Annotated in this window: 43 protein-coding genes and 1 riboswitch; of the genes, 26 read left to right on the top strand and 17 right to left on the bottom strand. The window is 66.9% G+C overall.

Annotated features, from left to right (window positions below; genetic code table 11):
- Nucleotides 1-122 precede the first annotated feature (122 nt).
- The 5 genes from mdtD to G5A07_RS15275 all read right to left on the bottom strand — a co-directional run bounded on the left by mdtD (nucleotide 123) and on the right by G5A07_RS15275 (nucleotide 4,745).
- Complete coding sequence (gene mdtD, locus G5A07_RS15295; protein ID WP_010482759.1) at nucleotides 123-1,532, bottom strand: multidrug transporter subunit MdtD; 1,410 nt, start codon at nucleotides 1,530-1,532, stop codon at nucleotides 123-125.
- Between the two features lie 92 nt (nucleotides 1,533-1,624).
- Nucleotides 1,625-2,707, bottom strand: a complete 1,083-nt coding sequence (hemE, locus tag G5A07_RS15290; RefSeq protein ID WP_019336385.1) for a uroporphyrinogen decarboxylase — start codon at nucleotides 2,705-2,707, stop codon at nucleotides 1,625-1,627.
- 26 nt (nucleotides 2,708-2,733) lie between these two features.
- Nucleotides 2,734-2,973 carry a WGR domain-containing protein gene (locus G5A07_RS15285; RefSeq protein WP_019336384.1) on the bottom strand — a complete coding sequence of 80 codons (240 nt, stop codon included), beginning with the start codon at nucleotides 2,971-2,973 and terminating at the stop codon, nucleotides 2,734-2,736.
- 120 nt (nucleotides 2,974-3,093) lie between these two features.
- A complete protein-coding gene (aroB, locus tag G5A07_RS15280; RefSeq protein WP_191863547.1) occupies nucleotides 3,094-4,206 on the bottom strand; it encodes a 3-dehydroquinate synthase in 1,113 nt (370 codons plus the stop codon).
- Nucleotides 4,203-4,745, bottom strand: coding sequence for a shikimate kinase (locus G5A07_RS15275; RefSeq protein WP_010482764.1), 543 nt, complete (start codon nucleotides 4,743-4,745; stop codon nucleotides 4,203-4,205). Before G5A07_RS15275 ends, aroB begins: the two co-directional genes overlap by 4 nt.
- 98 nt (nucleotides 4,746-4,843) lie before the next feature.
- On the opposite strand from G5A07_RS15275, the gene G5A07_RS15270 reads away from it, so the two are divergent.
- Nucleotides 4,844-5,047, top strand: a complete 204-nt coding sequence (locus tag G5A07_RS15270; protein WP_005410663.1) for a dodecin family protein — start codon at nucleotides 4,844-4,846, stop codon at nucleotides 5,045-5,047.
- A gap of 6 nt (nucleotides 5,048-5,053) precedes the next feature.
- Here G5A07_RS15270 and G5A07_RS15265 read toward each other — a convergent pair whose 3' ends face one another.
- Nucleotides 5,054-5,881 carry a kinase gene (locus G5A07_RS15265; RefSeq protein WP_191863546.1) on the bottom strand — a complete coding sequence of 276 codons (828 nt, stop codon included), beginning with the start codon at nucleotides 5,879-5,881 and terminating at the stop codon, nucleotides 5,054-5,056.
- A gap of 40 nt (nucleotides 5,882-5,921) precedes the next feature.
- Between G5A07_RS15265 and pdxH the strand changes: the two genes are divergently transcribed.
- The gene (gene pdxH / locus G5A07_RS15260) at nucleotides 5,922-6,521 is read left to right on the top strand and encodes a pyridoxamine 5'-phosphate oxidase (RefSeq protein WP_049435253.1); all 600 of its coding nucleotides are present in this window, start codon (nucleotides 5,922-5,924) and stop codon (nucleotides 6,519-6,521) included.
- Between the two features lie 84 nt (nucleotides 6,522-6,605).
- On the opposite strand, the gene prpR is transcribed toward pdxH, so the two are convergent.
- Nucleotides 6,606-8,189 (bottom strand): propionate catabolism operon regulatory protein PrpR, encoded by a 1,584-nt coding sequence (gene prpR / locus G5A07_RS15255; protein WP_049410405.1) that lies wholly within the window; start codon nucleotides 8,187-8,189, stop codon nucleotides 6,606-6,608.
- A 154-nt stretch (nucleotides 8,190-8,343) separates the two neighbouring features.
- Between prpR and prpB the strand changes: the two genes are divergently transcribed.
- The 9 genes from prpB (at nucleotide 8,344) to pbpC (ending at nucleotide 24,116) form a co-directional block, all read left to right on the top strand.
- On the top strand, nucleotides 8,344-9,237 hold the full coding sequence (gene prpB, locus G5A07_RS15250) for a methylisocitrate lyase (RefSeq protein ID WP_191863545.1): 894 nt from the start codon (nucleotides 8,344-8,346) through the stop codon (nucleotides 9,235-9,237).
- 36 nt (nucleotides 9,238-9,273) lie between these two features.
- Entirely contained in the window at nucleotides 9,274-10,431 is a 1,158-nt protein-coding gene (prpC, locus tag G5A07_RS15245) for a 2-methylcitrate synthase (protein WP_010482770.1), read from the top strand.
- A 97-nt stretch (nucleotides 10,432-10,528) separates the two neighbouring features.
- On the top strand, nucleotides 10,529-13,147 hold the full coding sequence (gene acnD / locus G5A07_RS15240) for a Fe/S-dependent 2-methylisocitrate dehydratase AcnD (RefSeq protein WP_010482771.1): 2,619 nt from the start codon (nucleotides 10,529-10,531) through the stop codon (nucleotides 13,145-13,147).
- Between the two features lie 99 nt (nucleotides 13,148-13,246).
- Complete coding sequence (locus G5A07_RS15235) at nucleotides 13,247-13,504, top strand: type II toxin-antitoxin system ParD family antitoxin (protein ID WP_019338677.1); 258 nt, start codon at nucleotides 13,247-13,249, stop codon at nucleotides 13,502-13,504.
- Complete coding sequence (locus G5A07_RS15230) at nucleotides 13,491-13,817, top strand: type II toxin-antitoxin system RelE/ParE family toxin (protein WP_019338676.1); 327 nt, start codon at nucleotides 13,491-13,493, stop codon at nucleotides 13,815-13,817. The genes G5A07_RS15235 and G5A07_RS15230 overlap by 14 nt, the downstream gene beginning before the upstream one ends.
- Before the next feature lie 23 nt (nucleotides 13,818-13,840).
- Nucleotides 13,841-15,019: a 2-methylaconitate cis-trans isomerase PrpF gene (gene prpF, locus G5A07_RS15225; protein WP_019338675.1), complete on the top strand. Its 1,179-nt coding sequence runs from the start codon at nucleotides 13,841-13,843 to the stop codon at nucleotides 15,017-15,019.
- A 71-nt stretch (nucleotides 15,020-15,090) separates the two neighbouring features.
- Nucleotides 15,091-16,551 (top strand): bifunctional 2-methylcitrate dehydratase/aconitate hydratase, encoded by a 1,461-nt coding sequence (locus tag G5A07_RS15220; RefSeq protein WP_191863544.1) that lies wholly within the window; start codon nucleotides 15,091-15,093, stop codon nucleotides 16,549-16,551.
- A gap of 226 nt (nucleotides 16,552-16,777) precedes the next feature.
- Nucleotides 16,778-21,685, top strand: coding sequence for an alpha-2-macroglobulin (locus G5A07_RS15215; protein ID WP_191863543.1), 4,908 nt, complete (start codon nucleotides 16,778-16,780; stop codon nucleotides 21,683-21,685).
- 49 nt (nucleotides 21,686-21,734) lie between these two features.
- A complete protein-coding gene (pbpC, locus tag G5A07_RS15210; protein ID WP_125438196.1) occupies nucleotides 21,735-24,116 on the top strand; it encodes a penicillin-binding protein 1C in 2,382 nt (793 codons plus the stop codon).
- A 154-nt stretch (nucleotides 24,117-24,270) separates the two neighbouring features.
- Here the strand turns inward: pbpC and G5A07_RS15205 are convergent, their stop codons facing one another.
- Together G5A07_RS15205 and G5A07_RS15200 are read right to left on the bottom strand one after the other, a co-directional pair.
- Nucleotides 24,271-24,846: a ferritin-like domain-containing protein gene (locus tag G5A07_RS15205; protein WP_191863542.1), complete on the bottom strand. Its 576-nt coding sequence runs from the start codon at nucleotides 24,844-24,846 to the stop codon at nucleotides 24,271-24,273.
- A 29-nt stretch (nucleotides 24,847-24,875) separates the two neighbouring features.
- Nucleotides 24,876-25,358, bottom strand: a complete 483-nt coding sequence (locus G5A07_RS15200) for a peroxiredoxin (RefSeq protein ID WP_049454927.1) — start codon at nucleotides 25,356-25,358, stop codon at nucleotides 24,876-24,878.
- 261 nt (nucleotides 25,359-25,619) lie between these two features.
- Between G5A07_RS15200 and G5A07_RS15195 the strand changes: the two genes are divergently transcribed.
- Entirely contained in the window at nucleotides 25,620-26,513 is an 894-nt protein-coding gene (locus tag G5A07_RS15195; RefSeq protein WP_010482782.1) for a DnaJ C-terminal domain-containing protein, read from the top strand.
- Nucleotides 26,514-26,601: 88 nt separating this feature from the next.
- Here the strand turns inward: G5A07_RS15195 and pilH are convergent, their stop codons facing one another.
- Together pilH and G5A07_RS15185 are read right to left on the bottom strand one after the other, a co-directional pair.
- On the bottom strand, nucleotides 26,602-26,973 hold the full coding sequence (gene pilH / locus G5A07_RS15190) for a twitching motility response regulator PilH (protein WP_005410644.1): 372 nt from the start codon (nucleotides 26,971-26,973) through the stop codon (nucleotides 26,602-26,604).
- Nucleotides 26,974-27,061: 88 nt separating this feature from the next.
- Nucleotides 27,062-28,057, bottom strand: coding sequence for a YhdH/YhfP family quinone oxidoreductase (locus tag G5A07_RS15185; protein ID WP_191863541.1), 996 nt, complete (start codon nucleotides 28,055-28,057; stop codon nucleotides 27,062-27,064).
- Between the two features lie 153 nt (nucleotides 28,058-28,210).
- Between G5A07_RS15185 and hflK the strand changes: the two genes are divergently transcribed.
- The 6 genes from hflK to G5A07_RS15155 all read left to right on the top strand — a co-directional run bounded on the left by hflK (nucleotide 28,211) and on the right by G5A07_RS15155 (nucleotide 33,705).
- Nucleotides 28,211-29,344: an FtsH protease activity modulator HflK gene (gene hflK, locus G5A07_RS15180; RefSeq protein ID WP_191863540.1), complete on the top strand. Its 1,134-nt coding sequence runs from the start codon at nucleotides 28,211-28,213 to the stop codon at nucleotides 29,342-29,344.
- Nucleotides 29,341-30,204, top strand: coding sequence for a protease modulator HflC (locus G5A07_RS15175; RefSeq protein ID WP_010482785.1), 864 nt, complete (start codon nucleotides 29,341-29,343; stop codon nucleotides 30,202-30,204). Before hflK ends, G5A07_RS15175 begins: the two co-directional genes overlap by 4 nt.
- A 68-nt stretch (nucleotides 30,205-30,272) precedes the next feature.
- Nucleotides 30,273-30,458, top strand: a complete 186-nt coding sequence (locus G5A07_RS15170) for a DUF2065 family protein (RefSeq protein ID WP_005414170.1) — start codon at nucleotides 30,273-30,275, stop codon at nucleotides 30,456-30,458.
- A 317-nt stretch (nucleotides 30,459-30,775) separates the two neighbouring features.
- Nucleotides 30,776-32,068, top strand: a complete 1,293-nt coding sequence (locus G5A07_RS15165) for an adenylosuccinate synthase (RefSeq protein ID WP_010482787.1) — start codon at nucleotides 30,776-30,778, stop codon at nucleotides 32,066-32,068.
- 127 nt (nucleotides 32,069-32,195) lie between these two features.
- Entirely contained in the window at nucleotides 32,196-32,834 is a 639-nt protein-coding gene (locus G5A07_RS15160; RefSeq protein WP_191863539.1) for a hypothetical protein, read from the top strand.
- 445 nt (nucleotides 32,835-33,279) lie between these two features.
- Nucleotides 33,280-33,705 carry a DUF4259 domain-containing protein gene (locus G5A07_RS15155; protein ID WP_191863538.1) on the top strand — a complete coding sequence of 142 codons (426 nt, stop codon included), beginning with the start codon at nucleotides 33,280-33,282 and terminating at the stop codon, nucleotides 33,703-33,705.
- 4 nt (nucleotides 33,706-33,709) lie between these two features.
- On the opposite strand, the gene G5A07_RS15150 is transcribed toward G5A07_RS15155, so the two are convergent.
- Together G5A07_RS15150 and G5A07_RS15145 are read right to left on the bottom strand one after the other, a co-directional pair.
- Entirely contained in the window at nucleotides 33,710-34,357 is a 648-nt protein-coding gene (locus tag G5A07_RS15150; protein WP_191863537.1) for a M23 family metallopeptidase, read from the bottom strand.
- Between the two features lie 4 nt (nucleotides 34,358-34,361).
- Nucleotides 34,362-35,321: a murein L,D-transpeptidase gene (locus G5A07_RS15145; RefSeq protein ID WP_191863536.1), complete on the bottom strand. Its 960-nt coding sequence runs from the start codon at nucleotides 35,319-35,321 to the stop codon at nucleotides 34,362-34,364.
- A 235-nt stretch (nucleotides 35,322-35,556) separates the two neighbouring features.
- Between G5A07_RS15145 and G5A07_RS15140 the strand changes: the two genes are divergently transcribed.
- Entirely contained in the window at nucleotides 35,557-37,683 is a 2,127-nt protein-coding gene (locus G5A07_RS15140) for a methyl-accepting chemotaxis protein (RefSeq protein WP_191863535.1), read from the top strand.
- Between the two features lie 47 nt (nucleotides 37,684-37,730).
- On the opposite strand, the gene G5A07_RS22505 is transcribed toward G5A07_RS15140, so the two are convergent.
- Entirely contained in the window at nucleotides 37,731-38,354 is a 624-nt protein-coding gene (locus G5A07_RS22505) for a hypothetical protein (protein ID WP_159360456.1), read from the bottom strand.
- A gap of 347 nt (nucleotides 38,355-38,701) precedes the next feature.
- Here G5A07_RS22505 and G5A07_RS15130 point away from each other — a divergent pair, with 347 nt between their 5' ends.
- Nucleotides 38,702-38,983 (top strand): hypothetical protein, encoded by a 282-nt coding sequence (locus tag G5A07_RS15130; protein ID WP_134734757.1) that lies wholly within the window; start codon nucleotides 38,702-38,704, stop codon nucleotides 38,981-38,983.
- 107 nt (nucleotides 38,984-39,090) lie between these two features.
- On the opposite strand, the gene G5A07_RS15125 is transcribed toward G5A07_RS15130, so the two are convergent.
- Both G5A07_RS15125 and G5A07_RS15120 read right to left on the bottom strand, forming a co-directional pair.
- On the bottom strand, nucleotides 39,091-39,591 hold the full coding sequence (locus G5A07_RS15125) for a hypothetical protein (RefSeq protein ID WP_159360455.1): 501 nt from the start codon (nucleotides 39,589-39,591) through the stop codon (nucleotides 39,091-39,093).
- Between the two features lie 22 nt (nucleotides 39,592-39,613).
- The gene (locus G5A07_RS15120; RefSeq protein WP_191863534.1) at nucleotides 39,614-41,704 is read right to left on the bottom strand and encodes a catalase; all 2,091 of its coding nucleotides are present in this window, start codon (nucleotides 41,702-41,704) and stop codon (nucleotides 39,614-39,616) included.
- A gap of 114 nt (nucleotides 41,705-41,818) precedes the next feature.
- On the opposite strand from G5A07_RS15120, the gene G5A07_RS15115 reads away from it, so the two are divergent.
- From G5A07_RS15115 to G5A07_RS15105, 3 genes are all read left to right on the top strand, one after another.
- Nucleotides 41,819-42,541: an AraC family transcriptional regulator gene (locus G5A07_RS15115; RefSeq protein ID WP_043399063.1), complete on the top strand. Its 723-nt coding sequence runs from the start codon at nucleotides 41,819-41,821 to the stop codon at nucleotides 42,539-42,541.
- An 82-nt stretch (nucleotides 42,542-42,623) separates the two neighbouring features.
- On the top strand, nucleotides 42,624-43,991 hold the full coding sequence (locus tag G5A07_RS15110) for an amino acid permease (RefSeq protein WP_043399061.1): 1,368 nt from the start codon (nucleotides 42,624-42,626) through the stop codon (nucleotides 43,989-43,991).
- A 139-nt stretch (nucleotides 43,992-44,130) separates the two neighbouring features.
- Entirely contained in the window at nucleotides 44,131-44,541 is a 411-nt protein-coding gene (locus tag G5A07_RS15105; protein WP_005418291.1) for a VOC family protein, read from the top strand.
- Nucleotides 44,542-44,633: 92 nt separating this feature from the next.
- Here G5A07_RS15105 and gcvP read toward each other — a convergent pair whose 3' ends face one another.
- Entirely contained in the window at nucleotides 44,634-47,501 is a 2,868-nt protein-coding gene (gcvP, locus tag G5A07_RS15100) for an aminomethyl-transferring glycine dehydrogenase (protein WP_019338660.1), read from the bottom strand.
- 62 nt (nucleotides 47,502-47,563) lie between these two features.
- A riboswitch (glycine riboswitch) is annotated at nucleotides 47,564-47,666 on the bottom strand.
- Between the two features lie 314 nt (nucleotides 47,667-47,980).
- On the opposite strand from gcvP, the gene G5A07_RS15095 reads away from it, so the two are divergent.
- The 3 genes from G5A07_RS15095 to G5A07_RS15085 all read left to right on the top strand — a co-directional run bounded on the left by G5A07_RS15095 (nucleotide 47,981) and on the right by G5A07_RS15085 (nucleotide 50,721).
- Nucleotides 47,981-49,207, top strand: coding sequence for a multidrug effflux MFS transporter (locus G5A07_RS15095; RefSeq protein ID WP_010482798.1), 1,227 nt, complete (start codon nucleotides 47,981-47,983; stop codon nucleotides 49,205-49,207).
- A 141-nt stretch (nucleotides 49,208-49,348) separates the two neighbouring features.
- The gene (locus tag G5A07_RS15090; RefSeq protein ID WP_019338659.1) at nucleotides 49,349-50,245 is read left to right on the top strand and encodes a siderophore-interacting protein; all 897 of its coding nucleotides are present in this window, start codon (nucleotides 49,349-49,351) and stop codon (nucleotides 50,243-50,245) included.
- Between the two features lie 83 nt (nucleotides 50,246-50,328).
- On the top strand, nucleotides 50,329-50,721 hold the full coding sequence (locus tag G5A07_RS15085) for a hypothetical protein (RefSeq protein WP_019338658.1): 393 nt from the start codon (nucleotides 50,329-50,331) through the stop codon (nucleotides 50,719-50,721).
- Nucleotides 50,722-50,764: the final 43 nt, after the last annotated feature.

The raw sequence follows: 50,764 nt of genomic DNA, 5'->3' as shown, positions 1-50,764 counted from the left end.
TACGGCGTGTCCTGCAAGCCCACACCGCCCCGCCATCCCACGGAATGCCTGCTTTTGCCGTTGCTGTTGCCTTGGCTTGAAGCCTCTGCAGGTGCAGGGCCGCAGGCCCTGCCGAACCACCCTCACTCCGCGACGTGCTCGACCTGCCGTGGCTCCGGCTTGGTATCGGGCAGCTGCCAGAAGATCATCGTCGAAGTCAGCGTGATCGCGCCCACGCACAGGAACGTCGCATGCAGCGCCGCGGTCGCGCTGTTGCTGTCCAGGTGGTTGCCGAACGCGGCCAGCAGGCTGCCCGCAGCGGCGGCACCGAAACCAGCGGCGAGCATCATCACCATCGACAGCAGGCTGTTGCCGGAACTGGCGAATTCGCGGTCCAGGTCGCGCAGGGTCACGGTGTTCATCACGGTGAACTGCAGCGAATTGACCGCACCGAAGAACGCCAGCTGCAGCAGGCGCCACGCCAGGTGTTGGCCCGGTGTCATCAGGATGAAGCTGGCCATCGCCAGGCCGACCAGCACGGTGTTGACCATCAGCACGCGGCGGTAGCCGTAGCGCTCAACCAGCTTTACCGCCAGCTTCTTCGACACCATGCCGGCCGCTGCCACCGGCACCATCATCAGGCCGGCGTTCATCGGGCCCAGGCCCAGGCCGACCTGTAGCAGCAGCGGGATCAGCATCGGCATGGCGCTGCTGCCGATGCGCGAGAACAGGTTGCCGAGGATACCGATGCGATAGCTGGGCACGCGGAACAGGGCCAGCGAGAACAAGGGAGCGGTGGAGTTGGCGGCGTGCAGCCAGTAGCCCACCAGCGCAGCCAGGCCGGCCACGGTCATCAGCATCACCAGCGCATGTGGCGTGCCGAGTCCAGAGATGCCGTCCAGCGCCAGTGACAGCACCACCATCGCGAAGGCCAGCATGATGTAGCCACGCAGGTCGAAGCGGGTGCGATGGCTGGCGTAGTGGTCGGGCATGATCTTCATCGCGGCGATGAAACCGATCACGCCGATCGGCAGGTTGATCAGGAACACCCAGTGCCACGAGGCGATCTCGACCAGCCAGCCACCCAGCGTGGGACCGATCAACGGGCCGACCAGCGCGGGGATGGCGATGAAGCTCATCGCACGCAGGAAATCCTCGCGCGGCACCGAACGCATCACCGCCAGGCGACCGACCGGCAGCAGCATCGCACCGCCGATGCCCTGCAGCACGCGCGCACCGACCAGCTGGTGCAGGTGCTGGGCCAGCGCGCAGGCCAGCGAGCCGAGGGTGAACAGGATGATCGCCACCAGGAAGGTGCGGCGGGTGCCGTAGCGGTCAGCGATCCAGCCGGAGGCGGGAATGAAGGTAGCCACCGCCAGCGCATAGCTGAACACCACCGACTGCATCTGCAGCGGGCTTTCGCCCAGGCTGGCGGCCATCGCCGGCAACGCCGTGTTGACGATGGTCGAGTCCAGCATCTGCATGAAGATCGCCAACGAAACCAACCACAGCAGGGGGCGCTGGCGGTTGTAGGTCGATGGCGATGTGGACATGGGGCGCGGCCGGTGCAGCGTGGGGGAGACCATGATCGCGCACTGCGGGTCACGGCGCGATCAACATCGCGCCGCAACCGCATGCGCAAGGTTCAGCGCTGGCTGTGCGCGTGCACCGCGTCGACCAGCACCTGCACGTGCGCCGGGTCCATGTCCGGCGACATGCCATGGCCAAGATTGAACACATGGCCCTCGCGCGAACCACCGTTGCCCGCGGCATAGGTGTCGAGCACGCGTGCGGCAGCGGCGGCGATCGCATCCGGCGAGGCGTACAGCGTGGTCGGGTCGAGGTTGCCCTGCAGGGCAACGCGGCCACCGGTGCGGCGCATGGCCTCGTCCAGGTCCAGCGTCCAGTCCAGGCCCAGCGCATCGGCGCCGGTCTGCGACAGCGCTTCCAGATGCAGGCCGGTGCCCTTGCCGAACAGGATCAGCGGCGTGCGCTCGCTGCCTTCGCCACGCTCCAGGCCCTCGGCAATGCGCTGCAGGTAACGCAGCGAGAACTCGCGGTACATCGACGGCGACAGCACGCCACCCCAGGTGTCGAACACCTGCAGCGCCTGCGCACCAGCCGCACGCTGCGCGCCGAGGTAGGCGATCACCGCTTCAGTGGTGACCTCCAGCAGGCGGTGCAGGGCCTGGGGGTGGTTCAGCGCCATCGCCTTGATGCGCGCAAAGTCCTTGCTGCCGCCGCCTTCCACCATGTAGCAGGCCAGCGTCCACGGGCTGCCGGAGAAGCCGATCAACGGCACCTGGCCATCCAGTTCGCGGCGGATCAGGCGCACCGCGTCCATCACATAGCCCAGGTCCTGTTCCATGTCCGGCACGGCCAGCCTGGCGATGGCCGCTTCATCACGCACCGGGTGGCGGAACTTCGGGCCTTCGCCTTCGACGAAGTACAGCTCCAGGCCCATCGCGTCGGGAATGGTGAGGATGTCCGAGAACAGGATGGCCGCGTCCAAGGGGAAGCGGCGCAGCGGCTGCAGGGTGACCTCGCAGGCGATCTCCGGATTCTTGGCCATGGCCAGGAAGCTGCCGGCCTTGGCCCGGGTCGCGCGGTACTCCGGCAGGTAGCGGCCGGCCTGGCGCATCAGCCAGACGGGGGTGCAGTCCACCGGTTCGCGGCGCAGGGCGCGCAGCAGGCGATCATTGCGGAGAGGGCTGGTCACGATGGGCATTCCTTGGACGAAAGTTGGCAGCGGCGTCAGTCGCCGTGCGAAAGGATCTGGAAGCCGCGATGCAGTTCGGCATCGCGGGCCTTCTCGAAAGCATGGCGGGCTTCGTCGGCCTGCAGGAACAGCTCGCGCCGCAGCTGCGAGCGGGCACCGACACGGCCGCTTTCGCGCAGCAGTTCCCAGCCGCCGAACAGATCCGGCTGCAGGCTCAGGCGCAGGAAGCGCGGTGCCTGCGCACCGGCGTCGGGATGTTGCAGGTAGACGTGCATGGCGCCGATTGTATCGCCCCGGGGCGGCACGGACCTGTAGAGCCGAGCCCACGCTCGGCTGCGCTTCATGCCGCAGCACAATCCGTCAGCGCCGGGCCATGCCCGGCGAACGCGGAAAGGTCAGCCCGCGCCCAGCACCTTCAGCACAGCCTTCTCATCCACGTCCGGCACCACCTCGGCACGGCCCATGCCGCGCCACAGCACCAGGCGCAGGCGGCCGGCCACGTTCTTCTTGTCCAGCCGCATGCGGCCCAGCAGGGCCTGCGGGTCGAGCCCGGCAGGGATCGCCACCGGCAGCTGCAGCTTTTCCAGCAGCGCCTGCAGGCGCACGCGGTCGGCATCCTCGGCCAGGCCCAGGTCGGTGGACAGCTTCGCCGCCAGCACCATGCCCACGGCCACGGCCTCGCCATGGTTCAGTGCATCGCGGCCCGGGGCCGAATAGCCCTGTTCGGTCTCGATGGCATGGCCAAAGGTATGGCCGAGGTTGAGCAGGGCGCGCTCGCCCTTCTCGAACGGATCGCGCTCGACGATGGCAGCCTTGTGCCGGCAGCTGCGCGCGATGGCTTCGGAAAGCACGTGGTCTTCGCCGGCGATCAGCGCATCGGCATGCTGCTGCAGCCATTCGAAGAACACGGCATCGCCCAGCGCGCCGTACTTCACCACTTCGGCCAGGCCGGCACGCAGTTCGCGCGGCGGCAGCGTAGCCAGCACGCGGGTATCGGCAATGACCGCGCGCGGCGGATGGAAGGCGCCGACCAGGTTCTTGCCGGCCGGAATGTCGACCGCGGTCTTGCCGCCCACCGACGAATCGACCATCGCCAACAGGGTGGTCGGCAGCTGCACGCAGTCCACGCCGCGCATCCAGCAGGCGGCTGCAAAACCGGCGAGATCACCGACCACGCCACCGCCGAGGGCGAACACGCAGGCGTCGCGGGTGGCGCCAAGCGCGGCCAGTGCTTCGATCGCACGGCCGAACTCGGCCAGGGTCTTGGAGGCTTCGCCTGCGGCCAGCACGTGCTCGCCGACGATCAGGTCGGGGCGTGCGGTCAACAGCGTCTGCTTCACGGCGTCCAGATAGCGTGGGGCCACTTCGCTGTCACTGAGCAGCAGCACGTGGCGGCCGCGAACATGCGAGGCCAGCGCAGCGCCGTCGGCCTGGGCACCGGCGCCGATGGTGATGGTGTAAGGGCGGTCGCCGCCAACGGCGACCTGCAGCAGGGCGGGGGAAGTCATGCGGTCAGGTCCTGGCGCTGCCATTGCGTGGCCAGCTTGACCACCAGGTGGGCGGTCGCGTCGGCAGCGGTATACGGGTCGGTATCGAGGGTGAGGTCGGCCAGTTCGCGGTACAGCGGGTCGCGGTGTGCGGCCAGATCGTGCAGCACCTGCTCGCGGTCCGGGCGCTGCAGCAGCGGCCGGCCCTTGTCGCGGGCCAGGCGTTCCAGCTGCGCGGCCACGCTGACCCGCAGGTAGACCACGAAGCCGCGCTGGGCGATCAGTGCACGATTGCCAGGATCCAGCACCGCGCCGCCACCGGTGGAGACCAGCTGGCCGCGGCCTTCCAGCACGCGCGCAAGCGCCTCGCGTTCATGGCTGCGGAAGCCGGCTTCGCCGGAGTGCTCGAAGATGGTCGGGATACTGGCGCCGGCGGCATCAACGATGGCCTGGTCGACGTCGACGAAGTCCAGCGTGAAGCGCTCGGCCAGGCGGCGGCCGATGCAGGTTTTGCCGGCGCCCATCGGGCCGATCAGGATCAGGTTCGGAGCAGGATTCATGCTCTCTGATGCTAACACCTCCGTGCCCTGGCCTTTACGTTCTTCACGTCAGGGTAGGCGTTCCTGCGGGGTCTCCCGCGCCAGCCGGAGTACAGGCCATGACGGTCGCCAAGGTCATCGAAATCACCGCCTCCTCGCCGAAAAGCGTGGAGGACGCCGTGCGCAGCGGGCTGAAGAAGGTCTCCGAGACGGTCAAGGGCATCCAGGGCGCCTGGGTGAACGAGACCAAGGTGGTCACCAATGGCAGTGGCGAGATCACCGAATGGCGGGTCAACCTGCGGGTGACCTTCCTGGTGGAATAGGCGCGCTCAGCGCACGTCCTGCACCTGTCGCTGGCCGTCCAGCACCACCACGTGGTCGGCCAGAGCGGGCAGGGCACGCAGCGCCTGGCGGCTGACCCGCTCGTAATACTGCACGAAGCGCTCCAGCTGTGGCCGGCTCATGCCGTGCCGGCCCGGCTGCGCGGCCTGCAGGTTCTGCTCCTGCTGCCAGCGCCAGCGTGGTACCACCGAGAAATCCGGTGGCTGCAGGAACCACAGGCGGTCGCAGCGCTGCCACAGCGCCGGATAGTCGCGGGCCAGCGCCTGGTTGCACCAGCGCCGCCAGCGGCCATCGGCGTCGGCCTCGCGTTCCAGCGCGTTCAACGGGCTGTCCAGCGCGTCGTCATCCTGCGCAGGCGTGCCCAGGAACCAGCCTTCGAACACCAGCAGGTCCAGCGGTTGTTGCAGCTGCGGCCATTGCGCTTCGGGCAGGCGTTCATCGGCCAGCTTGTCGAAGCGCGGCATCGCGAAGGGCTGGCGTGCGGCCACTGCATCCAGTACCGCGTGGGCCAGCGGCAGGTCATGGGTGCCAGGCGGGCCTCGGGTGATCAGCAGTGGGTGCACCTGGCGGGCCAGCCGTTGGCGCTGTGCGCGGGTCAGGTAGACATCATCGATCGACAGCGTGGCTGCGCTCAGGCCGCGTGCCTGGGCGCGGGCCACCACCTGCGCGGCCAGCGTCGATTTGCCGCTCCCCTGCAGGCCGCTGATCGCCAATACTGGAACTGCTGCGCCGCTGCCCAGTGCATCGTCCAGTACCTGTTCGGCCAATGTTTCGGGGAATCCTTTCACCTGGGGCATATACGCAGCAGCGGCCATGCAGCCACAATAGCCCAATCCGTGTGAGAAGAACGCAATCATGAGCGACCTGTACGCCGAAGCCCTGTCCACGTTTGCCGGCCTGTTTGAAGAGGCCAAACAGAGCCGCGAGGTCGAGCCGAACGCGATGACCGTGGCCACTGCCGATACGCACGGCCGCCCCTCGGCACGTACCGTGCTGCTGAAGGCGTTCGATGAGCGTGGCTTTGTCTTCTACACCCATCTGGACAGCCACAAGGGCCAGGAACTCCATGCCAACCCGCAGGCCGCGCTGCTGTTCCTGTGGCGCAGCCTGCGCGAGGCCGGCATCCAGGTGCGCATCGAGGGGCGCGTGGAGCAGGTGGCCGACGCCGAAGCCGATGCCTATTTCGCCAGCCGTCCGCGGATGAGCCAGATCGGCGCCTGGGCCTCGCAGCAGTCGAAGACGCTGGCAACGCGTGAAGAGTTCGACGCGCGCGTTGCCGGGATCGAAGCCCGCTTCGAAGGCAAGGACGTGCCGCGCCCGGAGGGTTGGAGCGGCCTGCGCGTGGTGCCCGACCGCATCGAGTTCTGGTACGGCGCGCAGTTCCGCCTGCACGAACGCTGGTGCTATGAAGCCGGTGCCGAAGGGCGCTGGAGCAAGCGCCTGTTGTATCCGTAAGTCGGGGCGGTGCCGGGGCTGCGGTAGAGCCGAGCCCATGCTCGGCTGTTGTCCCTGCAGAAGCAGCCGAGCATGGGCTCGGCTCTACAGACCCTCCGCGCGCAGCCAGCGCCATAGCGTGGTGCGTGATACGCCCAGCGCCTGTGCCATGCCCTCGCGGTCATTGCGATGTTCCTGCAGCAATGCTTCCAGCTGCGCACGCGGCGGGCGTTTGCCGTTACTTTCCAGCGGCAGTGCCGTCGCGCCTTCGCTTGCCAGCTCGGGCGCAAGCTGCAGCAGTCGCGAAGCATCAATAGGCCCTTCAGCCGGCTGCCAGTGGATGCGCAGGCGATCCACCAGATTGCGTAGTTCACGCACGTTGCCGGGCCACTCGGCCGTGGTCAGTACCGCCAGTGCATCCTCATCCAGTGGTGCGTCAATGCCACGCAGCTGGCGGAAGAAGTGCTGCGCCAGCAACGGGATGTCACCGCGCCGGGCACGCAGCGAGGGCAGGGCAATGCGCAGCGCTGCCAAGCGGTAATACAGATCGCGACGGAAGCTGCCTGCTGCTGCGCGCTGCTCCAGCGATTGCAGCGTGGCGGCTACCACGCGCAGGTCGACCGGCGTCGGTTCGGTGGCACCCACGCGCAGCACTTCACGTTCTTCCAACACCCGTAGCAGGCGGGTCTGCAACGGCAGCGGCAGCTCGCCGATCTCATCCAGGAACAAGGTGCCCCCGTCTGCGGCTTCAACCAGGCCGACGCGTCCGCCGCGACGTGCGCCGGTGAAGGCACCATCGCTGTAGCCGAACAGTTCTGCCTCCAGCAGCGATTCGCTGATCGCACCGCAGTTCAGCGCGACGAAACGCCCACGACGACCACTTACGGCGTGCAGCTGGCGCGCGACCAGTTCCTTGCCGGTGCCGGTTTCGCCACTGACCAGCACGGTGCTGTCGTGCGGTGCATAGAGCGCAATCTGTGCGCGTACCTGTGCCATCGCATCGCTGTCGCCGAGCAGTTCATGCGCGTCGCCACGTACTGCCGGGCGCCGGCGTGGGGTGGATCGGTTGCCACTGGAGCGGGCCAGCGTCTGGGTCAGTTCCAGCGCATGTTCGAACGCCTGCCGCACCGAGTCGGCCGAGTACAGCAGCACGCCGGGCAGGCCGGCCTGTTCGGCGTGATCGATGGCCATGCCGGTGCCGACGATCACTTCGATGCCATTGGCGCGCAGGTCGGCAATGCAGTCGCGCGCATCCTCGCGGGTGACGAAACGGCGATGCTCGATATCCAGGCCGAAACTCTGCTGGAAGTTGCTGAACACCGGTACGTCGCTGGCGTGGGTGACCAGGCCGATGCGGCTGGCGATCCGTCGTGCCCGGGCCAGCGCTTCCATCAGGTCGAAGCCGTTGGCCTGGATCGGCACCAGCGGCAGCTCCAGCCGGCCGCGCAGCCAGGCCGCGTTGGAGCCACCGGCGATCACCACGTCGCAATGCTCACGGCGCAGGCGCTGCCCGATCACATCCACCGCTTCCTCGAAGCCGAGGTTGATCTGTTCGATGCGCGCGCGGCGGTCGAACTCGGGAATGACGTCGCCGAGCAGGCCGGTCAGCCGCGAGACACTGACCGTCCAGATCACCGGGCGGCCGGGGTCGGCATCGGTGTGGCGCAGGGGCGAGCGGGGCAGATACATGGTGGCTCGGACCGGGAAGGGTGTTTCATGATACATCTGTTTCAGTGTTTCATATGTTTCACTGATGCGGGTCAGTCATGCCCGTGAAATCAAGCGCTTGCAGGTTGGCATGGTGTTTGCGCCTACACACACGTTCTCCAACCTGGATTGCCGCATGACCGCTTCCACTCCTTTCTCTGCCGGTGCCCGCTTCCGTGAGGCGCTGGCTGCCGAATCGCCGCTGCAGGTGATCGGCGCGATCAACGCCAACCACGCCCTGCTGGCCAAGCGCGCCGGCTTCCGCGCCATCTACCTGTCTGGTGGCGGTGTTGCCGCCGGCTCGCTGGGCCTGCCGGACTTGGGCATCAACACCCTGGAAGACGTGCTGGTGGACGTGCGCCGCATCACCGATGTCTGCGACCTGCCGCTGATGGTCGACATCGATACCGGCTTCGGCCCGAGTGCGTTCAACATCGCGCGCACCGTGAAGTCGCTGATCAAGGCCGGCGCGGCCGCCTGCCACATCGAGGACCAGGTTGGCGCCAAGCGCTGCGGTCACCGTCCGGGCAAGGAGATCGTGTCGCAGGGTGAAATGGTCGACCGCGTGAAGGCGGCCGCCGATGCCAGGACCGATCCGGACTTCTTCCTGATCGCGCGCACCGACGCCATCCAGGTGGACGGCGTGGACAAGGCCATCGAGCGCGCCATCGCCTGCGTCGAGGCCGGTGCCGATGGCATCTTTGCCGAGGCCGCCTACGACCTGGAGACCTACCGCCGCTTCGTCGACGCGGTGAAGGTGCCGGTGCTGGCCAACATCACCGAGTTCGGCGCCACCCCGCTGTTCAGTCGCGATGAACTGGCGTCGGCCGGTGTTGCCATCCAGCTGTTCCCGCTGTCGGCTTTCCGCGCCGCCAACAAGGCCGCCGAGAACGTCTACCAGGCGGTGCGCCGCGATGGTCATCAGCGCAATGTGGTGGAGACCATGCAGACCCGCGAAGAACTCTACGACCGCATCGGCTACCACGCGTTCGAGCAGCAGCTCGATGCACTGTTCGCCGCCAAGAAATAAGCAGTACCCTGCACCATCAAGTTTTCGGAGGGAAACATGAACGATACGACCGCAACCCCGACCTTCAAGCCGAAGAAGTCCGTCGCCCTGTCCGGCACCGCTGCCGGCAACACCGCGCTGTGCAGCGTGGGCCGCAGTGGCAACGACCTGCACTACCGTGGCTACGACATCCTGGACCTGGCCAACACCAGCGAGTTCGAGGAAATCGCCTACCTGCTGGTGCACGGCAAGCTGCCGACCCGCGCCGAGCTGGTTTCGTACAAGGCCAAGCTGAAGTCGCTGCGTGGCATCCCGGCTGCGGTGAAGGCCGCGCTGGAAGAGTTGCCGCCGTCGGCACACCCGATGGACGTGATGCGCACCGGCGTGTCCGTGCTCGGCTGCGTGGCGCCGGAGAAGGACGACCACAACCATCCGGGTGCGCGCGACATCGCCGACAAGCTGATGGCCTGCCTCGGTTCGATGCTGCTGTACTGGTACCACTGGAGCCATAACGGCCGCGCCATCGATGTGGAAACCGATGACGACTCGATCGGTGGCCACTTCCTGCACCTGCTGCACGGCGAGAAGCCGCAGGAGTCGTGGGTGAAGGCGATGCACACCTCGCTGATCCTGTATGCGGAACACGAGTTCAACGCCTCGACCTTCACCTGCCGTGTCATCGCCGGTACCGGCAGTGACATGTACAGCGCGATCTGTGGTGGCATTGGTGCCCTGCGCGGTCCGAAGCACGGTGGCGCCAACGAAGTGGCGTTCGAAGTGCAGAAGCGCTACGACACCCCCGATGAGGCCGAGGAAGACATCAAGGCCCGCGTCGAGCGCAAGGAAGTGGTGATCGGTTTCGGCCACCCGGTCTACACCGTCTCCGATCCGCGCAACAAGGTGATCAAGGACGTGGCCCGCGAGCTGTCCGAAGAACAGTCCAGCATGAAGATGTACGACATCGCCGAGCGCCTGGAATCGGTGATGTGGGACATCAAGAAGATGTTCCCGAACCTGGACTGGTTCAGCGCCGTCAGCTACCACATGATGGGCGTGCCGACCGCGATGTTCACCCCGCTGTTCGTGATCGCCCGCACCGCCGGCTGGAGCGCGCACATCGTCGAGCAGCGCATCGACGGCAAGATCATCCGCCCGAGCGCCAACTACATCGGTCCGGAAGACCGCGACTTCGTCGCCATCGACAAGCGCGTCTGATCCACCTGCTGTACCCATCCGGCCGGCCGCGTGCCGGCCGGATGCTTTCGCCGCCGCACCGCCGGCACCCGGCCCGCCTCAAGCACTCCGCCAGCCCATGAATACCGATTACCGCAAGAACCTCCCCGGCAGCGCGCTGGACTATTTCGACGCGCGTGCCGCTGTCGATGCGATCCAGCCCGGCGCCTACGCCACCCTGCCGTACACCTCGCGCGTGCTGGCCGAGAACCTGGTGCGCCGCTGCGATCCGGCCACGCTCAGCGATTCGCTGAAGCAGCTGATCGAGCGCCGTCGCGACCTCGATTTCCCGTGGTTCCCGGCGCGCGTGGTGTGCCACGACATCCTCGGCCAGACCGCACTGGTCGATCTGGCCGGGTTGCGCGATGCGATCGCCGACAAGGGCGGCGACCCGGCCAAGGTCAATCCGGTGGTGCCGGTGCAGCTGATCGTCGATCACTCGCTGGCGGTGGAGTGTGGCGGTTTCGATCCGCAGGCGTTCGAGAAGAACCGCGCGATCGAAGATCGTCGCAATGAAGACCGTTTCCACTTCATCGACTGGACCAAACTGGCCTTCGAGAACGTGGACGTGATTCCGCCGGGCAACGGCATCATGCACCAGATCAACCTGGAGAAGATGTCGCCGGTGGTCTACGTGCAGGACGGCGTGGCCTTCCCGGATACCTGCGTGGGCACCGACAGTCACACCCCGCACGTGGATGCACTGGGCGTGATCGCAATTGGTGTTGGCGGCCTGGAAGCAGAGAACGTGATGCTGGGCCGCGCGTCGTGGATGCGCCTGCCCGACACCGTCGGTGTCGAACTGAGTGGCCGCCCGCAGCCGGGCATCACCGCCACCGACGTGGTGCTGGCCCTGACCGAGTTCCTGCGCAAGGAGCGCGTGGTCGGAGCCTGGCTTGAATTCTTCGGCGAGGGTGCTGCGGCACTGACCATCGGTGACCGCGCCACCATCTCCAACATGTGCCCCGAATACGGTGCCACCGCCGCGATGTTCTACATCGACGCACAGACCACCGATTACCTGCGCCTGACCGGTCGCGAGGAATCGCAGGTGGCGCTGGTGGAAAACTATGCACGCACCACAGGCCTGTGGGCCGACGACCTGGCCACCGCGCAGTACGAGCGCGTGCTGCGCTTCGACCTGTCCAGCGTGGTGCGCAACATGGCGGGCCCGTCCAACCCGCACAAGCGCGTCGCCACTTCAGAGCTGGCCGAGCGCGGCATCGCCGACGAGGCCAAGCTGGCAGCGGGCAAGGCCGAGCAGGCGCAGGGCCTGATGCCGGATGGCGCGGTGATCATCGCCGCCATCACCAGCTGCACCAACACCTCCAACCCGCGCAACGTGATCGCCGCCGCACTGCTGGCGCGCAAGGCCAATGAACGTGGCCTGCTCCGCAAGCCGTGGGTGAAGTCCTCGTTGGCGCCCGGCTCGAAGGCGGTGCAGCTGTACCTGGAAGAGGCCGGCCTGCTGCCGGACCTGGAAAAGCTGGGCTTCGGCATCGTCGCCTTCGCCTGCACCACCTGCAACGGCATGAGCGGCGCGCTCGATCCGGCCATCCAGCAGGAGATCATCGACCGGGACCTGTACGCCACGGCCGTGCTGTCGGGCAACCGCAACTTCGATGGCCGCATCCACCCGTATGCGAAGCAGGCTTTCCTGGCGTCGCCGCCGCTGGTGATCGCCTATGCCATCGCCGGCACCGTCCGCTTTGATATCGAGAAGGACGTGCTGGGCGTGGACGCCGATGGCAACGAGGTGCGCCTGAAGGACATCTGGCCGAGCGATGCCGAGATCGACGCGGTGGTGAAGGCCTCGGTGAAGCCCGAGCAGTTCCGCAAGGTCTACAACCCGATGTTCAACGTGCGCGTGGAGAACGGTGCCGCGGTCAGCCCGCTGTACGACTGGCGCCCGCAGAGCACCTACATCCGCCGTCCGCCGTACTGGGAGGGCGCACTGGCCGGTGAGCGCACGCTGGCCGGCATGCGCGCGCTGGCGGTGCTGCCGGACAACATCACCACTGACCACCTGTCGCCGTCCAACGCGATCCTGGCCTCCAGCGCCGCCGGCGAGTACCTGGCGAAGATGGGCCTGCCGGAAGAGGACTTCAATTCCTATGCCACGCATCGCGGTGATCACCTGACTGCGCAGCGCGCCACCTTCGCCAATCCGAAGCTGTTCAACGAGATGGTGCGCAACGACGATGGCAGCGTGAAGCAGGGTTCGCTGGCGCGCGTGGAGCCGGAAGGCAAGGTGATGCGCATGTGGGAAGCGATCGAGACCTACATGGAGCGCAAGCAGCCGCTCATCATCATTGCCGGTGCCGACTACGGCCAGGGCAGCTCGCGCGACTGGGCCGCCAAGGGCGTTCGCCTGGCCGGCGTGGAAGCGATCGTGGCCGAGGGCTTCGAACGCATCCACCGTACCAACCTGATCGGCATGGGCGTGCTGCCGCTGGAGTTCAAGCCGGGCACCACCCGCCTGACCCTGGGCATCGATGGCACCGAGACCTTCGACGTGGTGGGCGAGCGCACCCCGCGCGCCGACCTGACCCTGGTCATCCACCGCCGCGACGGCCAGGACCTGATCGTGCCGGTCACCTGCCGCCTGGACAGTGACGAGGAAGTGGCGATCTACGAAGCCGGCGGCGTGCTGCAGCGCTTTGCCCAGGATTTCCTGGAAGGCGCCAAGGTGGCGTGATACCGGCCTGAATGCCTGCCCCGGAGGCCGGGGGCGGGCTTGTCCGACACCTGGGCAGGGCGCACACTGACTTGGCAAAAACTGCCAATGGAGAGTCTCATGGCCACCATGAACATTTCGCTGACCGACCCGCTCAAGCAGTTCGTGGACGAGGAAGTGCGTGAAGGCGGCTATTCCAGTACGTCGGACTACGTGCGTGACCTGATCCGCCAGCGCCAGCGCAGCAAGGCCGAAGAACTGCTCAAGCAGCTGATTGCCGAGGGGCTGGCTTCTGGGCCTGGCGTCCCGGTGACGGCCGACACATTCGAGCGCATGCGTCGTGAACTGACCGAAAGGATGGAGCGTGAAGGCGATTGAATGGCGACCCAGGGCCGAAGCCGACGCAGCCGATGCCGCGCTGTGGTTCGCACGGCAGGGTGGGCTGATACTGGGTCGGCGCTTTCTCGCCGAGTTGGAGGCCACGCTTCAACGCATCGCGGTATTTCCAGGCTCGGGTTCCACCCGGCACGCCGACCTCGCAGCACAGCTGCCGGTGCCGTTGCGGTTCATGCTGGTTCCGGGCTTCGAACGGTACCTCGTCTATTACCTCGATCTACCGGACCGCGTGGACATCATGCGTGTGTGGTGCGTTGATCGTGGTCTTGACGCACTGATGCAAGACATTTCCTGAAATCCAAACGCGTGGATCCGACGATGACCTTCCTCCCGCAACTCCGTATTCCCGCCACCTACATGCGCGGCGGCACCAGCAAGGGCGTGTTCTTCCGCCTGCAGGACCTGCCCGAGGCCGCGCAGGCGCCGGGCGCCGCACGCGATGCACTGCTGATGCGCGTGATCGGCTCGCCCGATCCTTATGGCAAGCAGACCGATGGCATGGGCGGCGCCACCTCCAGCACCAGCAAGTGCGTGATCATCTCCACCGCCTCGGTGCCAGACCACGACGTGGACTATCTGTACGGCCAGGTCTCGATCGACACCGCCTTCGTCGACTGGAGCGGCAATTGCGGCAACCTCAGCACTGCGGTCGGCCCATTCGCGATCGCCAACGGGCTGATCGATCCCGCCCGCGTGCCGCGCGATGGCCTGTGCACCGTGCGCATCTGGCAGGCCAACATCGGCAAGACCATCATCGCCCACGTGCCGATGCGCGATGGCGAAGTGCAGGAAATCGGCGATTTCGAACTGGATGGCGTGACCTTCCCGGCCGCCGAGATCCAGCTGGAGTTCATCGATCCGTCCGATGACGGCGATGCGGGCGCGATGTTCCCGACCGGCAACCTGGTCGACACCCTGGACGTGCCGGGCGTGGGTAGTTTCGAGGTGACCATGATCACCGCCGGCATTCCGACCATCTTCCTCAATGCGGCCGACCTGGGCTACACCGGCACCGAACTGCAGCCTGCGATCAACGAGGACAAGGGGGCGCTGGAGCGCTTCGAGAAGATCCGCGCCTACGGCGCCTTGCGCATGGGGCTGATCAAGAACCTGGAAGATGCGGCCACGCGCCAGCACACGCCGAAGGTGGCCTTCGTGGCACCGGCGCAGGACTATGTGTCGTCCAGCGGCAAGGCCATCCCGGCCTCGGCCATCGACCTGCACGCGCGTGCGTTGTCGATGGGCAAGCTGCACCACGCGATGATGGGCACTGCCGCCGTGGCGATCGGTACCGCGGCGGCGATTCCGGGTACCCTGGTCAATCGCGCCGCCGGTGGCGGCGAACGTGAGGCGGTGACCTTCGGCCATCCCTCGGGCACGTTGCGCGTGGGTGCGCAGGCTGGTCTCGTTGACGGCCAGTGGACAGTGACCAAGGCCATCATGAGCCGCAGCGCCCGTGTGCTGATGGACGGCAAGGTGCGGGTGCCGGCCGAATAGTGCTCTGGTAGATGCCAGCCTTGGTTGGCATGGTGCACGGGCAACCGTGCACCGCAACGAGGAGATCGACGATGTCCGACAACCACACCCCATCCAACGAGCGTGCAGCGTGGGATGCACTGCTGGTGGATATCGTCGATTATGTGCGCGATGCCCGCATCGACTCACCGCTGGCGTTCCAGACCGCGCATCACTGCCTGCTTGATACGCTGGGCTGCGGCCTGGAAGCGCTGTCCTTCCCGGCCTGCAGCAAACTGCTCGGTCCACTGGTGCCGGGCATCAGCGTGGTCGACGGCGCGCGCGTACCGGGCACGCACTACGTGCTGGACCCGGTGCAGGCCGCCTTCAACATCGGCGCAATGGTGCGCTGGCTCGATTTCAACGACACCTGGCTGGCCGCCGAATGGGGCCATCCATCGGACAACCTGGGCGGCATCCTTGCCGTCCTTGACTGGCTGGGGCGCAACGCGCAGGCCCTGCGTCGTCCGCCGCCGACCGTGCACGACGTGCTGCTTGCGATGATCAAGGCGCACGAGATCCAGGGCGTGCTGGCGCTGCAGAATTCCTTCAACCGCGTCGGGCTGGACCATGTGGTGCTGGTCAAGGTGGCCACCACCGCGGTGGTCTCGCAGCTGCTCGGGCTGGATCGCGAACGCATGCTCAATGCAGTGTCGCTGGCCTGGATAGATGGCCAGGCGCTGCGAACCTACCGTCACGCGCCCAATACCGGCTCGCGCAAGAGCTGGGCCGCTGGCGATGCGACCAGTCGTGGCGTGCGTCTGGCGCTGATGGCAGCCAGCGGCGAGATGGGCTATCCCAGCGTATTGAGTGCACCGACATGGGGTTTCGAGGCCGTATCCATGCACGGTCAGGCACTGACACTGGGGCGACCGCTGGGCAGCTATGTGATGGAGAACGTGCTGTTCAAGATCAGCTACCCGGCCGAGTTCCACGGCCAGACCGCAGTGGAGGCGGCGGTCACGCTGCATCAGCAGCTGCGCGCGATGGGGCGGCGGGTCGAGGACATCGCGCATATCGCCATCCGCACCCAGGAAGCCTGTATCCGCATCATCGACAAGCAGGGCCCGCTGCATAACCCGGCCGACCGCGACCACTGCGTGCAGTACATGGTCGCCATCGCGCTGCTGCACGGGCGGCTGGTGGCCGAGGATTACGAGGACGACGTTGCCGCCGATCCGCGCATCGATGCCCTGCGGGCGAAGATGGCCTGCCATGAGGATCCGCAGCTCAGCGCGGATTATCTGGATCCGGACAAGCGCAGCATCGCCAACGGCCTGAGCGTGCGCTTTACCGACGGCAGCGAGCTGCCCGAGGTACTGGTGGAATACCCGCTCGGCCACGCCCGGCGCCGCGAGGAAGGCATTCCGCTGCTGATGGACAAGTTCCGCCGGCACCTGGCCCATCGCTTCCCGACCGCCCAGCAGCAGCGCATCTGGGCGGCATCGCTGGACCCGGTGGCGCTGGCGGCGATGCCGGTGACCGACTACGTGGACCTGTACCTGCCGGGGTAGCAACGCTTTGGTGGATCTGACGCCACGTCTGCTTGCCAGGCCCATGGCTCGGCTCGCTTTGGTAGGTGCCAACCTTGGTTGGCACGGCCGACGCCAACCAAGGTTGGCGACTACCGGACTGCCGGCCAGCGGCCGGCACTACCCGCACCCGGGGCACTTGCCGAATCCGCGTCAACACCTTGACGCGGCCTGCCTATAATGACCACCTCGATCAAGGAGTGACGACATGAGCGGTCCGGCACGGCGGAAGCGGTGGGGATGGGCGGCGGCGGTACTGGCAGGAGGCCTGTTGCTGGGTCTGGCCGGCTGCCGCAACGACAGCGGGCAGCTGCCCAAGGCCAGCGGTGAAGCCATCACCACCAAGGCCGAGCAGGTGAAGGAGTTCACCCTGCTGCGTGCCTACCCGGACCAGAAGAATGACGGCTTGTCGCTGGCGCTGGAGTTCTCGCGCCCGCTGGTCGGCACCCAGGATTTCGACAAACTGGTGCGCTTCGAGGAAAAGGTCGGCACTGACGACAGCAGCTGGACGCTGTCCGATGACGGCCTGACCCTGCGTTACCCGTTCGTCGAGGCCGGCAAGGAGTTCAGCCTGGTGGTTTCGCCGGATCTGCTGGCCGCCGATGGCAGCCGCCTGGGCAAGGAACTGAAGCAGAAGGTGTTCAGCGGCGAGCTGAAGCCGGTGGTCGGCTTCGCTTCGCAGGGCAGCGTGCTGCCGGCCAAGGACAGCCGTGGCCTGCCGGTGGTGTCGGTGAACGTGCCGGAGGTCGACGTCGAGTTCCTGCGCGTGCGCGAGAAGGACCTGCCGACCTTCTTCAGCCAGTACCAGCGCGGAGGCCGCCGTGGCAGCTGGGAGCTGAGCAGCGACTACGAGCGCAGCCCGATCAACAAGCTGGCCGAGCCGGTCTACGTCAACCGCTTCATCCTGGGTGGCAAGCAGAACGAGCGGGTGCTGACCTACCTGCCGACCCAGGACATCAAGGAACTGCAGGAGCCGGGCCTGTACTTCGCCCTGCTCAAGCGCACCGGTGACTACGAGGGCGAGTTCGATACCGCGTTCTTCTCGGTCAGCGACATCGGCCTGCATACCCGCGCCTACAAGGACAAGCTGTTCGTGCACACCGCCGGCCTCAAGGACGGCGCACCGCTGAAGGGCATCGACCTGCGGGTTCTCGATGCCAAGGGCGAGGTGGTGCTGAAGGGCAGCACCGACGGCAACGGCAATGCGCTGCTGAACTACACGCTGGATGCCACCCACGTGCTGGTCGCCAGCACTGGCAAGGACACCAGCTTCCTGCCGTTCAACCAGCCGGCGCTGGACCTGAGCGAATTCGCCGTGGCCGGCCGTGACAATGCCTGGTTCGACGTCTACGCCTGGTCCGGCCGCGACCTGTACCGCCCGGGCGAGACCGTGCGCCTGTCCGCGCTGCTGCGTGACAACGATGGCAAGCCGGTCAAGGCGCAACCGGTGTTCCTGCGCCTGAAGCAGCCCGACGGCAAGACTTTCCGCGAGACCCGCCTGCAGCCGGGTGACCAGGGCTACATCAATTTCGAGCAGGTGATCCCCGCCGAGGCGCCGACCGGGCGCTGGCAGATCGAGTTCCGCACCGACCCGGCCAGCAAGGAGGCGATCCAGGGCATGACCCTGCGCATCGAGGAGTTCCTGCCCGAGCGCATGAAGCTGGATCTGGACAGCGCGCAGAAGACGCTGAAGCCGGGTGAGGACCTGCGCCTGCAGGCCAATGGTGCCTACCTGTATGGTGCGCCGGCCGATGGCAACCGCTTCACCGCGCGCATGGCAGTGGCGGCCGAGCAGCAGCCGGTGGAGGGCCTGCCGGGCTACTTCTTCGGTGACCCGACCCTGCAGCTGCCGCGCGAAGCCAAGGACGTGATCGACACCACGCTGCCGGCCAACGGCCAGCTGCGCGAGGATGTGGCATTGCCGGAGGAGGCGACCAAGGCCAAGGCACCGATTGCAGTGGTGCTGTCCGGCAGCCTGTACGAGACCGGCGGCCGTACCGTCACCCGCACCTTGAAGCGGGTGATGTGGCCGGCCAATGCGCTGGTGGGCGTGCGCCCGCTGTTCAATCCCGAAGACGGTGCCGATGCCAACGGCAATGCGCGCTTCGAGCTGATGCGCGTGGATGCAGCGGGCAAGCCGCAGCCGGCCAAGGGCCTGAAGATCACCCTGGTGCGCGAACTGCGCGACTACCACTGGACCTTCAACGACAACCGCTGGGACTACGACTTCACCCGCCGTTTCGAGAACAAGGAAACGCGCACCGTCGATGCCGGCGGCAGCGCGGTGGCCTTTGATTTCCCGGTGGAGTGGGGCGAGTACCGGGTGGACGTGTTCGATCCGTCCACCGGCCTGACCAGCCGCTATCCGTTCCGTGCGGGCTGGAGCTGGGGTGATGACAACCGCGGCCTGGACGCGCGCCCTGACAAGATCAAGCTGGGCCTGGACAAGACCGGCTACAAGGCAGGCGACACGCTCGAGGTGACGGTGACCCCGCCGCACGCCGGCAAGGGCATCCTGATGGTCGAGACCGACCGCATGCTGTACGTGCAGGGCATCGACGCCAAGCCGGGGTCGACCTTCAAGATTCCGGTCACCGCCGACTGGGAACGCCACGACGTGTACATCACCGCGCTGGTGTTCCGTGGCGGCAGTGCGCCGAGCAAGATCACCCCGGCCCGTGCTGTGGGTGTGGTGCACGTTCCGATGGACCGCAAGGGCCGCACCGTGGCGGTTGGCCTGGCTGCGCCCAAGCAGATGCGGCCGGAGCAGGACCTGCCGGTGACGGTCAGTGCACCGCAGCTGGCGGGCAAGATGGCGCACGTCACCGTCTCGGCGGTGGATGTAGGCATCCTCAACATCACCCGCTTCCCGGTGCCCGACGCCGGCGCGCACTTCTTCGCCCAGCGTCGCCTCGGCATCGATGCCTACGACATCTACAGCCGGGTGATCGAGAGCTTCGATGGCGGCAGCGGCAAGCTGAAGTTTGGTGGCGACATGGCGCTGCAGGCGCTGCCGCAGGCCAAGCGCCCGACCGCACGCGTGCAGACCGTGGACCTGTTCTCCGGCCCGGTGCAGCTGGATGCCAAGGGCATCGCCCGCATCCGCCTGAAGGTGCCGGACTTCAACGGCACCCTGCGCGTATCGGCGCTGGTCTACAGCGATGACCAGTACGGCAAGCGCGATGTGGAGACCGTGGTGCGCGCGCCGATCCTGGCCGAAGCCAGCATGCCGCGCGTCCTGGCCCCGGGCGACCGCAGCACCGTGACCCTGGACGTGCAGAACTTCACCGGCAAGCCGGGGCAGTTCAACGTGAAGGTGGAAAGCGAGGGCCCGTTGAACCTGGGTGAGGGCAGCCGCAGCGTGCAGTTGAATGCCGATGCCAAGACCACGCTGAGTTTCCCGCTGTCCGCGCGTGAGGGCCACAGCGTAGCCAAGGTGCGGGTGCGGGTGGACGGCAACGGATTCAAGGCCGACCGCCGCTACGAGCTGCCGGTGCGTGCGGCGTGGCCGCAGGTGCTGCGCTCGCAGGTACGCACGCTGGATCCACTGGCCGCGGTCAGCCTCGACAACAGCCTGACCGACGGCCTGATGGCCGAGTCGGTGAACGCGCGCCTGCTGGTCAGCCCGCTGCCGCCAATCCCGTTCGCCAGTGCCCTGCAGGGCGCGTTGAACTACCCATACGGCTGCGCCGAGCAGACCACCAGCAAGGGCTACGCCGCACTGATCCTGGACCAGGCGACGTCGTCGATGCTCGGGGCTGACGGGTTGGATGCCAAGACCCGCCGCGAGCGCATGGAAGGCGCGTTCGGTCGCCTGGCGTCGATGCAGGTGGCCAACGGCAACTTCTCGATGTGGGGTGACGACGGCTACGTGAACCCGTGGCTGACCCCGTACATCACCGAGTTCCTGCTCGATGCCAAGGACGCCGGCTTCGCGGTGCCCGACAACGTACTGCAGAAGGCACTCAACCGCCTCAGTGAGGACCTGCTGTCCGGTGGCAATCAGTTCTACGGCCAGGATGACCGCGAGAAGCTGAAGTTCGCCAACCAGGCGTATTCGGGCTATGTGCTGGCCCGGGTCAACCGGGCGCCGCTGGGTACCCTGCGCACGCTGTACGACAACGAGCGCAGCAAGGCGGTCGGTGGCCTGTCGCTGGTCCACCTGGGCGTGGCGCTGTCACTGCAGGGTGATGCCAAGCGTGGCCAGGCGGCACTGGCGGCGGCGTTCGCCAAGTCCAGCAGCGAGCGCCCGTCGTACTTCGGCGACTACGGCAGCGCGATCCGCGATGACGCACTGATGATCGCGCTGACGCACGAGAACAAGCTGGCCAAGCCCGCCTGGGACGCACGTGCGGTCGATCTCGGCCGTGGCCTGGATGCCCGCCGCAATGCCGGCTGGATGTGGCTGAGCACCCAGGAGCAGGTGGCGATTGCCCGCCTCGGCAAGGCCCTGGCCGCCAACCAGAAGGCACTGGTGGCCGGTGAACTGGTGATCGGCGGCAACAGCGAAGCCATCGGCGAGCGCAAGCTGTTCGGCCGCAACTTCACCGGCAGCGAACTGGCCAGCGGCGTGCGCTTCACCCCGCAGGGCCAGCCGCCGATGTTCGCCAGCATCGACGTGGCCGGCATCCCGCGCAGCGCGCCGGCACCGGACAACAGCGTGCTGGGTGTTGAACGCAGCTACTTCGGCACCGATGGCAAGCCGTGGACGCCGCGCCCGCTGAAGGAAGGTGAAGCGCTGATCGTGCGCGTCACCGTCACTGCCGACACCACGATGCCTGATGCACTGCTGACCGACCTGCTGCCGGCCGGCCTGGAGATCGAGAACTTCAACCTGGGCGACGCCAAGCAGTGGGCCGACGTGGTGGTCGATGGCATCACCATCAGCGACCGCAGTGAAGCGGCCGATACCAAGCACGAAGAGTTCCGCGACGACCGCTACGTGGCCGCGCTGAAGCTGTCGCGTGGCAGCAAGGCCAACGTGTTCTACCTGGTACGCGCGGTGACCCCGGGAACCTACTCGGTGCCGCCGCCGCTGGTGGAGGACATGTACCGGCCGCAGCTGCGCGGCGTCGGCCGCAGCAACCCGACCACGATCACGGTGGTACAGCCGTGACCGCGCGGACGGGCCGCGACGGCGCGGCCCGTCCTGATGGCAATTCGCAATGAACGACGCAATGAAGACCCGGCTGGCGGCCCTGCGCCGCCGGCTGCGGCCGCTGTGGCCGTGGTTGCGCTGGGGCACGGCCGCCTCGCTGGCGCTGCTGCTGGTGCTGGACTTCGCTTTCCCGCCGCCGCTGCCAAAGCAGCGTGATACCAGCACCCTGGTGGTGGCCGCCGACGGCACGCCGCTGCGTGCCTTTGCCGATGCCGAGGGCGTGTGGCGCTATCCGGCTTCGATCGACAGCGTCTCGCCGCTGTACCTGCAGGCGTTGCTGACCTACGAAGACCGCTGGTTCTGGCGCCATCCTGGCATCAACCCACTGGCGATCCTGCGTGCCAGCGGCCAGTTGCTGCGCGGCGGCCGCATCGTGTCCGGTGGCTCGACCCTGACCATGCAGGTTGCCCGCATCCTCGACCCGCATACGCGCACGCCCTGGGGAAAGCTCAAGCAGATGCTGCGCGCGGTGCAGCTGGAAGTGCATCTGAGCAAGCAGCAGATCCTGGCCCTGTATCTGGAGCGCGCGCCTTACGGCGGCACCATCGAGGGCGTGGAAGCGGCCAGCTGGGCCTACCTGGGCAAGCCGGCGGCGCAGCTGTCGCATGCCGAGGCCGCGTTGCTGGCGGTGCTGCCGCAGGCGCCAAGCCGGCTGCGCCCGGACCGCCATCCGGAAGCGGCGCAGAAGGCGCGCGACAAGGTGCTGTCACGCATGGCCGAGCTGGGTGCGTGGACACCGGAAGAAGTGGAAGACGCGCGCGTCGAGAACGTAGTGGCGCGCTCGCTGCGGCCGCCGCTGCACGCCGCACTGCTGGCGCAGCGCCTGCATTCGGCGCACCCCGGCCAGGCACGCATCCAGAGCAGCATCGACATCGGACTGCAGCGCACGCTGGAGGAACGCGTGGCCAGCTATTTCTCGACGCTGCCCGAACGCACCTCGGCCGCTCTGCTGGTGGTCGACAACCAGACCCTGCAGGCGCGTGCCTATGTCGGCACGCTGGCCTTTGGCGACCGCCAGCGGCTGGGTCACGTCGACATGGTGCAGGCCTGGCGCTCGCCGGGGTCCACGCTCAAGCCGTTCCTGTATGCGATGGCGCTGGACGATGGTCTGATCCATTCGGAAAGCCTGCTGGTGGATGCGCCGCAGAGTTTCGGCAGCTACCGCCCCGGCAACTTCGACATGGCCTTCAACGGACCGATCGGCGCTTCCAGTGCGTTGCGCCTGTCGCTCAACGTGCCCTCGGTGGACCTGCTGCAGCGGGTAGGCGCGGCGCGCTTTGCTGCGCGGCTTTCGCACTCCGGCATCCAGCTGCGTTTCCCGCCGGGCAGCACGCCTAATCTGTCGCTGATCCTGGGCGGCACCGGCGCGCGGTTGGAAGACCTGGTCGGCGCGTTCGCCGCGCTCAACCGCAATGGCATCGCCGGGCGCGTGCGTTACACCGACGATGAGCCAATGATCGAGCGGCGCCTCGCTTCGCCCGGCGCAAGCTGGATCGTCCGCGAGATGCTGGAATCGAATCCGCGGCCGGGCTATGGCGTCGGGACGTTCGATGTCGGTGGCCGCCCGCGTGTGGCGTGGAAGACCGGCACCAGTTACGGGTACCGCGATGCGTGGGCCATCGGCAGTACCCGTCACTACACAGTGGGCGTGTGGGTGGGGCGACCAGACGGCACGCCGTTGCCGGGCCAGTATGGTGCGGTTACCGCACTGCCGCTGATGTTCGAAGTGGTGGACAGCCTGCCGCGCCAGCGTGGCGATTCCGCTGCTGCGCCAATGCCGGCCAGTGTCAGCCAGGAAGACATCTGCTGGCCGACCGGCGAACGTGCCGAGGGACTGCCAGCTGCGCTCTGCCAGCGCAGGATGCAGGCCTACCTGCTGGACGGTGCAGCACCACCGACGTTCCCCGAGCGCGAGGCGCGGCGCTGGCAGCCGGGGCGGCAGCGCTACCTGGCCGATGCGCGGACCGGTCTGCGTGTCTCCGCTGATTGCCGTTTGCCGCATGAGGAAGTCGCGCGTGAGATCGCTCGCTGGCCGGCGCTGTTGTCGCCGTGGTTGTCCAAGGCCACGCGCGAGGCCTCGCAATTGCCAGCGCTATCGCCTGACTGCCGCGACGATGGGCGTGAGGCCAGTGTCGCGTTGCACATCGATGGCCTCAATGATGGCGCAGCACTGGCGCGTGCACCCAACGCCGAACATGGCGTACGCCTGCAGCTGCGCGCGCTGGGCAGCGAGCAGGCGGTGGACTGGTTGCTGGATGGACGCTGGATTGCGCAGACCCACGGCGCGCAGTTGATGCAGCGCGAGTTCGCCGATCCGGGAGCACACACCCTGACCGCTCTGGCGGCAGATGGCGCGTGGACCCAGGTACGGTTCAACGTCCTCCGGTAGGTGCCAACCTTGGTTGGCACTTCCCGTATGACTGCCACGCTGTTGTAGAGCCGAGCCCATGCTCGGCTGCTCCTTCGACGTGCATGCAGCGGTAAGCCGAGCATGGGCTCGGCTCTACAACGCGGCAGATGGCAGCGAGCGTGTGGCGTAACCGCTATTCCCCGATCCAGCCATCCAGCAGGTCGGCGAATTCGTCGGCGTGTTCTTCTTCCTGCGCCAGGATCTCTTCGAGGATGCGTTTGGTGGTGGTGTCGCGGTCGCCGATGAAGTTGATCATCTCGCGGTAGCTGTCGATGGCAATGCGTTCGGCCACCAGGTTCTCGCGCACCATGTCGCGCAGGTCGCTGCCTTCCTTGTACTCGGCGTGCGAGCGCGCGGTCAGCGTATCCGGGTTGAAATCGGGCTCGCCGCCGAGCTGGACGATGCGCTCGGCCAGCTTGCCGGCGTGTGCCTGCTCCTGCTGTGCGTGCTCCAGGAACTCGGCCTTGACCGCGTCGGCCAGCATGCCCTTGGCCATGAAGTAGTGCCGGTAGTAGCGCAGCACGCACACGTACTCGGTGGCCAGTGCGTCGTTGAGCAGCTTGATCACTGCCTCGCGGTCGGCATTGTAGCTGTCGGTGATCGCACCATCTTCGATGTTGCGCCGGGCGCGTTCGCGCAGGGTCTTGCGGTCGCTGATGCCGGGAACCTTTGCGGCAGGCTTTGTGGCTTTGGCTGGCTTGCTGGACATGGCTGGCCGTTTCCTCTTGCGGTGGAAGATCAGGTGGGCAGGTGCTCCAGCACGTACTCGGCTGAAGAGACTTCGAACTGGCCCGGCTGTTCGACCCAGGCCGCACGCACCACGCCATCGACCACGTACAGGGCGAAACGGCGCGAACGGATGCCCATGCCCGAGGCGCTGGCATCGAGTTCCAGGCCGAGCGCGCGAGTCAGTTCGGCGTTGCCGTCGGACAGCATCAGCAGGCCGTCGGGCACGCTCTGGTCGGCGGCCCAGGCCTTCATCACGAACGGGTCGTTGACGGCCATGCAGTAGACGTCGATGCCGCGCTGGCGGAATGCCTGGAATTTTTCGACGTAGCCGGGCAGGTGGCGCGCCGAGCAGGTCGGGGTGAACGCGCCGGGCACGGCGAACAGCACCACCTTGCGCGCATCGAACAGCGAATGCGTATCGAGTGTTTCGATGCCCTCGCGGATGCGCTTGAGGGTCACTTCCGGAATGCGGTCGCCGACATGGATGGTCATGAGGAACTCCTTGCTGGGGCAGGCTAGTGGGCCGGATGGGACAGGGGCGTCAAGACATTGGAAAACCTGCGTGCAGGCCCCATCTTCGGGCTTTGCGGCAGGGGCTTCCAGCCACAGCGTGGGGCATGGGGATGGCAGCCGCATTGCGCAGGATCAGTCGGCCTCACCGGGGCCGCACGAGGGGCGGCGTAGCATCGCCGGCGCGTAGAATGAACCCGGGGCGGCGCCACCGGCGCGGCCGAAGCGAATCGAGGTAGCTGGATGGAATTCAAGGATTACTACGCCACCCTGGGGGTGGAACCGAGCGCGGGCGAGGCGGAGATCAAGACCGCCTACCGCCGGCTGGCACGCAAGTACCACCCGGACGTCAGCAAGGAGGCCGGGGCCGAAGACAAGTTCAAGGCGGTCAACGAGGCCTATGAGGCGCTGCGCGACCCGGAGAAGCGCGCGGCCTACGACCAGCTGCGCGCGCAGGGCTATCGCCCGGGCGAGGAGTTCAACGTGCCGCCGAACTACGGCGGCGCCGGGGGGTTCAATTTCGAGGAAGTGTTCGGCGGCGGCGGCCCCAACGGCGGCTTCAGCGACTTCTTCGAAAGCCTGTTCGCGCGCCAGCGTGGCGGTGGCGGCGCTGGTCCGGGGCCGGGCTTCAGCAGCCAGGGCCATGCGCCCAATCGCGATACCCGCGCCAAGCTGTCGGTACCGCTGGAGGCGGCCTACAACGGTGACAGCCTGCGCATCACCGTCAACGGCAAGCAGCTGGACGTGCGCGTGCCCAAGGGCATCCGCCCGGGCCAGGTGATCCGCCTGGCAGGGCAGGGCAACCATGGCGGCAACCTGCTGCTGGAAGTGGAATACGCCGCGCACCCGCAGTTCGAGGTCGATGGCCGCAACATCCTCTATACGCTGCCGGTCACACCGTGGCAGGCCGCGTTGGGGACCAGCATCAGCGTGCCGACCCTGGGCGGTGCGGTGGAGCTGAAGATTCCGGCCGATTCCGATGCCGGGCGCAAGCTGCGCCTGCGTGGCCGTGGCCTTCCTGGCAGCCCGGACGGCGACCAGATCGTCGAAATCGAGATCGTGGCCCCGGCTGCGACCGACGAGGCGCAGAAGAAGGCCTATCGGAACCTGGCCAAGGCGTTTGGCGAAACGATCTGAGATCGATTCTGGTGGGTGTGGACCTCGGTCCACACGCCTTTCGGCCGTTCAAGGCGTGCCAACCAAGGTTGGCACCCACCGGAATGTTTCAGCCCTGCCCGGCGAACACCCGTTCCAGCACCTCGGACAGTTCATCTTCCGAGAACGGCTTGGTGATGTAGGCCTTGGCGCCCTGGCGCATGCCCCACATGCGGTCGGTGTCCTGGTCCTTGGTGGTCACCAGGATCACCGGAATGTGCCGGGTCGCCTCGTCGCGGGCGAGGGTGCGGGTGGCCTGGAAGCCATTGAGGTTGGGCATCACCACGTCCATCAGGACCAGGTCGGGCAGCTCGGCCTTGGCGGTTTCGACCCCGGCGGCGCCATCGGTGGCGGTCAGGATCTGGTGCCCGAGCTTCTCGACGATGCGCTGTATCCCCAACAGCTGCGACGGTGAGTCGTCGACGATCAGAATGCGTGCCATGTTGTTCCCCATGTAATGCCCGCAGTGTAGTGCGGGCACATTACCGGCGGGAGGGGCGCGTCTGCCGTCCGTCGCCTGCCTGCGACGTTCAGTCGATCCGCACCACCGTGCGCCCCAGCGAGCCGCCGGCCAGCATCCGCTGGAACACGGCGGGCAGGCCATCCAGGCCGACTTCGGCAGTGCAGATGCGGTCCAGGTGCTGCGGCTTCCAGTCACTGCCCAGTCGCGACCACACCTCTTCGCGCAGCCCGCGCGGCGCATTGGCCGAGGACACCCCCAGCAGCGAGACACCGCGCAGGATGAACGGCATCACGGTCATGTCCAGCGTCGGGCTGGCGGCCAGACCGGCACTGACCACGCTGCCGTAGGGCACGGTCTGCGCCAGCAGGCTGGCCAGCATGTCGCCTCCGGCATTGTCGAGGCCACCGCCGAAGCGCGCCGACTGCAGCGGGCCGGTATCGGCCAGCGCGTCGCGTGGCAGTACCTCGGTGGCGCCGATGCTGCGCAGGAAATCGGCCTGGTTCTGCTTGCCGCTGACCGCGTGCACGCTGTAGCCGGCACGGCTGAAGATCGACAGCGCCAGCGCACCGACGCCGCCGCTGGCACCGGTGACTGCCAGCGGGCCGAGTTCCGGGGTCTGCCGGTTGTCCTGCATGCGCAGCAGGGCCAGCGCCGCAGTGAAGCCGGCGGTGCCCAGCACCATCGCCTCGCGCGGGGTCAGCCCGGCCGGCTGGGCGATCACCGCGCGCGATTCCAGCCGCACGTACTGGCTGTAGCCGCCATCACGGGTCTCGCTGAGGCCGCAGCCGGTGGCCAGCACCGCATCGCCTTCACGCCAGTCCGGGTCGGAGCTGGCGACCACGGTACCGGCCACGTCGATGCCGCCCACGAGCGGGAAGCGGCGCAGGATTTTCCCCTTGCCGGTACCGGCAAGGGCATCCTTGTAGTTGACCGAGGACCAGTGGGCGCGGATCAGCACCTGTCCGGGGTTGAGGTCGTCGATCCGGAGCTGGGCAAGGCCGCTGCGGTAGCCGGCGTCGTCGTTTTCGATGCGGAAGGCGGTGAACGGGGTGGTGGGGGCCATCGGCGTTGCCTGACTTCGAGGAAAACGCCACCTTACCCCGTTGCCCCCCTTTCGATCCTGCCGATCCGCCCCATCTTGTATGATCGGTAATGGTTTCACGGCTGGCGGTGCGGGAAGGGCCCGCGCCGCAGCCCAAATCTTGATGGAGCGTGCATGGCCTGGAATACACCCGGCGGCAACAAGGGCGGACAAGGCCCCGAGGACAATCGACGCGGGCCCTTCGGGTCGCGCGGCGGTGGCAATGGTGGTGGCTGGGGCGGACTGCCCGGGCCGCTGAAGGACCTGTTCGACGGTGGCATCGTGCGTTGGGTGGTGGCAGCCGTGGTGTTGCTGGTGCTGTTCTCCAGCTTCCAGCTGATCGGCGAACAGCAGCGTGGCGTGGTGCTGCGCTTCGGCCAGTTCTCGCGCATCCTGCAGCCCGGCCCGAACTTCAAGCTGCCGTGGCCGATCGAATCGGTCACCAAGGTCAATGCCACCGAGATCAAGACCTTCTCGATCCAGGTGCCGGTGCTGACCCGCGACGAGAACATCGTCAACGTCTCGCTGAACGTCCAGTACCGCATCGACGACCCGCAGCAGTACCTGTTCGGCACGGTCGATGCCAACCAGGTGCTGGAGCAGTCGGCGCAGAGCGCGGTGCGCGAAGAAGTGGGCCGCGCTGATCTCAACGCCGTGCTGAACAACCGTGGCCCGCTGGCCGTGGCTGCCGAAGAGCGCCTGCAGGCGCTGCTGAAGGCGTTCAAGACCGGCCTGACCGTGACCGGCCTGACCCTGCAGGACGCCCGTCCGCCAGAAGAGGTCAAGCCGGCCTTCGACGAGGTCAATGGCGCCCAGCAGGTCAAGGAACGCCTGATCAACGAAGCCCAGGCCTACGCCGCCAAGGTCGTGCCGGAAGCCCGAGGCCAGGCCTCGCGTGCCCGTACCACTGCCGAAGGCTACAAGCAGGCCGTGGTGTCCAAGGCCGAGGGTGACGCGCAGCGCTTCAGCCTGTTGCAGGCCCAGTACAAGGACGCCCCGGAAGTGACCCGCAAGCGCCTGTGGCTGGAGACCGTGCAGCAGGTGCTGAGCGAGAACCGCAAGGTGATCGGTGGTGATGGCCGCCAGCTGATCTACGTGCCGATGACCGGCGATACCCGTCCCACCACCCTGGCTCCGCCGGGAGTGACGAACCCGGAGGTGGTGATGCCGTCGCTGCCGGGTGCAGCGGCGGAAGCTTCCCGTGATCCGGGCCGGCCGGTGGGCCGCCCGACCGGGCGACCGAGCGGCCGTGAGGAGGGTAGCCGATGAAGAGTCCTATCTGGATCGCCGTGATCGTGGCGGTGGTGCTGGGCCTGCTCGGCTCGGTGTACGTGGTCCGTGAGGACCAGACCGCCATGGTCCTGAACCTGGGCAAGGTGGTGCGTTCGGACATCAAGCCGGGCCTGCACTTCAAGGTGCCGGTGGTGGAAACGGTGAAGGTCTTCGACCGCCGCTTCCAGGTGCTCGACACCGCGCCGGCGCGTTACTTCACCGCCGAGCAGAAGGACGTCAGCGTCGACTTCTTCGCCATCGGCTACATCTCCAACGTGGGTGACTACTTCCGTGCCACCGGCGGCGATCCGCGGATCGCCAATGCCCGCCTGGCACCGATCATCACCGACTCGCTGCGCAACCAGATCAACTCGCGCACCCTGCAGCAGCTGGTCTCCGGCGACCGCAGCGAGCTGATCGCCGAGCAGCTGAAGGGAATCAACGAAGCCGTGGCCGGCCTCGGCATGCAGATGATCGACCTGCGCATCAAGCAGGTGGACCTGCCCACCGACAGCCAGGTGATCAATGACGTGTACGAGCGCATGCGCGCCCAGCGCAAGCAGGAAGCCGCCAAGCTGCGCGCCGAGGGCGAGGAGCAGTCGCTGACCATCCGTGCCCAGGCCGACCGTGACAGCACCGTGCTGATCGCCGAGGCCGAGCGTGATGCCCAGCGCCTGCGTGGTGAAGGCGATGCCGATGCCGCCCGTATCTACGGCAAGGCCGGCTCGGCCGATCCCTCGTTCTACGCGTTCTACCGCAGCCTGGAGGCCTACCGTGGCTCCATGACCGACGGCAACGGCGTGATCGTGCTGGACAAGAACGACCCGTTCCTGCAGTACCTGAAGAACGACCGCTGAGGTCGCAGGGCACTACCCCACGGGGCCCGGCCAGACGCCGGGCCCCGTGCTTTTTCCGGAGTCCCCCCATGAAAGATCTGTTCGCCGCCGTCTGCCTGGTCGCGGTGCTGGAAGGCCTGTTCCTGTTCGTCGCCCCGTTCGCCTGGAAGCGCATGGCCGAGCGCCTGCTGGACCTGCCCAGCCCGGCCCTGCGCAGCTTCGGCGGGCTGGTGCTGCTGGCCGGCCTGAGCCTGCTGTGGTGGGTGCGGCACTGAACCCCGCCCTGTAGCGTCCGAGCCCATGCTCGGGCGGCGCCGCGCAGCGGCGGGAAGGCAGCCGAGCATGGGCTCGGCTCTACATGAGACGCCGGCCTGACCGGCCGGTGAAGCCGTCCGTCGGAAAGGTGGCACCCGACCCCGGAAACCCGGATAATGCACAAAAGCCGGACGGGCCTCCCCGTTCGGCTTTTTCCGTGTCTGGGCCTTCCATCGCCGGCTGCTCCCCGTTTGGAGCCGCCCTCCAGGTGCTGGCCAGCCCCGCCACGGTTTACCCGTCCGCGGCCCCGATGGCCGCAACATATGAGGAGCCCGTCATGGGTCAGTCTGTCGTAGTGCTTGGTGCCCAGTGGGGCGATGAAGGCAAGGGCAAGATCGTCGATCTGCTCACTGAGGAAATCGGCGCCGTCGTGCGCTTCCAGGGCGGCCACAATGCCGGCCACACCCTGGTCATCAACGGCAAGAAGACCGTCCTGCACCTGATCCCGTCGGGCATCCTGCGTGACGACGCGCTGTGCCTGATCGGCAACGGCGTGGTGATCTCGCCGGCCGCGCTGCAGAAGGAAATCGCCGAGCTGGAATCCTCCGGCGTGGAAGTGCGTTCGCGCCTGAAGATCTCCCCGGCCGCGCCACTGATCATGCCGTACCACATCGCCCTGGACCAGGCGCGCGAGCGCGCTGCCGGTGGCAAGGCGATCGGCACCACCGGCCGTGGCATCGGCCCGGCCTACGAAGACAAGGTGGCGCGTCGCGGCATCCGCATCGCCGACCTGCATTACCCGAAGCAGCTCGAAGAACTGCTGCGCACCGCGCTGGACTACCACAACTTCGTGCTGACCAAGTATCTGAACACCGATGCGGTCGACTTCCAGAAGACCTTCGACGAAGCGCTGGCCTTCGGCGAGTACGTGCAGCCGATGAAGTCCGACGTGGCCGGGATCCTGCACGACCTGCGCAAGCAGGGTAAGCGCGTGCTGTTCGAAGGCGCGCAGGGTGCGCTGCTGGACATCGACCACGGCACCTACCCGTACGTCACCAGCTCCAACACCACCGTCGGTGGTGCGCTGGCCGGTTCTGGCGTCGGCGCCGATTCGATCGACTACGTGCTGGGTATCGCCAAGGCCTATGCCACCCGCGTCGGCGGCGGCCCGTTCCCGACCGAACTGGACGACGAAGTCGGCCAGGGCATCCGTGACCGCGGTGCCGAGTACGGTGCCTCGACCGGTCGCCCGCGTCGCTGCGGCTGGATGGACATCGTCGCGCTGAAGCGCGCCGTGGCCATCAACGGCATCAGCGGCCTGTGCATCACCAAGCTGGACGTGCTCGATGGCATGGAAAAGCTGAAGGTCTGCATCGCCTACGAATACAACGGCAAGCGCACCGAGTACGCCCCGCTGGACGCACAGGGCTGGGAAGACTGCACCCCGGTGTACCTGGAGTTCCCGGGCTGGAGCGAGAACACCCACGGCATCACCCACTGGGACGACCTGCCGCCGGCCGCACGTGCCTACCTGCGTTCGCTGGAAGAGCTGGCGGGTTGCCCGATCAGCATCGTCTCCACCGGCCCGGACCGCGACCACACCATGGTCCTGCAGGATCCGTTCGCCTGAGTGCGTGACCGGTAGCGCTGGGCCATGCCTGGCGTCGCAGAAGGAAGAAGCCCCGCGAACGCGGGGCTTTTTCGTTACTGTGTTGCCAGTGCCGGCGAGGAAGCGAAGCGATGACCAGGATGTCAGCGTGAAAGGCGAGACCGTGGTGCGGGTCACCCTGTGGGTGTTGTGGAGCCTGTGGGTCATCGCCTGCGCGGTTCTGGCGCTCGGCGCCATCGCCAACCATCTGGCCTCGCGTACCCAGACCCTGCCGCTGCTGCTCAGCCCCGGCGCGACGGCCGAGGTGACGGTCTACCGCTTCATTGATGACCAACTGCGGCTGCGACTGCGGTATGCCGCAGACGGTACTGAGGCTGACCCTGAAGTGCTGCTGCGCATCGACACTCCCACCGATCATGGGGACTTCCGCGCAGGAGAGCGTTCGGGAGTGGCCGGGCAGGGCATCGATCGTAGGTTGGCGTCGGTTGAATCCAGCGGCCTCATGGCGTCCTACTTTGGTTATGGCCGCGGCGATGCGTTGCCACGCGGACGCTCATGGCTGCGGGTAACCGTGCTGGAGGTGGACCCGGCGCTGGCGGGCAGGGCGGCCGTGATCGAACTGCAGCCCCCACTGGACCTGCTGAAGCTGACCGACCTGGATTACGTCTGGCTGTGGCCGTTCTTTTTCTGGAAGGTGGCGGCGATGTTCCTGCTGATTCCGGGGGCTGCCTGGGCGGTATTCACGTTCACCTTGCGGCGCTGGCAGCGCCGCACTCCCGCGAGGTAGTGCCAGACCCAGTGTGGTGGCGCTCATGGATCACCGGAAACATGCCCGAGATGGGTAGGATCATGCCCATACCGGGTAACAACCCGCCGGTCTTTCTGCGCTGACGTCAAAGGGCGGTTCAATTCAGCCGCATCGACCTGCTGTTGGTCTTCATGCGCGGGTGGAGCGTCGCTTCAGTGCGCGCGACATTTTTGGCTGCGGAGAATCCAGTCTCTACGCGACCACAGCGCTTCATCGGTCTGAACAGGATCTTGTCGCTTTTCACCTTAAATCAACACGGGACGACAGGCGGGAGTCTGCCGGGGATCGCCGCGTGCCAATGGCTGCCGCCACGCATGGCGTCTTGCATGCAGCTTTCGCTGGCGGAGACTCGTCGTCAGCAACATGATGGATGACTACCGTGCGGGTCCTGCACGGTATCTGCCTGCCAATGAGGAGCAATCACATGGGCGCATGGGGACACGGTTCATTTGATAATGACGATGCCTGCGATCTGGTCTGCGATCTGACGGAATGCACGGATCTCTCGATAGTGGAGGAAGCGCTGCGCGCGGCTATCAACCCCGATGATTACCTGGAGGCACCTGAAGCGGGCAGGGCGGTCGCGGCTGCAGAGGTGGTGCTGGCACTGTTGGGCCAGCCGACGGCTGCCATTGCCGAGGAAGAAGCGTTGATCGCTTGGGTCAAGGCATGCGATCACGTGCCATCGTCAGCGATGTTGTCGCTTGCACAACTCGCTGTCCAACGTGTACAGGCCGAGGACTGTGAACTGCGGGAATTGAAAGAGGAATTCGATTCGTTGGACGAATGGATGGTCGAAGTGAACAGGCTGCAGGAAGGCCTGCGCGCCGCAAGCAGCGTGATCGGCTGACGCGTCAGCGTCCGGCTGCTCGCAGCAATGGGTAGGGGTTGATCGATTCCCCCTTCCACCACTGCCTCTCCGGCCCCAGCACGTGTACCTCAAAATGCAGATGCGGCGCGTCGGCACTGGCGTTGCCGGTGCTGCCTACATAACCGATCACCTCGCCGCGCCTGATCACCTGCTTTTCGGCCAGGCCATCGGCATAGCGCTGCAGATGCGCGTAGTAGTAGCACCAGCGTCCACTGGGCTCGAACTGGTAGATCGTCAGCCCACCGCGCTCGCTGTCGAACAGTTTTTCCACCGTGCCATCCGCCACCGCCAGTACCGGCGTACCTGCATCGGCCATGATGTCGATGGCATCGTGTACGCGGCCCTCGCTGCGTGCATCGGTGAAGGTATCGCGCAGCTGCGAGGCCAGGATGCCCTGCACGGGCAGCAGCAGGCCGGACGGTGCATCCGCAGCCTGCGCGGCCGGCTGCGCAGTGGTGGCGGGTGGGGCTGTTGCGCGTGGCGCTCCTGGTTCCGTCGCTGGCGCGGCGGCCACCGCCGATGGCGCTCCCGGCAGCGAGGCGGCTACCGGCTCACTCGCATCGCGACGCAGCCACCAGCCAGCACCCAGCCCCAGCAGCACGCCCAGCACGATCAGCTGCGAAAGACGCATCGGCTTACTCCTGCATCACCACGGGGACGGAGGTATCCACCGCATCGGCCACGCGCAGCGCATCCCAGTTGGTCATGCGCACGCAGCCATGCGATTCAGTCTTGCCGACATGGCCTGGCACCGGCGTTCCGTGCAGGCCATAGTGGGGTTTGGACAGATCGATCCAGACCCGGCCGACCGGATTGTTCGGACCGGGCGGCAGCGTGGCCTTCTTCTCGCCCTTGCGCGCATCCCAGAACAGCTTGGGGTTGTAGTGGAACGGCGGGTCGCGATGGACGCCGAGAATCTTCCACTCACCGATCGGCAGCGGATCGTGTTGGCTGCCGGACGACACCGGCACCTGTGCGATCACCTTGCCCTGCGCATCCAGCAACTGCAGAGTGGAATCGGACTTGTCGACCACGACCTTCGCCGCCTTCGGCAATGCCGCGGGGGCGATGTTGGGCACCTGGATGCGGCTGCCGGCCTTGGCCAGGTCGACGCCGGGGTTGAGCACCTTCAGAAGGGCAGGGGACGCGTGGAAGCGTTCCCCGAGCGCTTCTTCGACGCTGCTGTAACCCAGCGACTTTAGCTTTGCCTGTGCGGCGGGTGTCCTGGGAATGGACTGGAACGGACCGGCAACATCCTCGGCCGTCAGCGTGTAGCTGGCCAGCGGCGCGATCGTCTCAGCCTGGAGAGCCTTCCAGGTGCCATCGTCCAGCTCTCCGCTCACCGTCAGGCCGTGGGCCGCCTGGAAGCCGGCCACGGCCCGACGCTGGTTGCTGCCGACTTCACCGTCGATCTCGCCCGGGGAGAAATTGGCGCGATCCAGCAGCACCTGGGCGTGCAGTGGCGAGCGCGCCGCGGTATCGGGTCCGGCCTTCTCGGCAATAGGCTCCGGCAGCCGGGCTGGCGGCGGCACCTGCGCGAAGGCGGGGGACACCAGCAAGGACAGGGCGAGCAGGGCGGGACGGTGTACGGGCATGGAGATCTCCGGCAGATGGCCGCTCCACCCTGCCCGCAGAGGCTGCGCAGCCCCCGTGAAAGCAACCTGATGCCGGCATGAGCAGGGCAGCCCTGGGATGGCCCGGGCCCTTGTCGCAGAAGCACCATGCGTGGCCTCACCAAGGTGAACAGCTACCGACGCGCGTGCGCGTTGCCGATCAAGAATGCCGGTGGCGCGGCCGATACGGCCACATCCCCCCGTTTTGGATGTACCCATGAACTACTTGAGGAATGTCAGGGTTGCCTGGCGTCTTGGGCTGGGCTTTGGCCTGCTGTTGCTGCTGGTTGCCGCCGTGGTGGCCACTGGCGCCACCGCCAGTGTCGTGCAGAAGCGCGCGATGCAGCAGGTGGTCGACGTCAGCGTGGCCAAGGTGCGGCTGCTGTCGCAGATGCTCGATGCCAACAACCAGATGATGGTGGTGCGCCGCGAGATGCTGATCCGCCAGGGCGAAGACCGCGGACACGACGAGCAGCGCATCGCCGATCTGGTCAAGCGCTACGAGGCCAGCTGGACCGCCTACCAGGCGCTGCCCAGCGACGCCCAGGGCAAGACCATCGCGGAAACCATTGCCGCCAAGCGCGCCATCGCACGCCCGCTCAACAAGCAGACCAGTGACCTGATGGAGCAGGGTGACTACCCGGGTGCGGTGGCGCTGACCTTGGGCCTGGTGCAGGAAGCGGCCAATGGCTGGAACAAGGCGCTGTCCGACGGCGTGGACTTCGAAGAGAAGGAAAGCCGCACCGCCGCAGCCGAAGCAATCCGCCTCGGCGAGCGCAGCCTGCTGCAGCTGCTGGTGCTCGGCGGCGTAGCATTGCTGGTCGGCATCGGCGCTTCGGTGATGATCGGCCGCAGCCTGACCGGCCCGCTGGCCCGCGCGGTGAACCTGGCCGAACGCCTGTCAAAGGGCCAGCTGGACCAGGAATTCCGCCTCGGTGGGCGTGACGAGCTGACCCAGCTGGGCGAGGCGATGGCCAGCGTGCGGCAGAGCGTGCAGGCAGCGATCGGCGCGCAGCTGCAGATGGCCGAACAGCATGAGGCGGGCGCGATCCGCTATCGCATGGACGCCAGTGCGTTCCCTGGCGATTTCGGCCGCATGGTGCAGGCGACCAACAGCCTGGTCGAATCGCACGTGCAGGTGGAACTGCTGATGGCTGAAGTGATGCAGCGTTACGCCATCGGTGACCTCAGCCGCGACCTGCCGGACTACCCGGGCGAGAAGGGCACGCTGACCCGCACCCTGGCCGCGGTGAAGCGGAGCCTGATGGCGATCAACGCGCAGATCGATGAACTGGCCCGCGCCGCGCGTGCCGGTGATTTCAGCATGCGTGGCGATGCCACTGAGTTCCAGTTCCAGTTCAAGGCGATGGTCGAGCACCTCAACGGCATGATGGCCAGTTCGCAGTCCAGCATTGCCGATGTCTCCGACGTGCTGCGCGCGATCTCGCACGGCGACCTGACCGCACGCATGGATGGCGAGTACGACGGTGTGTTCGCGCGCATGCGCGACGATGCCAACACCACCACCGCGCAGCTGACCGGCATCGTCCGCGGCATCCAGGTGGCTGCCGACAGCATCAACAACGCGGCGCAGGAACTGGCCGCCGGCAACAACGACCTGTCGCGCCGAACCGAGCAGCAGGCGGCCAATCTGGAAGAAGCGGCCGCGTCGATGGAGGAGCTCACCTCCACCGTACGCCAGAACGCCGAACTGGCGCGTCAGGCCGACAGCGAAGCGCACGCTGCCGGTGCCGCCGTGCGCGAGACCGAGCAGGCGATGGCACAGATGGCATCGGTGATGGGCGAGATTGATCAGTCCTCGGCACGCATCTCGGAAATCTCCACGGTGATCGACGGCATCGCGTTCCAGACCAACATCCTGGCGCTGAATGCTGCAGTGGAAGCCGCGCGCGCGGGCGAGCAGGGGCGTGGCTTTGCGGTGGTCGCCAGCGAGGTGCGTACGCTCGCGCAGCGTGCCGGTGTCGCCGCCAAGGAAATCAAGGAGCTGATCGAAGACGCCGCTGCCAAGGTGAAGAGTGGCCTGGCGGTGACCGTTGAATCCGAAGCTGCAATCGCGCGCGTGGCCCAGGCCAGTTCGCGTACCACCCAGCTGATGAGCGACATCGCAGCGGCCAGCAAGGAGCAGGCCGCCGGTATCGAGCAGGTCAACCAGGTGGTGGTGCAGATGGACCAGGTGACCCAGCAGAACGCGGCCCTGGTGGAAGAAGCCACTGCGGCGAGCCGCGCGCTGGAAGAACAGGCGCATGCGCTGACCACATCGGTGTCGGTGTTCCAGATCGAGCAGGACGGTGCAGCCAGCGCCGTGGTGGCGCGCGCGGCCTGACCGTCACCGCGTCGGCACGGCAAAGTGCCGTGCCGACCGAGAAGCCCTCAGCGCTTGAACAAGCGCTCGTGCATCCAGCCGTCGTTGGTCAGCACGAGCGTCGCTTTGCCATCGATTTCGTCCTTGGCTTGATCCGCTAGGTTACGATAGCTGGCCTGGACCTCTTTCGATCTGGCCCAGCTGTCCGCATCTTCGACCTTGTAGCGGAAGTTCACCTGAGACAATTTCACGCCCATCATCTCGCTGGGCTCGGTAAAGGTGTCCACCTCTGTCACCCTGAACTTGCCGGTGCAGAACGCTGCTTGACCTGCAATTGTTTCTGCGCCGCCTTCTACGAGGAACTTCTTTCCTTTGGAAGTAAGCGCGTACTCGCCAGCCGGTACGGTCGATGTGCCAAACATCGATTTCATTTCAGATGCTTGGCGGCTCAGCAACCCGGCCTCGACCAAGGCGTTGGCCTGCAGGCGCGCGCGCTCTCCCAAGCTGCCATCGTTGGCCAGTCTGAAGGGGAGTTCCCGCGCGGGCAAAGCAGCGCAGAGTCCGTTCTTGGTATCAAGATATTTCTGAATAGCCTTGCCGAAATTGCCCTTGTTGGCGGTCTGGGAACTGCTGCATGCCGCCAGTACAAGCATCAGCACGCTGGCCGCCAGAACTCGGTTCACATTCTTCATCTCAACTATCCCTGTCAGTGGGTCAATCAACGTAGCCGCTACCACCGAGCGAAGCTACAGGGTGGTGGATGTCGATGATCTGTCCTTGAGGGAGCCCAGCGAGGAGGCCCTGACGGCGATCAGCAGTGCCAGGTGACTTCCGGATTGCTCTGCACGGGATATAGCCGTTTACGACAAACTGCGCGACATGCACTGCCTTCATCGGTGTGCCTGAGCCACGAGTGTCTCTGGATGGCAGAGCAGGTGAGTCGCGCTCTCACCGATGCCGTACGGCCGTTATCGCTCGGTCTTCACTCCTCCATATGAGAGGACGTAGGCCGGCGCCCGCTGATCACGATGACCCTGGCGTGGCCGCCTTCATGGCGCTGGGCGCGGCGAACTACGTGACGGTGCGCGGGGGGCAGATCCACAACGCTGGCAGCGGCGAAGTGATCCGCCTGCAGTTGAACGGCGACCGCGCGCCTTTGCCGGGCACTGCGCGCCTGCTCGGTTCCAGCAGCGCGTTCCTGTTCGTCTGGTGGCCGCAGCAGCGGCGTGCCGAGGCCATTCCGATCGCGGCGTTGCGCACGCTGCAGGCGGCTGCCGTGCCGGTGCCCTCAGCCGCAGTGACGGCGGGGCCGTCCCGCTGAGGTAAGGTGCGCGGGTCGCTTGGGACCGACCCAGCGAGAGTAGGCGCTGCGCCACACATCCCGCGCCTGCGATGCGGGCGCGGGCTGTTCCCCGTTTTCGGGGACGATCAATCTCTGCTCCGCGTTCGGGCAGCCTTTTTCGCTGCGGTCTTGCGTGTCGCTGCCTTTCGGGCACGGGTAGCCGCCGCCTTCTTTGCGGCGGCGCTCCGCGAGGCGGCCGTACTCCCCTTATTGGCCGCAACCTTCTTCGCCGTCTTCTTTGCGGCCTTCTTTGTGGCAGTCTTGCGAGCGGGTGCCTTCTTTGCCACCGCTTTCTTCGCAGGTGCCTTCTTCGCTGCCGTCGCCTTGGTCGTGGCCTTCTTTGTGGCCTTCTTTGTGGCCGACGTCCTGGCAGGCGCCTTCTTGGCAGCCTTCTTGCTGGTCGCCTTCTTCGCGCCCTTGCGTGCACCGCCGCTACGCTTGCCGCCGCCGTCCTGCTTGTTCACGGTGGCCCAGGCAATGCGCTCGGCGGTGCCTTCACTCGCGCCGCGATCACGTTCGCTTTCCTCGATGTGCTCGGCCTGGCGCTTCTGCTTTTCGGTATATGCGGATTTGTCACCACGGGGCATGACGATTCTCCTGTCGTTGTGGTCAGGCCAGCAGGCGCAGCTTGGGCTCACGCGCCCACTGGCGGGTGGCGGCCGCCGCCAGGAAGGCCTTGGCGTCTTCCGCTTCGACGATGCCGGCATCGTTGCCGACCCGCGCCGCCTTCAGCAGCGCTTGGCCTCCCGCGTCGCTGGCGATGGCCTTCAGGTGTGCCCACGCCTGGCTGACGAACTCCAGCGCGGCGCTCTCTTTCGACAACGCCTTTGATGCCTCTACGCTCAGCACCACGGCCACCGCATCGAACACAGCCGATGGCGTGCCCGCCAGTTGCCCATCCGCCGCCTGCATCGCCCCATCGCTCAGCGTGGCGCCGCCTACTTTGGGCGCGACCAGCTTCACGTCTGCACCCGCCTTCCGGGCCGCTTTGCTCAGGCTGGCCATCACGCGCGCGTCGGAGCCCTCATCAAACAGGATGCCGATGCTGCGCCCTTGCAGGGTGGGCTTGTTGCGCCCGATCACGCGCACCTCGGGAGCGGCAGGCATGTCCTGCACCGGCGTGGCGGTCGGCGCGGGGTCGGGCAGTGCAGGCAACGCGAGCCCATCAGCTACGCGCTGCGCCAGTGATTCGTCGATGTTGCGCAGGTGGCTGACGGTACGCTCCCGCACCTTCAGCGTTTCCACCTTGGACAACTCGAACACCAGCGCCGATGCCAGGTGCGCCTGCTCCGGCTTTTCCAGGCTCCGGAAGAACATGCGGGCTTGGCTGTAATGGTCGGCGAAACTCTCCGCGCGGGTACGGCCCTTGCGGCCATCGTCGGCGCTGGCATGGCTGCGGAATCCGGCAGGCGTCTCGCGCGGGGTGTCCTCCTGCAGCGAACTGGGATCGTAGGCCACCCGGCCCTTGGGCACCTGCATCTGCATGTGGCCGTCGCGCTGATGATTGGCAAACGGGCACTTGGGCGCATTCGCCGGGATCTGGTGGAAGTTCGGGCCGCCAAGCCGCAGCAGCTGGGTGTCCAGGTAGGAGAACAGGCGGCCCTGCAGCAGTGGATCGTTGCTGAAGTCGATGCCCGGCGGCACGTTGGCCGGGCAGAACGCCACCTGTTCGGTCTCGGCGAAGAAGTTGTCCGGCCAGCGGTCCAGCACCATGCGCCCGATGACCTGCAACGGCACCAGCGATTCGGGAATGATCTTGGTCGGGTCCAGATGATCGAACGGGAATGCGTCGGCCTCTTCTTCAGTAAACAGCTGCACTCCCAGTTCCCATTCGGGAAAGTCGCCGCGCTGGATGGCCTCGAACAGGTCGCGGCGATGGAAGTCATTGTCGGCCGACTGCAGTTTCAACGCTTCGTCCCAGACCGTGGACTGGATACCCAGCTTGGGCCGCCAGTGGAACTTGACGAAGGTCGACTCTCCCGCCTCGTTCAGCAGGCGGAAGCTGTGCACACCGAAGCCTTCGATCATCCGCAGCGAACGCGGTATGGCGCGGTCGCTCATCGCCCACATGATCATGTGCATCGACTCGGGCATGAGCGAGATGAAATCCCAGAAGGTGTCGTGGGCCGTGGCGGCCTGCGGAAACGCACGGTCCGGTTCCATCTTCACTGCGTGCACCAGGTCCGGGAATTTCATGGCGTCCTGGATGAAGAACACCGGAATGTTGTTGCCAACCAGATCCCAGTTGCCCTCCTTGGTATAGAACTTGACCGCGAAGCCGCGCACATCGCGGGGGGTATCCACCGAGCCCGCGCCGCCGGCTACCGTCGAGAAACGGGTGAACACGGGCGTCCTGACGCCTACCTCGGTCAGGATGCGCGCGCGGGTATGGGCGGCCAGTGACCGGGTCAGCTCGAAGTAGCCGTGTGCTGCGCTGCCACGTGCGTGCACGATGCGCTCGGGAATGCGTTCGTGATCGAAGTGGGTGATCTTCTCGCGCAGGATGAAGTCCTCCAGCAGCGTGGGCCCTCGGGGCCCCTGCCGCAGGGAGTTCTGGTTGTCCGCCACCGGGATGCCCTGATCGGTGGTCATCACCGGATGGGTGCCCCCGGCCTGCTGGTGCAGTTCATCGCCATCGCCCCGGCGGTGGTTTTCGGCAGGGGCGGTTGCGCGCTTGCCGGTCGGCTTGCTGGCGGCCATTGACGTTGGCTCCGGATCATCAGAAGGAACCACGACACTGGAACCAGCCCCGTTAAACCGAGGTCCGGCAGAGGTGAACGTACAGGCAAAAGCAGGCTCGGGTATGCTTGCTGCATGCGAGTCGAGCCCGCCGACATCGAAGCCCTGTTCGACGCCATCCCGGATGTGCTGTTTTTCATCAAGGACCTTCAGGGGCGTTACACCCACGTCAACCAGACCATGCTGCGGCGGCTGGGCCTGCGCGCGCGCAAGGACGTGATCGGGCGTACCGCGGCCGAGATCTACCCGACCGGGCTCAGTGCGGACTACGTCGACCAGGACGCCCGCGTGCTGTCCGGCGAGGTGATCGAGAACCTGATGGAGCTGCACCTGTTCGCCAACCGCGAACCGGGCTGGTGCCTGACCTGCAAGCGCCCGCTGGTGGTCGATGGGGCCATCGAGGGCCTGATCGGGATTTCCCGCGACCTCGGCCAGAAGGACAGCCTCGGTACCCAGTACGAGCAGCTACGGCTGGCCCTGGCCCACCTCAATGCGCACTACGCCGAGAACGTGCGCATGCAGACCCTGCTGGACATCACCGGCTTTTCGCTGTCCAAGCTGGAGCGCAGTTTCCGCAAGGTGTTCCAGATGACCCCTCAGCAGGTGCTGACCCGGCTGCGCATCCAGATGGCCATGCACCTGCTGCACGGCGACGACAGCATCGCCTGCATCGGCCAGGCCTGCGGTTTCAGCGACCAGAGCGCCTTTACCCGCAAGTTCAAGGCTGAAACCGGTTTCTCGCCGCGCGCCTACCGCGCCCGCATCGGCGGCAGTGTCGGCGAGCCAGCGCTGGCCTGAGCCGCCTGCTGCGCTGTGCCTATCCCCGCAGGCATGGGACAGGGTAAGGTGTCGCCCCTGTAGCCCGCCGCCAGCCCCGCCGATGCCCAACTCGATTCCGACCGCTTCGCCGTCCCGCCTCGGGCATTCGCTCAAGCCCCGCCAGCTGATCATGATGGGCCTGGGCAGCGCCATCGGCGCCGGCCTGTTCCTCGGTTCGGGCGTGGGCGTGCAGGCGGCCGGTCCGGCAGTGCTGGTGTCGTATCTGGTCGCAGGCGCGCTGGTGATCATCGTGATGAACGCACTGGGCGAGATGGCGGCGGCCAAACCGACCAGCGGCGCGTTTTCGGTGTATGCGGCCGACGCCATGGGCGCCACCGCCGGTGCCACGGTCGGCTGGTTGTGGTGGGTGCAGCTGGTGATCGTGATCGCCGCCGAGGCGGTGGGCGCGGCCGGGTTGCTGGCCACGGTCTGGCCTGCGGTGCCGGTACCGATGGCAGCGCTGGCCTTCATGCTGTTCTTCACCGCGATCAACCTGCTCGGGGTGAAGAACTTCGGCGAGTTTGAGTTCTGGTTCGCCATCCTCAAGGTCGCGGCGATCCTGGCGTTCATCGCCATCGGCGTGGCGCTGCTGATGGGCTGGCTGCCGCAGGTGACCTCGCCGGGCTTGAGCAATTTCACCGAACATGGCGGCTTCGCACCCAAGGGTCTGGCCGGTATCGGTGCCGCGCTGCTGGTGGTGGTCTTCGCCTTCGGTGGTACCGAGATCGTGGCCGTTGCGGCAGCGGAGACCGAAGATCCGGAGCGCAGCATCGCCCGTGCCATCCGCACCGTGGCGTGGCGCATCCTGGTGTTCTACATCGGCTCGCTGAGCGTGATCATCGCCGTGGTGCCGTGGACCAGCGAAGCGTTGAAGTCGCCCTTCGCCGCTGTGCTGGACATTGCCCGTATTCCGGGTGCCGGCACCGCCATCACCCTGATCGCGGTGATCGCGCTGCTGTCGGCGCTCAATGCCAACCTCTACGGCGCCTCGCGCATGATGTACTCGCTGGCGCAGCGCCGTGAAGCGCCGGCCGTGCTGGGCTGGACCGATCCGCGCCAGGTGCCGGTGATCGCCGTGCTGGCCAGCGTGCTGTTCGGCTTCGCCGCCACGGTGATGGAACTGCTGTTTCCGGACCGGGTGCTGCCGGTACTGCTGAACATCGTCGGTTCCACCTGCCTGCTGGTGTGGACGCTGTCGCTGGTCTCGCAGCTGGTGCTGCGCCGCCGCGCCGATCGCCTGGGCACTCGCCTGCCGTTCCGCATGGCCGGTTTCCCGTGGCTGACCTGCTGCGCGCTGGCGATCCTGGCGCTGATCTTCGGCCTGCTGCTGAGCGAGGCGCACACCCGCCTGCAGTTCCTGTCGATGGTGGCGCTGACCGCCACGATCGCCGCTGGCAGCGCCATCGCGCGGCGCATGCGCGAGGCGTGATTCTGTAGAGCCGACCCACGGTCGGCTGCTGTTCGCGTGGCCGCCAGCCGAGCATGGGCTCGGCTCTACAGCAGGCATACATCCGCCGTGCCATCCTGATCGCGTGGGCCGCAAGCGGCCCGTCGACCGGGAGTACCGCATGCTGCGCAGCCGTCCTTTCCTGATGTTCACCGGCCAGGCTGAGGCCGCCCTGGCCCTGTACGCCGAAGCCTTCGCCGATTTCCGCCTGCTGGCCCTGCAGCGCCACCCCGAGGGCGCCGGTGCCGGTGTGCCCGGGCAGGTCCGCCAGGCCATCTTCCTGCTGGGCGGCACCCACTACCTGTGCTTTGACAGCCTGGACGTGCACGACTTCACCTTCAGCCCGTCGATCTCGCTGTTCGTCGAGTGTTCCGGTGCCGAGCAGTTCGAGCGCGCCGCGCGTGTGCTGGGCGAGGGCGGCCACTGGTTGATGCCGGTGGGCGACTATGACTTCAGCAACCGCTACGGCTGGGTGCAGGATCGCTTCGGCGTGTCGTGGCAGTTGAGTCTGGGGCAGATGCCGGACCCGTGATCGGATGTTTGTGGGTGTGGACTTTGGTCCACACACCCTCATGAAAACGGCCCGCTTGCGCGGGCCGTTCTCTTTACCGATGCAGCGAGGAATCAAGCCTCGACTTCATCATCCTTGTAGGCATCGACCGGAATGCAGGCGCACATCACATTCTTGTCGCCGTACACGTTGTCCACGCGCGCCACCGGCGGCCAGTACTTGCTCTGCTTCAGGCTGGCCAGCGGGAATGCAGCCAGTTCACGCGGGTAGGCGTGGGTCCACTCGCTGGCGGTCACCGCGGTGGCGGTGTGCGGCGCGTTCTTCAGCGGGTTGTCCTCGCGGTCCAGGCGGCCGTCTTCGATCGCGGTGATCTCCTCGCGGATCTGGATCATCGCGTCGATGAAGCGATCCAGCTCGTGCAGCGATTCGCTCTCGGTCGGCTCGACCATCAGCGTGCCAGCCACCGGGAAGCTCAGGGTCGGGGCATGGAAGCCGAAGTCGATCAGGCGCTTGGCCACGTCCTCGGCGCCGATGCCGCTGGTCTTCTCCAGCGGGCGCACGTCCAGGATGCACTCGTGCGCCACCAGGCCGTTGCGGCCGGTGTACAGGGTCTTGAAGTGCGGTGCCAGGCGCTTGGCGATGTAGTTGGCGTTGAGCTGCGCGACCTGGGTGGCCTTGCGCAGGCCTTCGCGGCCCATCATCGCGATGTACATCCAGCTGATCGGCAGGATCGAGGCGCTGCCGAAGCTGGCCGCGCTGACCATGCCGACCGGGCCGTTGTCACCCAGCTTGCCCGGCAGGAACGGCGCCAGGTGCTCCTTGACCGCGCACGGGCCAACGCCCGGGCCGCCACCGCCGTGCGGGATGCAGAAGGTCTTGTGCAGGTTCAGGTGCGAAACGTCCGAACCCCACTTGCCCGGCTTGGCCACGCCGACCAGGGCGTTCATGTTGGCACCGTCGGTGTACACCTGGCCGCCGTGCTTGTGGATGATCTCGCAGATCTCCACCACCTCTTCCTCGAACACGCCGTGCGTGGACGGGTAGGTCATCATGATCGCGGCCAGGCGGTCGCTGTACTTCTCGGCGTTGAGGCGGATGTCCTCGACATCGACGTTGCCGTTGGCATCGGTCTTGGTCACCACCACCTTCATGCCGCACATCTGTGCCGAAGCCGGGTTGGTGCCGTGTGCCGAATCCGGGATCAGGCAGATGTCACGGTGATCTTCGCCGCGCGAACGGTGGTAGGCGCGGATCGCCAGCAGGCCGGCGTACTCGCCCTGCGCGCCGGAGTTCGGCTGCAGGCTGACCGCGTCGTAGCCGGTGCATTCGACCAGCATCGCTTCCAGCGTGTCGATCAGTTCCTTGTAGCCCAGCGCCTGGTCGGCCGGCACCAGCGGGTGGATCTGCGAGAACTCCGGCCAGGTCACCGGGATCATCTCGGCGGTGGCGTTGAGTTTCATGGTGCACGAGCCCAGCGGGATCATCGTGCGGTCCATCGCCAGGTCCTTGTCGGCCAGCGAACGCAGGTAGCGCAGCAGTTCGTGCTCGCTGTGGTGGGTGTTGAACACCGGATGGGTCAGGAACGCGGACTGGCGCAGCAGGCCGGCCGGCAGCGCGTCGGCGGTGCTGGCATCCAGCGCGTCGACGTCCAGCGAAGCACCGAACACCGCAGCCACGGCGACGATGTCGGCGCGGGTGGTGGTCTCGTCAAGGCTGATGCCGACCGAGTCGCTGTCGATCGCACGCAGGTTGTAGCCGGCGGCGCGGGCCTTGGCATGGATCTCATCGGCGTGCACGCCGGTGACATGCAGGGTGTCGAAGAAGTCGCCACCAACCTGCACGCCGGCATTGCGCAGCGCTGCGGCCAGGATCGAGGCCAGGCGATGGGTGCGGCGGGCAATGCGGGTCAGGCCTTCCGGGCCGTGGTAAACGGCGTACATCGAGGCCATCACCGCCAGCAGCACCTGCGCGGTACAGATGTTGGAGGTCGCCTTCTCGCGGCGGATGTGCTGCTCGCGGGTCTGCAGGGTCAGGCGGTAGGCCGGGTTGCCCTGGGCATCGACCGAAACACCGATCAGGCGGCCCGGCATCGAGCGCTTGTAGGCGTCACGGCAGGCCATGAAGGCGGCGTGCGGGCCACCGAAGCCGAACGGCACGCCGAAACGCTGGCTGTTGCCGACCACGATGTCCGCGCCCCATTCGCCCGGGGCGGCCAGCAGGGTCAGGGCCAACAGGTCGGTGGCCACGGCCACCAGGCCGCCGCGCGCGTGCACGGCATCGACCAGCGCCTTGTAGTCGCCCACCTGGCCGAAGGTATCCGGGTACTGCAGCAGCAGGCCGAAGGCTTCCGCTTCCAGCGCTTCGGCCGGGGTGCCGACGCGCAGCACGATGCCCATGGGCTCGGCGCGGGTACGCAGCAGTTCCAGCGTCTGCGGATGCACGGCGTCGTGCACGAAGAAGGTGTCCGACTTGGACTTGGCCGAACGCTTGGCCAGGGTCATCGCTTCAGCAGCGGCGGTGGCTTCGTCCAGCAGCGAGGCGTTGGCGATTTCCATGCCGGTCAGGTCGGCGCACAGGGTCTGGAAGTTGATCAGCGCTTCCATGCGGCCCTGCGAGATTTCCGCCTGGTACGGAGTGTAGGCGGTGTACCAGGCCGGGTTTTCCAGGATGTTGCGCAGGATCACGTTCGGCGTGTGGGTGCCGTAGTAGCCCTGGCCGATGAAGCTGCGCAGCACGGTGTTCTTGTCGGCGATCGCACGGATCTTCGCCAGTGCCTGTACTTCGGTCATCGACTCCGGCAGCGCCAGCGGCGCCGGCGACTTGATCTTGGCCGGCACGATGGCATCGGTCATGCCATCCAGCGACGCGTGGCCGACGACATCGAGCATCTGCGCGATCTCGGCGTCGTTGGGGCCGATGTGGCGCTCGACGAACGCGTTGTGGTGCTCGAGCTCACGCAGGGAAGGGGTGTTCTGGGACATGGCGAAGGATCCGTCAGGAAAGGGCACACGCACGGGCACAAGCCGCCGGTCGGCGGTCTGCGGGGCGCCCCTCTGTCCTTTTGCCTGAGAGTTTAAAAGCGCGGAAAACCGCAGCTTCGTGCCCCTTCGGCGCCGGATCGAACCGGTCTCTCCAGAGTTGTGTTACGGGTGGTATCGGGCCTGAGCGATTACGGGCGTTGCGCCTTCGGCAGCGGTGTTCCGCTTCTCCCACCGTGTTGCCCGCCGATTATAGCCCGTTGCGGGCCCGGCCAGCGGCCGCCGGTCGGTGCCGCCGGTCGGTGCCGCCGCGCCTGAATGGCCGATGGCCCGGCCGTGCGTTTTGTGCAGTGCTGCATGGCATCAGGCGCAATCCCCACCTATGATGGGCGGATACCCGAATTCATCTGGCGCCGTCCCCGTTGTTGCGGGACCGGCGCCCGCCGTGCGTGCCCCGCATGGCCCTGCCGGACGCTTCCTCCATGACCGCCGCTGTTGCCCCTTCCACCCGCCGCATGGCCCTGCTGCTTGCCGGCCTGGCCATGTTCGGCCCGTTCTCGATCGACACCATCTTCCCGGCGTTCCCGCAGCTGGCCCAGCGCCTGGCGGTGGACGAGGTGGCGGTGCAGCAGACCATCAGCGTGTACCTGCTGTTCTACGGCCTGATGAGCCTGGCGCACGGCCCGCTGTCCGATGCCTGGGGCCGCAAGCGGGTGATCCTGGGCGGTCTGGTGGTGTTCGTCGGCGCCTCGGTCGGCTGCGCGCTGTCCACCGACCTGTCCACGCTGCTGGCGTTCCGCGCGCTGCAGGGCCTGTCGGCGGGTGTCGGCATGATCGTCGGCCGCGCGGTGATCCGCGACCTGTACCACGGCCACGATGCCCAGCGGCTGATGAGCCAGGTGTCGATGCTGTTCGGCATCGCTCCGGCCATCGCACCGATCATCGGTGGCTGGATCCTGCTCAGTGGCGCCGGCTGGCCGCTGATCTTCTGGTTCCTGGTGGTGTTCGGGCTGGTGCTGTTGGCGGCCACCGCGCGCTTCCTGCCGGAAACCCATGCGGTCGAGGCACGGGTGCCGCTGTCGCCGCGCGTGCTGCTGCGTGACTACGTGCGCATCGGCTTCAACCCGCGCTTCCTGCGCCTGGCGCTGGCCGGCAGCATCGGTTTCGGCGGCATCTTCCTGTACATCTCCTCGGCACCGGTGTTCGTGATGCAGCACCTGCACCTGGGCGAGGGCGGTTTCGCCTGGTTGTTCATCCCCACCATCGGTGGCATGACCACCGGCTCGTTCCTGTCCGGGCGCATGGCCGGGCACACCACGCCCACACGCCAGGTCGCCATCGGTTTCAGCCTGTGCGCGCTGTCGGCGCTGCTGAATGTCGGCTACGTGGCGCTGTCGCCGCAGTTCGTGCTGCCGTGGGCGGTGCTGCCGATCTTCCTGGGCGGCATGGGCATGGCCCTGATCTTCCCGATCCTGGCCTTGGCGGTGCTGGACATGTACCCGCACCAGCGCGGCCTGGCCTCGTCGCTGCAGGCCTTCGTGCAGCTGATGATCAGCACCGTGGTGGCCGGCGTGGTGTCGCCGCTGCTCAGTGCCAGCCCGCTGCACCTGGCGCTGGGCCAGGCCGCGTTCTTCGGCGCCGGATTCGTTTTCTGGTACTGGGAACACCAGCGTGAACGCGCGGCGCAGGCAGCCTGCACGGGCCATTGAGCAGCGCGCAGGGGTAGGGCAGGCCGCGATGCCCGTAACGCTTGCGGCGAGGAACGACCGGACTAGGCTGGGGACTCCAGCCAGCCGGTGCGTGGATGCACGACAGCCAGCCGATCCGATGTCGTTGCATGAGGTTCCCCCATGGCTGCGCAGCAGACCTATCGCCTGTTCGAGGTGGCGCTGAAGGAGCGCCGCGTTCTTTCCCCTTCCCTGGACCGCATGGTGTTCACTGGTGCCGACGTGGCGCGGATGAAGACCGAAGGCCCGGACCAGCGCATCAAGGTGTTCTTCCCCTTGCCCGGCCAGGACGTGCCGCAGGTGCCCAGCGGCGAGGACTGGTATCCGCGCTACCGGGCGCTGCCGGACGACCAGCGCCCGCCCATGCGCACCTACACCATCCGCCACCTGCGCGCCGAGCAGGGCGAGGTCGACGTTGATTTCGTGCTTCATGGCGAGACCGGGCCGGCCTCGCGCTGGGCCATCCACGCGCGACCGGGCGACCGCGTAGTGCTGCTGGCCCCCGATGCCGACTGTGCCGACAGCAGCGAAGGCTGGGAATGGAAACCGCCGGCGGGAGTCGGCCAGGTGCTGCTGGTGGCGGATGAAACCGCGCTGCCGGCGGTGGCCGGAATTCTTGAGGAACTGGCGGCCATGGTCGACCCACCGCGCACGTTGGCGCTGCTGGAGGTGGCGCAGGCCGGTGATGCGGTGCACCTGAAGGCGCCCTCCAGCGCCGAGCTGGTCTGGCTGCCGCGCGGGCAGGCCGCCTACGGACAGCCGTTGCTGCAGGCGGTCCAGGCGCGGTTGGCAGCGACCTCGAGCGTGGCTGCCGGCGATGCGCTGGAGGAGATCGACGTCGATACGCAGATCCTCTGGGAGCAGGCTGATACCCGCGTGGCCGGTCCGCTGTATGCCTGGGTGGCGGGTGAGGCGGGGGCGGTGATGGCGATCCGCCGCCACCTAGTGCGCGATTGCGGGCTGGACCGCCGCGCGATCACCTTCATGGGCTACTGGCGGCATGGCAAGGTGCTGGACTGACCTGACTGGATCGAGCACGCGTGAAGCAGCGCTGCGGGCGGGGTGCGCTATCCTTGCGCCCCCCTTCGCAGCGGTACCGCACCATGTCCACCAGTTCCAAGACCCGCCGCGACCAGCGCCGTCGCCAGGAAAAGCAGGCCGCCAACAAGGCCGCCGCGCAGGCGTCGCCGGTGGAACCGCATGCCGAACTGCGCGATGCTCAGCGCACCCTGCTGGCCGGTGTCGTGCGCCGCGACGGTGAATGGGTGCTGGGCATGGACGGCCGCATCGCGGGCCACAGCGAGAGCGCTGCGCAGGTGCTGGCGCTGATCATGCAGGCCGGTGAGCTGCACGAGCGCAATGGCACGCCGGTGCGCCTGATGTACTCCGATGCACTGCGCGATGCCGCACAGGCCGAAGCGCAGGAGAAAGGCCAGACCTTCGAGGAATTCAAGGCCGAGCTGGCCGCGGCGATGGCGGCGAAGAAGAACAGCTGATCCGCCGTGGGTAGCGCCGGGCCATGCCCGGCGAGCGCAGCGG

It is taken from the genome of Stenotrophomonas sp. AS012628, from assembly GCF_010608305.1.
Taxonomy (GTDB): Bacteria; Pseudomonadota; Gammaproteobacteria; order Xanthomonadales; family Xanthomonadaceae; genus Stenotrophomonas; species Stenotrophomonas geniculata.
This window is presented reverse-complemented; position numbering and strand designations above follow the sequence as displayed.

Excerpts from the sequence above, each read along its gene's own strand:
- mdtD (WP_010482759.1), bottom strand. The coding sequence starts at position 1,532 with ATGTCCACATCGCCATCGACCTACAACCGCCAGCGCCCCCTGCTGTGG.
- G5A07_RS15205 (WP_191863542.1), bottom strand. The coding sequence starts at position 24,846 with ATGTCCAGCAAGCCAGCCAAAGCCACAAAGCCTGCCGCAAAGGTTCCC.
- prpC (WP_010482770.1), top strand. The coding sequence starts at position 9,274 with ATGAACGATACGACCGCAACCCCGACCTTCAAGCCGAAGAAGTCCGTC.
- aroB (WP_191863547.1), bottom strand. The coding sequence starts at position 4,206 with ATGACTTCCCCCGCCCTGCTGCAGGTCGCCGTTGGCGGCGACCGCCCT.
- G5A07_RS15145 (WP_191863536.1), bottom strand. The coding sequence starts at position 35,321 with ATGCCCGTACACCGTCCCGCCCTGCTCGCCCTGTCCTTGCTGGTGTCC.
- G5A07_RS15185 (WP_191863541.1), bottom strand. The coding sequence starts at position 28,057 with ATGGCCCCCACCACCCCGTTCACCGCCTTCCGCATCGAAAACGACGAC.
- G5A07_RS15095 (WP_010482798.1), top strand. The coding sequence starts at position 47,981 with ATGACCGCCGCTGTTGCCCCTTCCACCCGCCGCATGGCCCTGCTGCTT.
- pbpC (WP_125438196.1), top strand. The coding sequence starts at position 21,735 with ATGAACGACGCAATGAAGACCCGGCTGGCGGCCCTGCGCCGCCGGCTG.
- prpR (WP_049410405.1), bottom strand. The coding sequence starts at position 8,189 with ATGTATCTGCCCCGCTCGCCCCTGCGCCACACCGATGCCGACCCCGGC.
- prpB (WP_191863545.1), top strand. The coding sequence starts at position 8,344 with ATGACCGCTTCCACTCCTTTCTCTGCCGGTGCCCGCTTCCGTGAGGCG.
- hflK (WP_191863540.1), top strand. The coding sequence starts at position 28,211 with ATGGCCTGGAATACACCCGGCGGCAACAAGGGCGGACAAGGCCCCGAG.
- G5A07_RS15090 (WP_019338659.1), top strand. The coding sequence starts at position 49,349 with ATGGCTGCGCAGCAGACCTATCGCCTGTTCGAGGTGGCGCTGAAGGAG.
- G5A07_RS15275 (WP_010482764.1), bottom strand. The coding sequence starts at position 4,745 with ATGAATCCTGCTCCGAACCTGATCCTGATCGGCCCGATGGGCGCCGGC.
- G5A07_RS15110 (WP_043399061.1), top strand. The coding sequence starts at position 42,624 with ATGCCCAACTCGATTCCGACCGCTTCGCCGTCCCGCCTCGGGCATTCG.
- hemE (WP_019336385.1), bottom strand. The coding sequence starts at position 2,707 with ATGCCCATCGTGACCAGCCCTCTCCGCAATGATCGCCTGCTGCGCGCC.
- pdxH (WP_049435253.1), top strand. The coding sequence starts at position 5,922 with ATGAGCGACCTGTACGCCGAAGCCCTGTCCACGTTTGCCGGCCTGTTT.
- G5A07_RS15220 (WP_191863544.1), top strand. The coding sequence starts at position 15,091 with ATGTCCGACAACCACACCCCATCCAACGAGCGTGCAGCGTGGGATGCA.
- pilH (WP_005410644.1), bottom strand. The coding sequence starts at position 26,973 with ATGGCACGCATTCTGATCGTCGACGACTCACCGTCGCAGCTGTTGGGG.
- G5A07_RS22505 (WP_159360456.1), bottom strand. The coding sequence starts at position 38,354 with ATGAAGAATGTGAACCGAGTTCTGGCGGCCAGCGTGCTGATGCTTGTA.
- G5A07_RS15165 (WP_010482787.1), top strand. The coding sequence starts at position 30,776 with ATGGGTCAGTCTGTCGTAGTGCTTGGTGCCCAGTGGGGCGATGAAGGC.
- G5A07_RS15285 (WP_019336384.1), bottom strand. The coding sequence starts at position 2,973 with ATGCACGTCTACCTGCAACATCCCGACGCCGGTGCGCAGGCACCGCGC.
- G5A07_RS15270 (WP_005410663.1), top strand. The coding sequence starts at position 4,844 with ATGACGGTCGCCAAGGTCATCGAAATCACCGCCTCCTCGCCGAAAAGC.
- G5A07_RS15150 (WP_191863537.1), bottom strand. The coding sequence starts at position 34,357 with ATGCGTCTTTCGCAGCTGATCGTGCTGGGCGTGCTGCTGGGGCTGGGT.
- G5A07_RS15235 (WP_019338677.1), top strand. The coding sequence starts at position 13,247 with ATGGCCACCATGAACATTTCGCTGACCGACCCGCTCAAGCAGTTCGTG.
- prpF (WP_019338675.1), top strand. The coding sequence starts at position 13,841 with ATGACCTTCCTCCCGCAACTCCGTATTCCCGCCACCTACATGCGCGGC.
- G5A07_RS15200 (WP_049454927.1), bottom strand. The coding sequence starts at position 25,358 with ATGACCATCCATGTCGGCGACCGCATTCCGGAAGTGACCCTCAAGCGC.
- acnD (WP_010482771.1), top strand. The coding sequence starts at position 10,529 with ATGAATACCGATTACCGCAAGAACCTCCCCGGCAGCGCGCTGGACTAT.
- G5A07_RS15115 (WP_043399063.1), top strand. The coding sequence starts at position 41,819 with ATGCGAGTCGAGCCCGCCGACATCGAAGCCCTGTTCGACGCCATCCCG.
- gcvP (WP_019338660.1), bottom strand. The coding sequence starts at position 47,501 with ATGTCCCAGAACACCCCTTCCCTGCGTGAGCTCGAGCACCACAACGCG.
- G5A07_RS15170 (WP_005414170.1), top strand. The coding sequence starts at position 30,273 with ATGAAAGATCTGTTCGCCGCCGTCTGCCTGGTCGCGGTGCTGGAAGGC.
- G5A07_RS15105 (WP_005418291.1), top strand. The coding sequence starts at position 44,131 with ATGCTGCGCAGCCGTCCTTTCCTGATGTTCACCGGCCAGGCTGAGGCC.
- G5A07_RS15140 (WP_191863535.1), top strand. The coding sequence starts at position 35,557 with ATGAACTACTTGAGGAATGTCAGGGTTGCCTGGCGTCTTGGGCTGGGC.
- G5A07_RS15195 (WP_010482782.1), top strand. The coding sequence starts at position 25,620 with ATGGAATTCAAGGATTACTACGCCACCCTGGGGGTGGAACCGAGCGCG.
- G5A07_RS15125 (WP_159360455.1), bottom strand. The coding sequence starts at position 39,591 with ATGCCCCGTGGTGACAAATCCGCATATACCGAAAAGCAGAAGCGCCAG.
- G5A07_RS15085 (WP_019338658.1), top strand. The coding sequence starts at position 50,329 with ATGTCCACCAGTTCCAAGACCCGCCGCGACCAGCGCCGTCGCCAGGAA.
- G5A07_RS15175 (WP_010482785.1), top strand. The coding sequence starts at position 29,341 with ATGAAGAGTCCTATCTGGATCGCCGTGATCGTGGCGGTGGTGCTGGGC.
- G5A07_RS15215 (WP_191863543.1), top strand. The coding sequence starts at position 16,778 with ATGAGCGGTCCGGCACGGCGGAAGCGGTGGGGATGGGCGGCGGCGGTA.
- G5A07_RS15265 (WP_191863546.1), bottom strand. The coding sequence starts at position 5,881 with ATGGCCGCTGCTGCGTATATGCCCCAGGTGAAAGGATTCCCCGAAACA.
- G5A07_RS15155 (WP_191863538.1), top strand. The coding sequence starts at position 33,280 with ATGGGCGCATGGGGACACGGTTCATTTGATAATGACGATGCCTGCGAT.
- G5A07_RS15120 (WP_191863534.1), bottom strand. The coding sequence starts at position 41,704 with ATGGCCGCCAGCAAGCCGACCGGCAAGCGCGCAACCGCCCCTGCCGAA.